Source organism: Sinorhizobium sp. CB7 (assembly GCF_041357635.1).
Lineage (GTDB): Bacteria > Pseudomonadota > Alphaproteobacteria > Rhizobiales > Rhizobiaceae > Rhizobium.
On record NZ_JAULLL010000022.1, the window covers coordinates 1 to 56095 of the forward strand.

Genomic DNA, 56095 nt, shown 5'->3' on the forward strand with positions numbered 1-56095 from the left:
CCGCCGCCCTCGTCAGTGATGGCGCTTATAATCCTACCCCTCAGACCAAGTCAACAGCAACTTTCAAAAAAAATTCAAAATCGCTCAGCTGCTTGAATCTAAAGCGATATTTTGAATCGCTCCTTATGAGAGCACGGATAGCGACAGGTCCTGAGCGCCCGTACAATTCAGGGTAAATTTCATCGTCTACCATCGTCGGAAACAGTGCAGATGTGATCGGTAATTTTCGTCTCTGCCCTTACAAATTCACAATCGAATGTTCTTCCGATGCACATGATTCAGGCACGTTTGGCCTGCAATCATCAATCCATCCCGATTTGACTTTTCGGTAATAAATATGCACTTCTTCCGCCCACGCTTTCAGGATTGCTCGAAAAGGAACCGGACCCGATTGGCATGATGACGGACAAAGTGGTGCTCCGATCGCTTGGCAACGAGCCGCCAATCCTGGCCGATGGCCGCCGGGCGCCCGACCGCCGCGAGATTTCATTGCGCTGGCTTTCGGGCACGTTCCTCACAGGCATTACCTCGAGTATTCTCATGGGCGTTGCGCTGTTTGCGGCCCTTGACGGTCGCCAGCAGCTTGCCATCCCCGCGGAGGCCTATGCGACTGCCGACCTCTCCCATGACAATCATAACGGCAATGTCACCCGAGGCAGCCGGCTCATCGCGCCAGCCATCGCAGCCAGGCCCTCCGACAAGACGGTCATGGACGTCTCCACGGTGGTCAACGACGGCGAGAAGGAGGTCGTCCGCCGACAACCTTTCGTCCATGTAAAGATGACGCTCGCCGCAAATCACGTTGCGACCGAAGACTATCCCGACTTCGATCCGCTTTCGATCTTTTCCGCGGAAAACAGTATCCCGGCTGCCGCCAATCGCACCGGCTCGATCTATGGATCCGATGTGGAATCCGAGGTCAGTCTGAAGACCGTTCCCTTCCCGACCAAGGATGCATCTTTCACCTTTGCCAAAACCATGTCTCTCGACGAGGTGGAGGAGAATGTTCGCTCGAACGGTTCTGTTCTTACCGACGGCAATACCCAGCTTTCGGCGCTCTACTATGTGGATCCGCAACGCTTCGCCAATGATGACAGCGACGTCGATCTGACCGCGGGGCTTGCAGCGCGGGTTCTCGAGCAGAATATGTCCGTCGCCGCGCAGGAATCGATCACACCACAGACGCCTGAATATGCCGACGACGTCATTCCGGTCCGCCAGAACATGGCGATCACACAGGCCCTTGCGAATGCCGGCTATCCGAAGCCGCAGGCAGACGGTATTGCCGCATTCCTCTCGCCGCAACTCGGCACCACTGACCTTGCGGCCGGCGACGTGCTGCGCATTGGCATTATTCAGAAAGGCGAGCAGGCAAAGATCATCCGCGCCAGCCTCTATCACGGCACCCAGCACGCGGTGACCATGGCGATGGACGATCAGGGCCGTTTCGTACCCGGTGCGGAACCGCCGAAGCTCGATGCCATCGCCAGCGCTTTCGACGACACCAATATTACCGTAGCCGCCGGCCGCGATCTGCCCCGGATCTACGACGGGATTTATCGCGCCGGCCTTTCCTACGGCATGACGCAGGACATGATCGCCCTGATCATCAAGCTTCTGGCAAGCAACGTCGATTTCCAGGCACAGCTGAAGCCGCAGGATTCGCTGGAGGCCTTCTTCTCCGCCGCCGACGAAAGCGGAAAGGCCGCACCCGGTTCCGAGCTCCTCTACGTCAACGCCAAATTCGGCGACACCGTCACCCGCTTCTATCGTTTCGAGGATCCGGACGATCACTCGATCGACTATTTCGACGAGGACGGCAAGAGCATACGTCAATTCCTGCTGCGCAATCCCGTTCCGAACGGCCACTTCACCTCAGGCTTCGGTATGCGGCGCCATCCCGTTCTTGGTTTTGCGCGCATGCATACCGGCGTCGACTGGGCTGCGCCGCGCGGAACGCCGATCATCGCAACCGGCAACGGCGTCGTGGAAAAGGCAGGCTGGGATTCCGGCGGCTACGGCAACCAGACGCTTATCCGACATGCCAACGGCTACGTTTCCTCCTACAACCACCAGAGCGCCATCGCAAAAGGCGTCGTTCCGGGAGCTAAAGTGGTTCAGGGTCAGGTTATCGGCTTCGTCGGTTCGACAGGCGTGGCCACCGGCTCGCACCTCCATTACGAGCTGATCGTCAACGGCACGCGGGTCGATCCGCAGCGTATCCGCCTGCCGGGCGGCAAATCCCTAGAAGGCGTAGCGCTTGCGAAGTTCGAAGACGAGCGTAAGCGCATCGATACGCTGCTCGGCACGCCGAGCGAAGTGGCCAGCCGCAACTGATTGCGGCATGCGGCCAATGGGAACCTCGCAGAGACGGAAACCTCGCGGAACGACAAGCGCCGCGCATCCGGAGATGCGCAGCGCCTGAATAGCTCAATTTTCGTCTGGATTAGGCCGCTTCGCTGACCGATCGGCGGGGCCGGAACAACAGGCGGTCGGTACCGCTGGTGACCTTGACCGTCGAGCCGTCCGGAATCTCGCCGGACAGGATGAGCTCGGCAAGCGGATCCTGAACATATTTCTGGATCGCCCGCTTCAGCGGCCTTGCGCCATAGACCGGATCGTAGCCCTTGTTCGCAAGCCAGCTGCGGGCATCCTCGTCCAGCTCCAGCGTGATCTTGCGTTCCGACAGGAGCGCGACCAGACGCTTGAGTTGGATGTCGACAATCGCACCCATTTCCTCGCGGCGCAGCCGGTGGAAAAGGATGATCTCATCGACGCGGTTCAGGAACTCCGGCCGGAAGTGGGCACGCACTTCGCCCATGACGAGCTCGCGAACCGCCTCGCTGTCTTCGTTTTCGCCGAGCTTGGTCAGATATTCCGCGCCGAGGTTCGACGTCATGATGATCATGGTATTGCGGAAATCGACCGTGCGGCCCTGCCCATCTGTCAGGCGTCCATCGTCCAGCACCTGGAGCAGAACATTGAAGACATCCGGATGCGCCTTTTCGATCTCGTCGAACAGGACGACCTGATAGGGGCGCCGACGGACGGATTCGGTCAAGGCACCACCTTCCTCATAACCGACATAGCCGGGAGGTGCACCGATCAGCCGGGCAACGGAGTGCTTCTCCATATATTCCGACATGTCCATGCGGACCATCGCCGTTTCATCGTCGAAGAGGAAGCGTGCGAGCGCCTTGGTAAGCTCGGTCTTGCCGACGCCGGTGGGGCCTAAGAAAATGAACGAGCCAATCGGCCGGTTCGGATCCTGCAGGCCTGCACGCGAACGCCGCACTGCGCGCGAGACCGCTTGGACGGCATCCCCCTGGCCGACAACCCAGGCCGCCAGCTCGTCTTCCATGCGCAGCAGCTTCTCGCGTTCACCTTCCAGCATCTTGTCCACGGGAATCCCGGTCCAGCGGGAGACCACATGGGCGATGTTATCAGGCGTCACGACCTCCTGCACCATCGCATCGCGGCTTCCGTCGCTATCTTCGGCAGCAGCCAGGTCCTTCTCCAACTTCGGAATGACGCCATAGGCAAGCTCTCCGGCCCGTTGGAATTCGCCCTTGCGTTGGGCGATAGCCAATTCGTTTCGGGCTTCATCGAGCTGCTTCTTCAGGTCCGCAGCCAATCCGAGCTTCTGCTTTTCCGATTGCCAGCGCGCCGTCAGGGCATTTGCTTCCTCTTCGAGAGCGGCAAGATCGGCTTCCAGTCGCAGCAAGCGGTCAGCCGAAGCCTGATCGGTCTCCTTCTTCAATGCTTCGCGTTCGATCTTGAGCTGGATGATACGGCGGTCGAGTTCATCGAGTTCTTCCGGCTTGGAATCGACCTGCATGCGCAACCTTGCGGCCGCCTCGTCCATCAGGTCAATGGCCTTGTCCGGCAGGAAACGGTCGGTGATGTAGCGGTTGGAAAGCGTGGCAGCGGCGACCAGGGCTGAATCCGAGATCCGGACCTTGTGATGCTGTTCGTATTTTTCCTTCAATCCGCGCAGGATCGAGATGGTGTCCTCGACCGTCGGCTCGTCGACCATGACCGGCTGGAAGCGGCGGGCAAGTGCAGGATCCTTCTCGACATGCTTGCGGTATTCATCGAGCGTGGTGGCACCGACGCAATGCAGTTCGCCGCGGGCAAGCGCCGGCTTCAGCAGATTGGATGCGTCCATTGCACCATCCGCCTTACCCGCGCCGACCAGCGTGTGCATCTCATCGATAAAGAGGATGATTTCGCCGTTTTCCGCTTGCACTTCGTTGAGGACGGCTTTCAGTCGCTCTTCGAATTCGCCGCGGAACTTCGCGCCGGCAATCAGGGCACCCATGTCCAGCGCCATCAGCCGCTTGTCCTTCAGCGATTCCGGCACGTCGCCATTGACGATCCTGAGCGCCAGGCCCTCCACAATCGCGGTCTTGCCGACGCCCGGCTCACCGATCAGCACGGGATTGTTCTTGGTACGGCGGGAAAGAACCTGGATCGTGCGACGGATTTCATCGTCGCGGCCGATGACCGGATCGAGCTTACCCTCTCGGGCCTCGCCCGTGAGGTCGCGGGCGTATTTCTTAAGCGAATCGAAGCCCTGCTCCGCATTGGCGGAGTCGGCAGTGCGACCCTTGCGAATATCGTTGATGACCTGGTTCAAGGCGATCGGCGTCACGCCTGCGTTCTTGAGCGTGGTCGAAGTCGAAGCGGATGGCTCGATGGCGAGCGCCTGCAGCAATCGCTCGACGGTTACGAAACTGTCGCCCGCTTTTTTGGCGGCCTCCTCGGCGGTCGAAAATACCTTGGCAAGCGGTTGCGCCAGATACACCTGACCATTGCCGCCGGAGACCTTCGGCAGTTTTGCAAGTGCCGCATCATTGGCAAGACGTGCTGCTTTGACGTCGCCGCCGGTCCGCTCGATCAACGAAGCGGCCATGCCTTCATCGTCGTCAAGGAGTACTTTGAGAACATGCTCGGGTGTGAATTGCTGGTGGCCCTGTGCCAGGGCGTAGGTCTGTGCGGATTGCAGGAAGCCGCGGACCCGCTCGGAATATTTTTCGATATTCATACTGTACCTCCATGAATCGCCCTGCCCTTATATGGCGCAGGCCGATGATTGAGATTGAGTTCCCTCAAAAGGCAAACTCTTTTCTCCTCGCCACGATTGAGATTTGCGGCGAAGCAGTCTGGCAGAATATGGTATGGTATTTGAAGAGTTTAAAGGCCCGCAGAAATGAAAAAACCCCGACTGGGCCGGGGTTTATTACAAGAATCAGATCTAGAATATTCCGCTTCGGGTCCTATTCGGAAGCAGCCGCGGCAAGCACCGGCGCATCCTGCGCCTCGCCGCCAGAACCTTCGGCTGCGCCTTCCTCACCCTGAGCATCGCCATTGGCGCTACGACGCGGTTGACGGCGGGGACGATTGCCCGCGTTGCGGCGACGCGGCTGGCGTTCGCGCTGGCCAGAGGCCGGAGCCTCTTCTTCGATGGCGACCTCGGCCGGGATTCCCTCGATCACGGGCTGCGGACCCGTTCCGTCGATCACCTCCGGCTGGGGAGCCGGCTGAGCCACGACCACAGGCCGCTCCTCGACTTCGGCGGTATCCAACTCGTCGATATCGCGGTCGATGTTGTCACGATCACTGAAATCGTGACGATCATCACGCTGGTAGCGCTCCTGCATCTGCGCCTGGGCGGCGGCGATGATGCGATTGTAGTGCTCGGCGTGCTGGAGATAGTTTTCGGCCATGACACGGTCGCCGGAGCTCTGTGCATCGCGGGCCAGCGCGGAGTATTTTTCGGCGATATGTTGAGCCGTACCGCGAATCTTCACATCCGGACCGGAGCTGTCATAAGTCCGCGTCAGCGGATTGGACCCCTTGCGGTTGAAGTTGTTGTTATTGTTGTTGCCGCCGCCGCCGTTGTTGTTGCCGCGCCCTCGACCGCGCTTGTTTTGCTGTCCTGGCCTCATCGATCGCTCACCTGAATTCTCTTGTTGTGATGAATACATGGCACCCACAGCCATGCCCGCAAACCGGGTCAGGCCTCTGTGCCGCAAGCAGGCGGCGCCTCGCGCCGACCTGTCGCTTGTTCTCAAGTCAGATTAACTGATTCACGCATTGGGCTGTGTTCAACCTTTGAAACTTTCGTTTAAAGAGGGAACCTCCGAGGCGATCCAGATACGAACGAATCCCGTTCACTCCAGGACGCCCAACGCGTGAGCGCAACCTATATCGCTTCCTCAGGAAATCCAAGTCTTTTCTTCGCAATAGCAATAACGTCCCATTGACTGCTGCAATTTGTCGCTCATCCGTTGCACGCGAACACCAGTACACGATCGTTCTGACCATAGTCCCGAACCGCCTCCAGCAAGTGAAAGTGCGAGGCCTCGAAGATCGCCGTCACAGCGGCCCGTTGATCGTAACCGATCTCCAATCCGACAATGCCGTCGCGATGCAGGAACCTTGCCGCATCTTTGGCAATGGATCTGTAGGCGTCAAGCCCATCTATCCCGCCATCCAGAGCTGTTGAAGGATCAAAGTTCTTCACTTCCGGAGCAAGGCTGGAAATGACACTGCTCGCAATATAGGGCGGATTTGAGACAATCACATGAAACTGATCTTGGATAGTCTCGAACCAATTGCTTTGCAAGCTGCGGAACCGTCCTTCAAGACCATTCTTTTCCGCATTTTCTTCCGCGATTTTCAACGCTCCTGCGGAAATATCGCTTCCTGTCCCAAGGGCATCTGGGCATTCCTGAAGAAGTGCCAAACAGATTGCGCCTGTCCCTGTTCCTATGTCGAGTATATGGATATTGCCATGCGCAGTTACAAGGCGGTGGGCATAAGGAAGCACCGTATCGACGAGAATTTCTGTATCCGGACGCGGTTCCAGCGTGTCCGGGGAAAGCTTAAGCGAAAGTCCATAGAATGCCCGTTCGCCGAGAATCCGGTGCACTGGCTCATGCGCCAACCGCCGTTGGACGGCCTGCTCGATCACGGCCTGCCGCTGCGGCTCAACCGTCTCGTTGGTCCGCATCAACAGCTCTGTCTTCGACATCCCGAGAAGTCCGGCGACGAGGGTACGCGCGTCCAAGGCCGGATCGTCCAGCTTCGCCTCCGCAAAGCGGCCTCGTACCTCCCTGAGAATATCAGAAACCGTCGCTTCGGCCTCCTTCATTGCTGCTCGCCGAGCTGTGCCAACTGGCTTGCCTGATAGTCCGCAAGCAGTGCATTCACCACCTCGTCCATATCACCTTCCATCATCCGATCGAGCTTGTAGAGCGTCAGGTTGATGCGGTGATCGGTGACCCGCCCTTGCGGGAAGTTATAAGTGCGGATGCGTTCCGAGCGGTCGCCGGATCCGACCTGGCTCTTGCGGTCAGCCGAACGCTCGCTGTCGGCTCGCTGCCGCTCGAGGTCATAAAGCCTGGAGCGCAGCACTTGCATTGCTTTGGCGCGATTCTGGTGCTGCGATTTTTCAGAGCTTGTCACGACGATGCCGGTCGGCAGATGCGTGATGCGCACAGCCGAGTCGGTCGTGTTGACGTGCTGACCGCCAGCGCCGGACGAACGCATTGTATCGATGCGGATATCTTCCGCCCGAATGTCGATGTCGATCTCCTCGGCCTCCGGCAGAACGGCGACGGTGGCTGCGGAAGTATGGATGCGTCCGCTCGCTTCCGTTTCGGGGACGCGCTGCACGCGGTGGACGCCGGATTCGAATTTCAATCGCGAGAAAACCCCCTTGCCGGTAATCGTCGCGATAATTTCCTTATAGCCGCCCGCCTCACCGTCGCTTGCCGACAGGACTTCCACCTTCCAGCCGTTGGCGGCGGCAAAGCGTTCATACATGCGGAAGAGATCACCGGCGAAGAGAGCGGCCTCGGAGCCGCCCGTTCCGGCACGGATTTCCAGGATCGCGCTCCTCTCGTCGGCGGCGTCCTTCGGCAGCAGCAGGATCTGGATCTCCTGTTCCAGTCTTTCCAGCCGTTCCTTCACGTCCGGCAGCTCGATTTCCGCCAAATCCCTCATCTCGCGATCGACAGTCCTATCGGAAAGCATGTGGTCCAGATCCGCAAGCTCGGCCACCGCCCTCTCATAGGCGCGAATCTTCGCGACGACAGGCTGCAGTTCGGAATATTCCGAGGCAAGTTTAACATAAACCTCGGCCGACGGGCCCGCTGACATGCGCGCCTCGATCTCGCCGAACCGGCGCTCCAGCTCACGCATCTTTTCGACAGGAAGCTTCGCCACCCTACACTCCAATTCTTTTTATATGTTTCTAGACCGGAATATTGTGGCTCTCGGCGAAGCCGACAAGGACATCGCGCATCGATAAGGTCGGATGCGTGTCGTCAAGTGCCTCGTCCATGACCTTGGCAAGCGCACTGACATCGAGACCGAGCAGCATGGCCTTGACGGGACCGATTGCCGCCGGAGACATGGACACGGAGCGGAAACCGAGACCAAGGAGAGCCATCGCCGAGATCGGCTTTCCAGCCATCTCGCCGCAAAGCGTCACCGGCGTCTTGTTGCGCTCGCCGGCCCTTATGATCTCGCGCAGGATGCGTAGGAACGGACGGCCAAGCACGTCGAAGCGGTCGGCGACCCGCGCATTGCCGCGATCGACGGCCATGGAGAACTGGAAGAGATCGTTCGAACCGACCGAGACAAAATCGACTGCATCCATCAATTCGTCGAGTTGCCACAGCAGCGCCGGCACTTCCAGCATGGCGCCGAACTGAAGCTTGCGCGGCAGCGTATAGCCGAAACGCGAAAGATGCTGCACTTCCTTCTGCATCAGGTCGCGCACCGCCTGGATCTCGGAAACCTCAGTGACCATCGGCACCATCATCCGAAGCTCGCCGCCGGCGGCGGCTCTCAGCATGGCACGCAGCTGCGTGCGCAGCAGTCCCGGCCGATCGAGAGAAAGCCGGATCGCTCGCCAGCCAAGTGCGGGATTCTCTTCCTCGTGGCCGCGGAAATAGGGCACGACCTTGTCGCCGCCGATATCGAGCGTGCGGAAGGTCACCATTCGCTCGCCCGCCTGCTTCATGACGTTCCGGTAAAAGGCTTCCTGCTCGTCCGCCTTCGGCATGGTGGACGCGATCATGAACTGCAGCTCGGTGCGGAAGAGCCCGATACCCTCGGCGCCCGATTCGGAAAGCTGCGGCAGGTCGACGAGCAGGCCGGCATTCATCAGGAGCGTGATACGCTGCCCGTCCTTCGTCACCGGCTCGACTGAACGCAGTGCCCTGAACTGCGCCTGCCGCCGTGCCCGGAAACGCACCTTCTCCTCGTAGGAGCGCTGGTGGTCGGCCATGGGCCGCAGGTGCACGTGCCCCTCGTCGCCGTCGATGATGACCGGATCACCGTTTTCCGCAAGCGCTACAACGCCCGCCGCCTGACCAACCACCGGTATTCCCATGGCCCGTGCAACGATGACCACATGGCTGGTGACCGCCCCTTCTTCCAGCACGAGGCCGCGGATATTGGCGCGTGGATAATCGAGCAGCTCTGCCGCACCCATGGCACGGGCGAAAATGATCGCGTCGCTCGGGAAGCCCTCGCCGGCGGTCTTTGCGGTATAGCCGGTCAGTTGCCGCAGCAGTCGGTTGGCGAGGTCCTCGAAATCATGCATGCGCTCGCGCAGATAAGGGTCGGTCAGGCGCATCATGCGCGCCTTGGTGTCGCTCTGTACCTTCTCGACCGCCGCTTCCGCCGTCAGGCCATTGCGGATCGCCTCTTCGAGCTTGCGCGCCCAGCCCTGATCGTTCGCGAACATGCGGTAGGTTTCCAGAACCTCGCGGTGCTCGCCTTCCATGGAGACCTCACGGCGCGACAGCATATCGTCAATCGAAATGCGCAAGGATCCCATCGCCTCGGAAAGACGACGGATTTCCTTCTCCGTGTCCTCGTTGAGCAGATTGGTGACGACGATACGCGGCTCGTGCAGCACGACATAACCGAGGCCGATGCCTTCATTGTAGCTGTCGCCGTCGATCGTCACCGAACGCGTAAGGTCAAGTTCCAGGCCGGGCTTGGTGATCTTCTTGAGCTCGCCCGTCGCGATCATCTCGGCAAGGACCATCGCCGTCGTCTCGAGCGCTTCCAGCTCCTCGTCGCGATAGGTGCGACTGGCCTTGTTCTGCACAACAAGAACGCCGAGCGAACGCCCGGTCCTCAAGATCGGCACACCGAGAAAGGAATGATAGATTTCTTCACCCGTCTCCGGCAGATAACGGAAGGCCGGATGCGACTGTGCATCGGAGAGATTGAGCGGTTGGGCGGACGCGGCGATGGTGCCGACGAGGCCCTGCCCCATCTTCAACTGCGCAAGGTGGACAGCCTCCCGTTTGAGGCCTTCGGTCGCGTAGAGCTCAAGAATGCCATCGGCGCGCAGCACATAGACGGAGCAGACTTCCGCCACCATATTGCTCGCAATCTGGCGCACGATCCGGTCGAGGCGCTCCTGCGGCTCGAGCGGCTCCGCCATCAATTCGCGCAGCCGCTTGAGCAGAACGCGCGGACCGCCGGAAAGGTCTCTCATTGCGTCACTCGCTCCCCGATACCGATGTCTCCGCCGGCAGGTGGCCTGTCCGAACTGTCCTCCGTCAGGGCCCGTCGTTTCTCAGCGTTAAATCAACTCTTATCCAGACCGTAGCAGGAATGCAAAGTCCGCACAGCAAGTTCTGCATATGGACCGTCGATCAGGATGGAAATCTTGATTTCCGAGGTGGTAATCGCCTTGATGTTGATGCCTTTTTCGGCAAGTGCACGGAAAGCGGTCGCCGCAACGCCCGCGTGCGAGCGCATGCCGATGCCGATCACCGACACCTTCACCAGTCCTGATTCGTTCTGGACGACATCGTAGCCGATCTTGCCCTTGTTCTCGGCGAGAACCTTGATCGCCTTCTCGACATCGCCCGAAGGCACCGTGAAGGTCATGTCGGTCTTGGATCCGTCCTCGGAGATGTTCTGGACGATCATGTCGACATTGATATGGGATTCGGCGAGCGGCCCGAAGATTGCGGCCGAAACGCCAGGCCGGTCGGCCAGACGTCGAAGCGAGATCTGGGCTTCATCCTTGGCATAGGCGATGCCGGTGACTACTTCCTGTTCCACGATTTCTTCCTCGTCACAAATCAGCGTTCCGGGCGGGTTCAACAGATCGCCCATACCCGGCGCATCGGGATCCTCGAACGACGAACGCACGAAGGTGCGCACCTTGTGCACCATGGCGAGCTCGACCGAGCGCACCTGCAGCACCTTCGCGCCCAACGACGCCATTTCCAGCATTTCCTCGAAGGCTATCTTTTTGAGGCGCCGTGCCTTCGGCTCGATGCGCGGATCGGTCGTATAGACGCCGTCTACATCGGTATAGATGTCGCATCGGTCGGCCTTCACTGCCGCTGCAATCGCGACTGCTGACGTATCCGAGCCACCGCGCCCGAGGGTCGAAACGCGGTTGTCGGGTCCGAGCCCCTGAAAGCCGGCGATGACAGCGACCTGCCCCTCGCCCATGCGGCGAATGATGTCGGCCCCGTCGATTTCCATGATGCGCGCCGCGCCATGGGCATTGTCGGTTTTAATCGGAATCTGCCAGCCCTGCCAGGAGCGCGCATTGATATCCATCGCCTGCAGCGCGATCGCCAGCAGTCCCGAGGTCACCTGCTCGCCGGAAGCGACGATGGCGTCATATTCGCGCGCATCGTAGAAAGGCGAATTGGCGCCGATCACTTTCGGCATTCCCTGCACCCAGCCGACCAGCTCATTGGTCTTGCCTGACATGGCGGAAACGACGACAGCCACCTCGTGACCGGCATCCACTTCCCGTTTCACATGGCGGGCGACATTCTTGATACGGTCCAGATCAGCGACGGAAGTCCCGCCGAATTTCATCACGATGCGCGCCATCAGCCTCTACCGGTACCTATTCGCGGCGCTCCGTCCCGGAACGCGCCCGACAAACGATCTGGACCGCCGCGCGCTCCCGAAAAACCCGCGGCTTCCGGCAAGATCATGCGCTGGCAAGCGCCAGGTTGCGGCGTCTCTTAGCGGCTTTGGACAGCAGGTGCAATGGGAATGAGCAGCGGCTATAGAACGCATAGCGCCGTCCATCATACTTAGCCGAGCAACGGCATTTTGCCGAGACCGAGAATATCGTTGGCGAGCGCAACCGCCATACCGATGGCAAGAACGAGCACGCCGACCATGAAAAGACGACGCGCCTGGTCGTATTTGATGACAAGCAGTGAATCGCGCCCAAGAAGATCCGCCAGGGCCTTCACCTGAATGACGATGCCCGCAAGCAGCAGGGCGGAGGGTAGGATATCGATGCGGCTCCAGTCATTCGGATTGGAAACCCAGTTGCTGATGAGGTTGAATGAAAAGCCGAGGATGATACCGACTGCCGTCACCGACCCGTTGCGGAATGTCGCATCGATCTTATCTTCTTCCGGCTCCGACATCGCTGCGCCTCTCGGCTGATTCCTCGATTGCATTAGGAAGGCAGAAATTGACGAGAGTGGCAAGAGGCAGACCGGCCGCCCTCGTCCCCTTGACTTCCGTTCCCGATCGTCCGACTTCATCGTGATCGGTATAGGAGAACTGCAATGAGCGAAGCGGCCAAGACAACGATCGACCAGAGCGAAGTGGACCGCTTTTCCGCCATGGCAGCGGAGTGGTGGAGCCCCACCGGCAAGTTCAAGCCGCTGCATAAGTTCAATCCGGTGCGGCTTGCCTATATCCGTGATCAAGCGGCAGCCAATTTCAACCGTGAACCGAGAAGCGCCCGGCCGCTTGAGGGGCTGCGCGTACTCGATATCGGCTGCGGCGGAGGCCTGCTTTCCGAGCCGATGGCAAGGATGGGCGCTTCCGTGGTCGGCGCCGATCCTTCGGAAAAAAACATCGGCATCGCCTCCACCCATGCGAAAGCGTCCGGAGTGTCGGTCGACTACCGTGCAGTCACCGCCGAAGAACTGGCAGAAGCCGGCGAGACCTTCGATATCGTACTCAATATGGAAGTCGTCGAGCATGTCGCCGATGTCGATTTCTTCATATCGACCTGCGCGAAGATGGTGCGCCCGGGCGGCCTGATGTTCGTCGCGACGATCAACCGCACCATGAAGGCGGCCGCTCTTGCCATCTTCGCGGCGGAAAATGTCCTGCGCTGGTTGCCGCGAGGGACGCATCAATATGAGAAGCTGGTGCGTCCGGAAGAGCTGGAAAAGCCGCTTGCAGCCGCCGGCCTCGACATCACCCACCGCACGGGCGTCTTCTTCAATCCGCTGCAGAATCAGTGGAACCTGTCAAAGGATATGGACGTCAACTACATGCTGTTGGCACGCCGGCCGGCCTGAGCGAACGCTATGTCTCGAGCGATCTGACGTAGGCCAGCAGTTCACTCTGATTCCCGGCATTCTCGGCGGCGAGCCCCCGCACGCGGTCACGGTCGATCGCCATTGCGCCGCCGTCGGCCGCATAGGCCTCCTTAAAATTGAAAGCGCGAGGCCCCGGTCCGTTGTCATGAAGGTGCTCCAGCCTCTCCACGCCTTCCGACCATTCGGGAACATGATCCTCTCCAACCCACCAAAGAACCAGGGGCGGCCAGCTCTGCCTGACGTTCCAGTGTCGCGCGCCCTTCAACGCCTCCGCATGGACACCATTGTAGGAAAAGGCCATAAGCGATTCGATATCGGTCCAGAGCGACAGCGAAGATGGCGCCGTCTCAAAGCCGCTTTCCTGAATGAAACGCGGAAACACCTGCCTCCCCCAACTCGCCGGTCCCGGTTCGCCGCTATAGCCCGATCGCGCAATGAATCCCTTCGCGCGTGCGGCGGCCTCAAAATTGGCCGGCTCGCGTAGGCGGAATCCCTTGACCGCCAGGCTATCGTAAGGTGCCACATGCAGACCGAAATTGTAGATTGCGAGACGCCAGGCGGAAGAGCCGCCCATTTCAGTTCACATCATCAGGCAGTACCGGCAATGCGGCAATCTCGATGCCCTCTTCGACAAGAGCCTGCGCCTCGTCGGGCGTTGCCTTGCCGATAATGCCGCGGGGATCGGCCTCGCCGTAGTGGATCTTGCGCGCCTCTTCCGGGAATTGTGTGCCGACATCCTCGGAATTGGCCTTGATGGCGGTGATGGCCTCCTTGAGCTTGACCATTGCCTCCCTGCGGGCCGTATCCATCGCCAGCGTCTGCATCTCTTCCTTCTTGCGCCCCGTGGAAACCGAGGGCACCATCAGAAGCTTGGATACGGCGGCCGAGCCGCACACGGGGCAGGACAGAAGACCACTTTCCCTCTGCCGTTCGAAATCAGCGCTTTCCGAAAACCATCCTTCGAATTCGTGGGCATTATCACAGGTAAGCGAATAGCGAATCAAGCAGCGACGCCTCCTGCGTCCACTCCGGTCGTTTTTTCGATCGAGAATTCACGCCCGTTCTTCAGGTTTGGTATTTTATCACGCGCTGCCTTTACCGCCGAGATGTCGATATCGGCCAGCACGACGGCTTCGCCGGTGCCGCCTGCCAAGGCAAGGATCTTGCCCCAGGGGTCGATGATCATCGAATGGCCGAAGGTCTCGCGACCGTCTTCATGCAATCCCGCCTGCGCGGCAGCAATTACGAACATGCCGTTTTCGATAGCCCGGGCGCGCAACAGGATTTCCCAATGCGCCTCGCCGGTCTGTTTCGTGAAGGCGGCGGGCACTGTCATGACTTCTGCACCGGCGATCGCCTGGGCGCGGAAAAGTGCCGGAAACCGGACGTCATAGCAGATCGTGAAGCCCATCTCGGCAAAAGGCAGTGACACGACCCGGGCCTCGGAGCCTGGCCGATAGGCAGCGCTTTCGCGCCAGCTCTCCCCATTGTCGAGATCGACATCGAACATATGAATCTTGTCGTAACGGTTGAGGATCCGCCCGTCCGGGCCGAAGAGGAAACCGCGATTGGCGATCTTGCCGTCATCGAGTGCGATCGCGGTGGAACCGACATGAACATGGATACCGAGCTCGCGGGCCAGATCCCCGCCCGTCCTCACGATGATGTCGCCTGCCTCATCCTTCAGCACCGCGCGCAGACCTGCCCGGTCCTTCTGAACGGCGCCCGTCATCTCCGGCGTCTGCACATAGACGGCGCCCTTCGAAGCGGCATCCCTGACGAGACGCGCCATCACAGCAGCGTTCCTCTCGGGATCGACGCCGGAACACATCTGGACGGCTGCAGCCTTGAAGGTCATCATTCAACCTCTAGCTTTGCCAGCATGGGATCGAGCTTTCCCGCCCGATCCAACGCATGCAGATCGTCACTGCCCCCGACATGGGTGCCATCGATGAAAATCTGCGGGAAAGTGGAACCGCCATTCGCCTTTGCGACCATCTCCTTGCGAAGGTCGGGCGAGAAGGTGGCGTCATGCTCCAAATACTGCACGCCCTTGGAATCGAGCAGGGATTTTGCACGGGCGCAATAACCGCAGAACTGGCGCGTATAGATTTCAACCGATGCCATTGACGTCTCCGGACGAAAAGTCAGCTTTCCTGTCATATAGGCTCGGACAAGGCCCTTGCAAAGGTCAAAACCGTCACGTCCGCAGCACCGGCCTTTCTCAGGACGCGCGTTGCGGCGGCAACGGTTGCGCCCGTGGTGTAGACATCGTCGACGAGCACGAGCCGTTTCCCGAAGATGTCCCCCTCCCTGCCCTTGCGAATGCCGAATGCACCGCGAACATTGTCCTCGCGCGCCTTTGCCCCGAGGCCCACCTGCTGGCTGGTCCGCTTGATGCGCACGACGGTTGCAGCCAGAAGCGGCTTTCCGGAAAGGTGGCTGAGATGGCGCGCAAGCTCGGCGGCCTGATTGTATTTGCGTGAAAAGAGCCGGAAGCGATGCAACGGAACAGGGATGATGGCATCGCAGCGCTCGACTTCGCCATCACTCGCCCGCAGCATCCACCCGGCCATCATCGGCGCAAGGTCCGTGCGGTCGCGATATTTCAGGCCATGCACCAGATCGCGCACGACCCCGTCATGCGCTGCAACGGAACGAAGCCGGTCGAAAGGGGGCGGATATGCAATTGCTTCGGCGCTCAGGATTCCGTGACCAAGGTCGTGGGAAAAAGGGCTGCCTAACACTTCGCAATAAGGGCGTTCAATGAAACGGATGCCGGACCAGCATTTCGGGCAGAGGCCGCGGTGCCTACCGGTTGCAACCCCGCATCCCGGGCACCCCGGCGGATAAAGGAAATCCGCAAGTGCCGCCAAGGACCTCCCAAGGCCGGCAAGCCATGCCGATGGCGTGATTTCGATTTTGATGGTCCCCATATGGTTGACATTAGTCTTTTCCTGGCGCCTTTGCGACGGAAAAGCGGATCTGCCGCAAGCAAGGATACCTGCGAGAAAATGCCATGGATATCGTCTTCGACCAGACACTGATCGCCGCCAATCGACGGCGTGCGTTCGTACAAAACGGTCCAAATGCCGCTTTCCTCCTGGATATTGCAGCAAGCGAGATGGCCGAACGCCTCTCGGTTATCGAGCGCCGCTTCGACGAAGCCGTGGAATTTCACGGAGCCACCGGCGCAGCCGGCCGCAAGGCGATTGCAACCGGCAAGATCGGACGTTTGCGGCGCATCGAGGCCAATACCGATTTTGCGGCGCCCGGAGAGACGATCACCACCTCGTCACTGGAAGACGTGCCGCTGGAGCCGCAATCCGTCAATCTTGTCCTGTCGCCGCTGAACCTGCACCTGACCAACGACACTCCTGGCGTCCTTATCCAAATTCGCCGTGCTCTGAGGCCGGACGGGGTGTTTCTCGCCGCCATCCCCGGCGCAGGCACGTTACAGGAGCTGCGCGATGTCCTGCTTGCGACCGAGATCGAGATGACGGGCGGAGCCAGCCCCCGCGTCATCCCCTTTGCCGATGTGCGCGATATTGGCGGCCTGATGCAGCGAGCGGGCTTCACACTGCCAGTCGTCGACGCGGAGAATTATACGGTGCGTTACGACTCCCTCTTTCCGCTGATGCGCGATCTGCGCGCCATGGGCATGGCCAATCCGCTCGCTGCCCGCAGCCGCAAGCCGCTGACACGTGGCTTCTTCCTGCGCGCCGCGGAGATCTACGCAGAGCGCTACTCCGATTCCGACGGAAGGATAAGGGCAACCTTTTCCATCATCTACGCTTCCGGTTGGGCGCCGCATGAAAGCCAGCAGAAACCGCTGCAGCCAGGCTCCGCCAAGGCCCGCCTCGCCGATGCCCTGAAGGTGGAAGAGCACCCGTTGAAGCGATGATCGCAAAGCCCCTTGAGCCGAATGATTTCAGGTCGAATCGACGTGAAATCTGAATCCGTCTCTAAATCAAAAAATTAGAGCGGGATGTTGCCGAAAACCGCGCACACTTTTCGGCATCCCGCTCTAAGGGAGCGGCTTGTCGACCGTGTTCGAGAGCATATTGAACATGTTGGCAAGATTGTTGGAAAGCCCGCCAAAACCGGCGATGAGAGCAACGGCAATGAGCGCCGCAATCAGGCCGTACTCGATGGCAGTTGCACCGCCTTTATCCCGCAGAAACGATAGAATTAAAGACATCCGATCTTAAACCTCTGATTCATTTCTAAAAATCAGCGAACCGGATGTGGTGACATCGGCTAAGCTGCAATGGTATCAACAACGATTGCCGTCGCCATACCCCTGAATGATGCAAACGGACCCCGGCGTATCCTGGAGGATGCTGCGGCGGATCGTATAGCGCTTGCCATGTTCCGATTTGGGAATCGACCCCGTCGTAATGGCGTCGAGCTCCATGGGAGCGCTGGCAAAGACGCTGGATTTCGACCTGTCCGAAAGCATGGGAGTAAGAATGAGCGAAAGCGCCGCGGCTGCCGTTCCGAACAGCAGGGCAATGTTCAGGGCGCCCGTCCTGCGTGACGTGCCCGCAGCCTGTTCTTTCTCCTGAACAGCCTTCCAGAAATCGTCATCAACCATATTGAGTCTCTTTACGCGTGTTACTCGCCCGAACGAGGACGATGTTTGGCAGAAGGTGCTAAATGATCGATTAATATCCACATCCAAATTGGATCTGTGGAAAGTCAGAGCAGGTCCTGCAGGAAGGGAATGAGTGGCTCATCCGCTGGCGGCATCGGATAGTCGCGCAGCGCCTGCGGCCGCACCCACTTGATTGCCTGCCCTTCCTTCCCTTGAGGGATTCCCTCGTAACGTCGGCAAACATAGAGCGGCATCAGCAGATGGAAAGTCTCGTAGGTGTGGCTGGCGAAGGTAAGCGGCGCGAGACAGGGGACGCGCGTCATAATTCCGAGCTCCTCGTTGAGCTCGCGTACCAGCGTTTCTTCGGGCGTTTCGCCAGTTTCGACCTTCCCTCCGGGAAACTCCCACATTCCCGCGAGTGATTTACCCTCCGGCCTCTGGGCAAGAAGGATGCGGCCGTCGCTGTCGACGAGCGCGCAGGCGGCGACCAGAACGATCTTCATTCCCGCCACGTTCGTCATGTCCTATCCTGACGCCAGTAGGAATAACGATAGGCTTCCTTGAAGCCGAAGCGCCGGTAGAGCGCCAGCGCCGGCTCATTGTCGGCTGTGACCTGAAGCCAGGCGGAGCGGGCGCTGCGCATCCTGGCCCAGCGCAGAGCGGCGGCGAGGATTTCCACGCCAAGCCCCTTGCGTCTCTGTTCTTCGATGACGGCAAGCGAGACGATCCCGGCGAGATCGTTGTCCTGCACGCAAAGAACGGTCGCAACCGGACCGGCGGCGATATCCTCTATGACGAAGAGCCCGCAGGGAGGCTTGATGCCGTTGATGATTTCCGCAAGGGCTGGCTTCAGACCTGGCTCGGCCTTGTCCACCATCAGATTCGCATCGACGAAACGACCGACATCGTGGCTCGGCAGATGATCGAGCGTATCCGGCAATTCGAGCGAGGCGAGGTCGCAGGTCATAACGATAGTTTCGTCGAAGCTCGTCCATTGCTGCTCGCGCAGAAGGTCGATCAGCGCCGGCGGCGCCAGTGGCGTCTCGCGGACAGTGAGCGGACGCCCATAGGCCTCGAACTTCCTGCCTGCCTTTTCAAGCCGGATCTCGATATCGCGATGATCGGAAGGATCGAGCGGCACGACGCTGTTCAGCCGCTTGGAAGGGTGCCCGGCGGTCAGCCGCACCTGCCAGCTTCCGTCATACTGCACGGAAGCTGCTGGCCAAGCGCGAAAACCGACGGCCTCCAGCCGACGTACGAGCGGCAGATTGTTCATTGCGATAGACGCTTGCATCAACAGATTGTCAGCTCCGGTAGTCGCCGTTGATGGCAACATATTCCTTCGTAAGGTCGCAGGTCCAGACCGTCGCCTTGCCCTCTCCAAGGCCGAGATCGACTCTCACCGGAATATCCTGCTGCTTCATAACGTTCGAGGCGGCCTCCTCGGAATAGGCCGGATCGCGCTCGCCGTCGACGGCGACGCGCACGTCGCCGAACCAGATGGCAAGCTTGTCACGATCCGCCATCTCGCCCGATTTGCCGACAGCCATGACAATACGGCCCCAATTTGCGTCCTCGCCGGCAGCCGCCGTCTTGACCAGCGGGGAATTGGCGATCGAAAGCGCGATGCGCTTTGCGGCCATGTCGCTTTCGGCGCCGGTCACAGTGATCTCGAGCATCTTCGTGGCACCCTCGCCGTCCCGCACGACCTGGATCGCCAGATCCTTGAGCACCGCATTGAGCGCCGGGCGGAAGCTTGAAAGACGCGGATCGTCCGCGGTTTCGACGCGAACCTGCCCGTCCTCGGCGGCAGCACCGGTCGCAAACAGCATTAGCGTGTCGGAGGTCGAGGTATCGCTGTCGACCGTCATCGAGTTGAAGGTCGGGCCGACGCCTTGTGAAAGAAGAACCTGGAGTGCGGCCGGCGAGATATCGGCATCCGTCACCACGAAGGACAGCATCGTCGCCATGTCGGGCGCGATCATGCCGGCGCCCTTGGCGATGCCGTTGATGGTAACCGTCACGCCGCCGATATCCGCGGTGCGTGTTGCGACTTTTGGGTAGGTGTCGGTCGTCATGATTGCCTTGGCAGCCTCGAACCAGAAATCGGCGGTCGCATCGGCGTGCATCCTGTCCAGGACGCCAGCGAATTTCGCAGCGTCGAGCGGCTCACCGATGACGCCGGTCGAGGCAAGATAGATTTCCCCCTCGCTGCAGCCGACGGCGGCAGCAGCCGATTTAGCCGTGAGCTCCGTCGCCTGCCTGCCCTTGAGGCCCGTGAATGCGTTGGCATTGCCGGAATTGACGACGACGGCACGCGCCGAACCATGCGGAAGATTGCTGCGGCAGAAATCGACCGGCGCTGACGGGCACTTCGAGCGCGTGAAGACACCCGCGACGCTGGCCGGCTTGTCGAAAACCATCAGCAGGACATCGGTCCGGTTCTTGTACTTGATGCCGGCGGAGGCGGTTGCCATGCGCACGCCGCGCAAGGCGGGCACGGAGGCAAAGGTCTTGGGAGCGAGCGGAGAGACGGAACCGGACATGATGCTTCCTGATGATAGTGAAGAGCCCGGAAATTCCGGGCTCGATGGATCTTACTGCTGCGGCTGCGCTGCGGGTGCGCCTTCGGCCGGCTGCTCGGCCGGCGCTTCTTCGCCCGGCTGCGGCTGCTTGTTGGCTTCGTCGTAACCCTTGCGAAGCGTCTCGTCCATGATGTCAACCTTGGACGTCGCCTTCGCCTTGTTCAGGAGATCAAGGTACTTGTCGCGCATGACCAATTGACGAACCTGGTCCTGCACCTGATCGAAGGGCGGCGGCGGTGCATCGCGCTTATCCTCGACCTTGATCACATGATAGCCGAAGTCCGTCTTCACCGGCGTCTTGGAATAGGTGCCCTTGTCCAGCGAAAAGGCGGCATCCTCGAACTCCTTGACCATGCGGCCGCGGGTGAAATAGCCGAGATCGCCGCCTTCGGACTTGTTCGGATCGGTCGATTTTTCCTTTGCGAGCTCGGCGAAATCCTTTCCGGCATCGAGCTCCTTGATCACTTCCTTCGCCTCATCCTCGGTCTTCACCAAGATATGGCGGGCATGGACTTCCTCCTGCTTCGGAAGAGCGGCCACTTCCTTATCGTAACGCGCCTTCACTTCATCCGGGGTCACGGTATCGACCACATGCGCCTTGAAGTAGGCATTGTGGAGTTCGCGGTCCTGGAGATAGGCCATGCGGTTCTTGAATTCCGGCGTATCGTTCAGCTTCTCGGCGAGCGCATCCTGTGCAAGCAGCTTCACGTCGATCGCCGCCGAGAGGGCAGCGACACGCTTCTGATCGTCAGGAAGCTGCGCCAGCTGCGGATCGAGATTGGCAACCGCGAGGTCGAGTTCGGATTGGCGGATTTCCAGGTCCCCGACCTTGGCTATGACTGCATCCGCCTCATCAGCGGCGAACACCGGGGCCTGAAACGCGACGAATGTGGCAAACGCGACCACAGCAAGTTTGTTGTAGCTCAACATAGAAAAACCTTTCGGAGTTACACCACCGGCTTCAGCATCATGTGAATCCAGCCCAAAACACCAGAATGTGGCCTTTCTGTATCGGCCAATCCCGTTGACATCAATCGACCCCCCTCTTATCTGTCACGCAACCTCTCGTCCAGAACAGTTTCCGGGCGTTTCATGCCAAACCGCCGGATTTTTCGGTAACGGGCATTGCAGGAATGCCGGGGAAAAATATCAGAAAGGACCAGTCATATGGTCAGTCTCGGCGGTATAGCCCGTAAGTTGTTTGGCTCAGCCAACGATCGCCGTGTCCGCGGCTTCGCTCCGCAGGTCAATGCCATCAATGCGCTGGAAGAGAGCATGAAGGCGCTCTCCGACGAGGCGCTCGCCGCAAAGACGGTCGAGTTTCGCCAGCAGCTTGCCGATGGCAAGACGCTCGATGATCTGCTTATACCGGCTTTTGCGGTCGTACGCGAGGCTTCTCGACGCGTTCTCGGCCTGCGGCCCTTTGACGTACAGCTGATCGGCGGCATGATCCTGCACAACAATGCGATCGCCGAAATGAAGACCGGTGAAGGTAAGACGCTGGTCGCGACGCTGCCTGTCTACCTGAATGCGCTTGCGGGCAAGGGCGTCCACGTCGTGACCGTCAACGATTACCTCGCACGGCGCGACGCTGCCAATATGGGCCGGGTCTACGGATTCCTCGGAATGACGACGGGCGTCATCGTGCACGGCCTTAGCGACGAAGAGCGTCGCGACGCCTATAACTGTGACATCACCTATGCCACCAACAATGAGCTCGGCTTCGACTATCTGCGCGACAATATGAAGTATGAGCGCGTTCAGATGGTGCAGCGCGGCCATAGCTTCGCGATTGTCGACGAAGTGGACTCGATTCTGGTCGACGAGGCGCGCACGCCGCTCATCATCTCCGGTCCGCTGGACGACCGCTCCGAGCTCTACAACACGATCGACGCCTTCATTCCGCTTCTGTCGGAAGGCGATTATGAGATCGACGAAAAGCAGCGCTCCGCCAACTTCTCGGAGGACGGCACCGAAAAGCTCGAAAACATGCTGAGTCAGGCCGGTCTCCTGAAGGGTGACGGCCTTTACGACATCGAGAACGTCGCCATCGTCCATCATGTCAACAATGCGCTGAAGGCCCACAAGCTGTTCCAGCGCGACAAGGACTACATCGTCCGCAACGGCGAAGTGGTCATCATCGACGAATTCACCGGCCGCATGATGCCGGGCCGACGCTACTCCGATGGCCAGCATCAGGCATTGGAAGCCAAGGAAAAGGTCCAGATCCAGCCTGAAAACCAGACGCTGGCGCAGATCACCTTCCAGAACTATTTCCGCATGTATGACAAGCTTGCCGGCATGACCGGCACGGCGTCGACGGAAGCGGAAGAGTTCGGCAACATCTATCGTCTCGACGTGGTGGAGGTTCCGACCAACCTGCCGATCAAGCGCATCGACGAGGACGACGAGGTCTATCGCACGGTCGACGAGAAGTACAAGGCGATCATCGCCGAGATCCTGGACGCCCACAAGCGCGGTCAGCCGGTTCTGGTCGGTACGACCTCGATCGAAAAATCCGAATATCTCGCTGACCGCATGCGCAAGCAGGGCTTCTCGAAATTCCAGGTTCTGAACGCACGCTATCACGAGCAGGAAGCTTATATCGTCGCCCAGGCGGGCGTGCCGGGCGCTGTGACGATCGCAACCAACATGGCCGGTCGTGGTACCGACATTCAGCTCGGCGGCAATCTCGACATGCGCATAGAGCGTGATCTCGCCGAGATCGAGCATGGTCCCGAACGCGACGCCAAGGCCGAGGCAATCGCCGAGGAGATCAAGCAGCTGAAGGAACAGGCGCTTGCCGCGGGCGGTCTTTACGTCATCGCGACGGAACGCCACGAAAGCCGCCGTATCGACAATCAGCTGCGCGGCCGTTCCGGCCGTCAGGGCGACCCCGGCCGCTCGAAGTTTTACCTGTCGCTGCAGGACGACCTGATGCGCATCTTCGGCTCCGACCGCATGGACGGCATGCTGCAGAAGCTGGGCCTGAAGGAAGGCGAGGCGATCGTCCATCCCTGGATCAACAAGGCGTTGGAACGCGCGCAGAAGAAGGTCGAGGCCCGCAACTTCGATATCCGCAAGAACCTCCTGAAGTATGACGACGTTCTCAACGATCAGCGCAAGGTCGTCTTCGAGCAGCGCCTCGAACTGATGGATGCGGAAAACATTTCCGAGACCGTCGCCGACATGCGCCATGAGGTCATCGAGGATCTGGTCGCCAAGCACATTCCCGAGCGTGCCTACGCCGAACAGTGGGATGCTGCCGGCCTGAAACAGAACGTTGAGGCGACCTTCAACCTCGATATGCCGGTCGAAGACTGGGTAAAGGAAGAGGGAATCGCCGAAGACGATATCCGTGCCCGCTTGATCGAGGCAGCCGACGCGGCCGCCAACGAGAAGGCCGAGCGTTTCGGCGGCGACATCATGCGGTACATCGAGCGGTCGATCGTGTTGCAGACGCTCGACCATCTCTGGCGCGAGCATATCGTCAATCTCGAACACCTGCGCTCGGTCATCGGCTTCCGCGGCTATGCGCAGCGCGACCCGCTGCAGGAATACAAGTCTGAAGCCTTCGAGCTTTTCCAGTCGCTGCTCAACAATCTCCGTCAGGCGGTGACGGCGCAGCTCATGCGGGTCGAACTCGTTCGCGAGCAGCCGCCGGCCGAACAGGTCATGCAGGCTCACCACATCGACCCGACCACCGGCGAGGACGAATACGCGACACTTCAAACCGCCGCCTTGAATTTGGTTCCTGCGGAAGACCGAAATCCCCAGGATCCTTCGACCTGGGGCAAGGTAGGGCGCAACGAGACCTGCCCCTGCGGTTCCGGCAAGAAATACAAGCACTGCCACGGCGCCTTCGAGCAGGCCTGATCGCACTCCCTGAGCAATTTCAGGAAAAGTGCGAAGCAGTTTCCCGTTGGGAATTGCGTAAAGACAAAAGATAACGATTTCAATGCCGCCCACGGGCGGCATTTTGATGTCTGCGATCGCGTTATGCGCCGATGGTGTCGGTACGACCGTGTCGACTGCGGTCAGGCCTTTGTCGTCCGTCCCAACAGTTTCTTAACGGTGATCTGGCAGGGTGCGTATCCAGGATTGCCCTCGATATCTGAGTTTTGCGTGTTCATCATGGCGGTCATTGAAACAGCGGGAAGGATGTTTCCGCGTGGTCTGCGGACAATTGTCGCGCCGGCGCTCAAAAAGATTGCTGCCGTTCTCACCGAACGCAGCGACAAGGCGGCCTCACAGCGCATGGCGCTTGTTGTTTTCGCCATTCGCATATTCAGCGCTGCCCTCGCGTTCCTCTCCCAGATCGTTCTCGCCCGCATCATGGGCGATTTCGAATACGGCATCTTCGTCTTCGTCTGGGTCCTGATCGTCCTCTTCGGCGATTTGTCCTGCCTCGGCTTCCATACGGCGATCATTCGCTTCCTGCCGCAATATCGAGCCTCCGGCGCTTTCGAGGAGATCCGGGGTCTAACCGGCACGGCGCGCATCTTCGCGCTTCTTTCCGGCAGCAGCGTCCTTGTCGTCGGCATGGTCGGGCTGCATTTCTTCGGTCATCTGATCGACAGCTACTATCTCGTTCCGATCTTCCTCGGCCTGCTCGCCCTGCCGATGATCGCACTCGGCGATATCCTCGAAGGCACCTCGCGCGCCAATCACTGGCCGATCATGGCGCTGAGTCCCGTCTACATCGTCCGGCCGATCCTGATCATTCTCTATATGCTCGCCGCCATCCTCCTGGGTGCGCCGCATACGGCGACGACCGCCATGCAGGCTGCCCTTGCCGCCACACTGACGACCGCCCTCGGACAACATATTGCCGTCACCTTCAGGTTACGCCGTCACTATTCGACCGGCGCCCAGAAGACAGACTTCCTCGGCTGGCTCGGCGTCGCCTTCCCGATTTTCCTGATTGAAGGCGTCAGCTTCCTGCTCACAAATTCCGACGTCGTTGTGGTCGGTATCTTCCTCGATCCCCAGCACGTCGCGATCTATTTCGCCGCCGCCAAGACGATGGCGCTCGTGCATTTCGTCAATTTTTCCGTCAAGGCGGCTTCCGGCCCGCGGTTTTCCGGCATTATTGCCGAGAATGACAGGGCAAAGCTCGCCGCCTCCGCGCTCGATGCCGCACGCTGGACCTTCTGGCCGGCCCTCGCCGTCGGACTTGCGGTGCTTGCGGCTGGCGAACTTCTGCTGTCGCTCTTCGGCGCCGCCTTTACGGCAGGCTACGTGCTGATGGCGATCCTGCTCGCCGGCATCCTCGCCAAGGCCCTGGTCGGCCCGGCCGAAACCCTTCTGATGATGGCTGGCAAGCAGAATGTCTGCGTCCTTCTCTATGCTGGCGCGCTGACAGCCAATGTCGCGCTCAACATCACGCTCATCCCCTATTTCGGCATCGAAGGTGCGGCGATTGCCACCGCGACCGCCATGGCGGTCGAGGCGGTACTTCTGCATGTCGCCGTCCGCCGGATTCTCGGCTTTACGCTTTTTGCTCTGGCCCGCACGCCAGCCCGACCGTCAACATGAAGGCCCGCAGAGACATGGTGCGTCCCCCCATAACAGAGAGCACGGACAGTTCGGCCAATCGCATGGTCCACGAACTCGCCTCGCTGCATTTCGAAGCGCCGCAGGCAGAAGCCCGCATAGAGGTGGGCCGGCCGGGCCGCGAACTTTGCCTCTATCCCGGCAGGCTCGGCTACGATCTGCAGGAGGAGCTGGATTTTCTTTCAAACCGGGCGATGGAGCCGAATGTATTTTTCACCGGACGGTTCCTGGCACCCGCCATGCCGCGCCTGGACGACCGGCAGGTGAAGCTGGCCCTGATGCGCGACGACAACGGCAAGCGTAGCCGCATGCGCTTCCTCATGCCCTTTTCCATCGACAAGCCGGGCTTTTCCGTTGGCCCGTCCATCATGCGTGGCTGGTCGAACGATTTCAGCCCCCTCGGCACGCCGCTGATCGACAGCGAGGACGCGGCCGAAACGCTCGACAATCTCTTCGAGGCATTCGCTTCGCGCCAGATGAACCTGCCCGCCACGCTGGTCCTTCCGGATCTACGGCTGAACGGACTCTTCGCGCAGATGGCAAAGGCCGTTGCCATCAGCCGCAACCAGCCGGTGACCGTGACGAACACCTACCAGCGTCCGATGCTGCAGAGCTCACAGGAGGCGGACGCGTATCTGCAAAACGCGATCTCCTCCTCCCATATGCGGGAGATGCGCCGGCAGTGGCGGCTCCTCGAAGAAAAGGGCGAGGTCAGTTACAACGTTGCCCGCCAGCCAAGGGAAATCCGTCAACGTCTCGAAGAATTCCTGACGATGGAAGCCAAGGGGTGGAAGGGCAAGAACCGCAGCGCCCTGATCTTCGACCGCTATCATTCGCCTTTCGTGCGCGAAGCCATTGCCAATCTCTCCGAGATCGATGCCGTCCGTATTCACACGATCGATGTCGACGGCAAGGCGATCGCCTCTCTGGTCGTCCTGATGATGGGCGGCGAGGCCTATACCTGGAAAACGGCCTATAACGAGGACTATGCCCGCTTCTCGCCAGGCAAGCTCCTGATGGGTCGACTGACGGAATGGCATCTGGAAGATGCCAATATCGTTCGTTCCGATTCCTGTGCGGTACCTGATCACCCGATCATGAGCAGATTCTGGCGGGAACGCGAGGAGATGGGAACGCTGGTGATCGGTCTTGCACAGAACAGCGACCGCGATGTTCGTCAGGTGGCGAACCAACTTCATATGTACCGCAGCACGCGCAACATGGCGAAGCTGCTGCGCAACAGGATATTGTCGCTGACCGGTCGAGGCGGTTAATGCATGTCGCGCAAAGTCTGCAGCGGTTTTTGCGGCAACGACATGCATGGAAACAACAGACTATAGCCTGTCGCGTGAATCTCTTTCATGTGACAGGCTTTAGTCAGAGACCTCCGCAACGGCTTTCTCGCGCAGCAGGCGGCGTATGATCTTTCCGCTCGTCGTCAGCGGCAATGCATCCACGAATTCGACCTCCCGCGGATATTCGTGCATGGAAAGCCGCATCTTGACCCAGTCGCGAATCTCGGCGGCAAGTTCGTCGCTCGCCTGATGGCCCGGCGTCAAAACGACATAGGCCTTTACGATCTCGGTGCGGAGCCGATCCGGCTTGCCGACGATGGCCGCTAGCTGCACCGCCGGGTGGCCGGCAAGACAGTCTTCGATTTCGCTCGGGCCGATACGATAGCCGGATGAGGTGATGACGTCGTCGTCACGCCCTTTGAAGGTAACGAAACCTTCCTCGTCCTGCCGGCCGAGATCGCCGGTCAGCAGCCAATCACCCGCAAATTTCGCCTCGGTCGCCTCCGGATTTTGCCAATAGCCGAGAAACATCACCGGATCGGGACGACGAATGGCGATCTGCCCGGTCGTGCCGGGCGGCAATTCAGCGCCGCTTGCATCGACGATTGCGACCCGATGCCCCGGAACTGCGCGTCCGATTGCGCCTGCCCTGCTTACGCCAAAGGCCGCACTTGAGGAGAGAACGAAGTTGCATTCGGTCTGGCCGTAGAATTCGTTGACCGTGATGCCGAGCACAGCGCGAGCCCATTCGTAGGTTTCACGACCGAGCGCTTCGCCAGCGGAACCGATGGTCCGGAGCCTGAGATCATATTTCTCACGGGGCCGTTCCACCGATTTCAGAAGCCGCAGCGCTGTCGGCGGAATGAATGCATTGCGGACTTTCATCTCCGCCATGATGCGGAACGCCGTATGCGCATCGAATTTCTGCGCCGGCGAGGAAATGACCGGCACGCCGAGGAAAAGACTCGGCAGAAGCGCATTCAAGAGCCCGCCCGCCCAGGCCCAGTCGGAAGGTGTCCAGAGCTTGTCTCCGGTCTGCGGAAAGGACTCGTGGGCAAACTGCATGCCCGGAATATGTCCCGGCAGAACGCGATGGCCATGCAGCGCGCCTTTCGGCGGGCCTGTCGTGCCGGAGGTGAAGATCATCAAAGCCGGATCGTCGGGCCCCGTATCGGCAATGGCGAAGATTGTCGGATGGCCTTCGGTGAGCGTCTTGAAGCCTAGGACATCATCGTACTCGCCGTCGATGCTGATGACATGGATGAGTTCGGGTAGCCGGTCGCGGATCTCGCGGATACGTTCCAGACCGAAGCCGTTGGTGATAATGGCGCTCGCCCCCGAGAGCCTCAGCCTGTATTCAAGAGCCTCAACGCCGAAAAGCAGGGCGAGCGGCAGGGCGATGGCACCCATCTTGTAGATCGCGACATGCGAAATCACGGTCTCGAAGGATTGTGGCAATAGCAACGCCACCCGATCACCGACCGCGATCCCGAGTGCCGCAAGCGCATTCGCCATCGCCGCCGAACGTTGCGCAAGCTCGCTGTAAGTCATGGAAAGATGATTGCCGCCGGCATCGAAATGCTCGAGGCAAATGCGGTGCGGCGCTTTTTCCGCCCATTCGTCGCTGACGGCACGACCGATATTGAAATGTGACGGAATTTCCCAGGAAAAATCGCGATAGAGCGCTTCATAGGTGTCGCGGAAGGGCAGTTTCATTCGTGGGATCCGATCAAAGCCACATCACCTAATACCTTCACCCGCCCATCGGCAAGTTGCAGTGCGTGACTGAAAACTTGTGCCGGAGCGAGTGCAGTTTTCAGCATCGCTTCAAAGCCAATCACGCAATATTGAGCTCATCATCAGCCCCATTCTTCGTTAGGTTACGAAGGACAAAGGGAAACTTCGCCCTATTTCCGCCTGCGAAGACACCATGTCAATCTTCAAATTCTCACGCCTCACATTCATCATGGAGAACTTCGATGGAATACGTAAAGCTTGGCGCGACAGGCCTTGAAGTATCTCGGATCTGCCTCGGCTGCATGACCTTTGGCGCATCCGATCGCGGCAACCATAGCTGGACGCTGAACGAGGAGGCGAGCCGGCCCCTCATCAAACAGGCGATTGAACTCGGCATCAATTTCCTCGACACCGCAAACACCTATTCGAACGGAAATTCCGAAGAGATCGTCGGTCGGGCGATCAAGGACTTTGCGCGGCGCGAGGACGTCGTGCTGGCAACCAAGGTGTTCAACCGCATGCGCCCCGGCCCGAATGGCGCCGGCCTTTCGCGCAAGGCGATCTTCGACGAGATCGACAACAGCCTGCGCCGCCTCGGCACCGATTATGTCGATCTCTACCAGATCCATCGCTTCGACCATTCAACGCCGATAGAGGAGACGCTCGAAGCCCTCCACGACATCGTCAAGGCCGGCAAGGCTCGCTATATCGGCGCCTCGTCCATGTATGCCTGGCAATTCGCCAAGGCGATCTATCTCTCGCGGCTCAATGGCTGGACGCAATTCGTCAGCATGCAGAACCACCTGAACCTGCTTTACCGCGAAGAGGAACGGGAGATGCTGCCCTTCTGCGAGGATCAGAAGATCGCGGTTATTCCGTGGAGCCCGCTCGCCCGTGGCCGGCTGGCCCGCGATTGGGATGAAAGCACCGAGCGCACGCAGACCGACGAATTCGGCAAGACGCTTTACACCCAGGCCATCGAATCCGACCATCAGATCATCGACGCGGTCGGCACCCTTGCAAAGGCGCGCAACGTGCCGCGGGCGCAGGTCGCGACCGCCTGGCTCCTGCAGAAAAGTGCGGTGACCGCCCCGATCATCGGCGCCTCCAAACCACATCATCTGACGGACGCCGTCTCGGCGTTATCGCTCAAGCTGACCGCGGAAGAAGTGGCGACTCTCGAGACGCCCTATGTTGCCCGGCGGGTTGCGGGGTTCAAATAGCAAGAGAAGTGCATCAGGCGGCAGACCATGTCGCCTGATGCTCTCGAAATTCAGATCCTCCGCTGACATGCGGCAGAGATCATCACGCGCCGGTCATACTTCAGTCCTAACAAAGCCGCGGTCCACCCACCGCAAGGATTCCCGCCGATGACCATCGTTCCTTTCGAACCGAACCGCTTCCGCTCCACCGCCGCCTACTATACGCGTTATCGCGTACCTTATCCCGATGAGCTCATCGTGCGGATCACCGAGTGGACAGGGCTCAAGCCGGGCGGGCGGCTGCTCGATCTCGGTTGCGGTCCCGGCCCGTTGGGCATTGCCTTCGCCCGTCTCTCCGGCGCCGACGTTACCGGGATGGATCCCGAGCCGGAAATGATCGCTGCCGCTGCGCAAGACGCAGAGGAAGCCGGCGTCGCCATAAGGCTTCGACAGGGCTCATCCTACGATCTCGGCCCCGACCTCGGAAAATTACATCTGACGGTCATGGGCCGCTCCTTTCACTGGATGGACCGTTCCGCAACGCTTGAGGTCCTCGATACGCTGATCGAGCCAGGTGGCGCCGTGGTGCTCTTCCACGACCGCCATATCGCGTCGTCCCCAAATTGGCGAACGGTCCTCCATCAACTGACGGAAACCTTTTCGCCGGAGCGCCATTCCGAGCAAATGCTGCGCCGCGGACCGAACTGGCTCCCGCACGAGGCCATATTGTTGCGCTCGCCCTTCAGAAAGCTGGAGCGCATCGGCATTTTGCGCGAGCGCATGCTGACGATCGAGGACGTCATCGGCCGCGCCCTATCCTCATCGGTCACGTCCCCTCAGGCGCTCGGCGAGCGAACGGCAGAATTCGAGGAGGCACTCAGAAGCGAACTCCTGCGTATCGCTCGGGATGGTTCCTTGACCGAGATCGTCGAAGTGAACGGACTGAGGGCTTTCCGCAGCGAGGCGTGAAGATCGTCGGGGTCCGTCACGAGGCGATCAGGCCGGCTTCGACCGGCAAGGTAAGACCTGTGACGAAGCGGGCCTTATCTGACGCAAGATAGAGAATTGCGTCACTGATATCCACCTCATCGGCGAGCTTGGCCTTGGACGCGTTGTAGAAGGCCGCCGATTGCCGCTTCCCGCCTACCCTCTCCTGTTGCATGCCTGCGTCGGCGATATCTGTCGGGCAGATCGCATTCACGCGGATGTTCTTCTGGGCCAGTTCGATTGAAAGCGCGGAAACGATGCCGACGACCCCATGCCTCGAGGCGACATAGGGGTCCAGCATCGGAAGCCCGAGAGTGCTTGCTCCGGATGTGACCGCGACCACCGAACCGCCGCCACGGGCGATCAGATGTGGCAAACCGGCGCGGATTGTTTTCCAGGTACCCGAGAGATTGACGTCGAATATCAGGTCCCATTCCTGCTGTGTGAGCTTTTCCGATCGGTCGATGGCAAGCATGCCGGCATTAGCAACTACGATATCCAGTCCGCCCAATGCCGTGACCGAGGCGTTGACCGCGTCGGATAGCGCCCGAAAATCGCGTATGTCGACCCGGGCGGTCGCAATACGCGCTCCCATTGCTCGCACAAGCCTCTCCGTCTCTGCCAGGTCGGCAGCCGAGGCCATGCCATAGTCGACCTCTTCCATCTGCGTGCAAATGTCGATCGCGATGATGGCGGCTCCCGCTTCCGCCAGTCGGATCGCATGGCCACGTCCCGGTCCGCTTGCGGCGGCGGTGACGAGGGCTATCTTTCCATCGAGCTGCTCCATGTCGACTTCTCCCGCGATTGGCCGGAGGCGAGATTTTTCCGATCGCTCCGACGGTCCTTATTTCAGGCTTGCCTTCATCCTGCTCGGACGCGCGGCCTTGCGGGCAAGGTCCGGTGCGCAGGTTGTCGAGCGATGTCAAAACGGGTGCAAAGCGTTACGCCTGAAACGGTGGAGAGCATTCCAACCTTGCCCTGGATGTTCCGAAACGGTCGCTCCCACGCCTTCTTTTCATGACGAATATCATGTAATATTACTATCATGATGTTCGTCATTTAAATCGGAACGAGGAATGCTGCCATGACCGTCCATGATTCCGTCGTCATCGTCTCCGCTACCCGCACGCCGCTCGGGCGATTTCAGGGCGCGCTTTCCGCGATAGCCGCGCCGGAGCTCGGATCGCAGGTCATCCGCTCCGCGCTTCAGCGCGCAAATCTTGCGCCGGAGCGCGTGGACGAGGTACTTTTCGGCTGCGTGCTGCCGGCAGGACAGGGACAGGCGCCAGCACGTCAGGCAGCGCGCGGCGCTGGCCTTCCTGACGCGGTTGGAGCGACGACAGTCAACAAGGTGTGCGGTTCCGGCATGAAGGCGACGATGCTCGCCCACGACCTGATTCTTGCGGGATCGGCCGAGATTGCCGTCTCTGGCGGCATGGAGTCCATGTCCAATGCGCCCTACCTGCTCGCCAAGGCGCGCGGCGGCTATCGCGTAGGCCATGACCGGATTTACGATCACATGATGCTCGACGGCCTCGAAGACGCCTATGAAAAAGGTCGCTCGATGGGCGACTTCGGCGAGGCGGCGGCGCAAGCCTATCAATTCAACCGTGACGATCAGGATGCCTATGCGGTTGAAACCCTGACGAGAGCGCGGCGTGCGATTGATAGGAGGCATTTTGCGGCCGAGATCACCCCAGTGCCGGTGGTCGGCAAGGGCGGTGAAACGCTGATCGAGGATGACGAACATCCGCTCAAGGTCTCGCCGGAGAAGATCCCGACGCTGAAGCCCGCCTTCCGCCCCGACGGGACCATTACGGCTGCAAGCGCTTCCGCCAATGCTGATGGCGCCGCAGCGCTCGTGCTGACGCGGCGCTCGGTTGCCGAACGCGAGGGCCTGCCCATCCTTGCCGAGATCAGGGCCCATGCTACGCATTCACAGGCGCCGGAATGGTATACGACAGCGCCGATCCCGGCGATCCGCAAGGTTCTGGAGAAGACGGGATGGACGGTCGGCGACGTCGACCTCTTCGAGATCAACGAGGCTTTTGCCGTGGTGGCTATGGCCGCCGCCCGCGATCTCGGCATCGATCGCGATCGGCTGAACATCAATGGCGGCGCCTGCGCTCTCGGACATCCGATCGGCGCAACCGGAGCCCGCCTGATCGTCACGCTTTTGCATGCACTTCAGCATCAGGGGCTGAAAAAAGGCGTTGCGGCCCTCTGCATCGGCGGTGGTGAAGCAACGGCAATCAGCATCGAACGAGTCGAGTAGGGCTCACGAACCATTGGCGGATGCGAGCGTCTGCCGCATCGAGGCTAGAAAGGCATCCGCCATCTCCTCGCTTCCGGCAACCCGTGCCATGATAACCGCACCCATCATCGCCGCCAGCGTTGAAAATGCATTGCGGCGCCGGTCCTGTGGCGTTTCGCCAGTAACGATCCCTTCGAGAAGATTGACCAGGGAGGCTAGCCCTTCGGAGAAGGTCGCACGGACAGGGCCGTCGTCGCGGCTCACTTCCTGCACGAGCGATGCGAAGACGCAGCCCGTGCCGGGATCATGGAGACTGCGTGGCGACAGATAATGATCGAGGAGGGCCTCCAGCGGGCGCTCCGGCGCATCGGCAATGATCTTCTTCCAGCGCGTCTCCACCTTGTCGATGAGACCGCGGCTGACTTCGAGCGCCAGATCCTCCTTCGATGTGAAATGACCATAGAAGCCGCCATGGGTAAGCCCTGCCGCCTGCATGATGTCGGCGACACCAATGCCGTTGAAACCGTTCTCGCGGAACAGAACCCCCGCCGCCTCCAGGATCTTTTCCCGGTTCTCGGCAAATTTTTCGCGGCTTACTCTCATTGCGGTCTCCGGTTGACGCTTGACAATTTATATGACAGCCATCATCAATACGCAACAATAATGATACTCATCATCTAAATCCCGATCGGCAAAACGGAGAAACGCCATGCGCAACGGACATTCAGGATCGTCTCCGCCCTGCGACAACCTCACGGCTGTCGATCCGGTGCTGAAATCGCATAAGCCGCTATATGCCCGACTTGTATATGTTTGGTAGCAAGTTCGATCTCCTCGATTCCCCGGCCCGGCCGGTCCTCTGATATTATCCCCTGGAAAAAGCCTATGGTCTCGACAGTTCTCGCATCGACTCTTGCCCGGCGGAACATCCACTACGGATGGGTCGTTGTCGGCGCCACGTTCCTCACCATGCTGGTCACAGCCGGTGCGATGGGCGCGCCGGGCGTGCTCATCAAGCCATTACAGGACGAATTCGGCTGGAGCACCTCCTCGATTTCGTCGGCGCTCGCGATCCGTCTCATCCTTTTCGGTCTGATGGGCCCCTTTGCGGCAGCCTTTATGAACCGTTTCGGCCTGCGGCCGGTCATCGTCTTTGCTCTGATCATCATTGGCGTGGGCTTTGTCGGTTCATTGTTCATGACTGAGCTTTGGCAGTTGCTGCTCCTCTGGGGGATCGTTGTCGGCTTCGGCACCGGCCTGACCGCCATGGTGCTTGCCGCAACGGTATCGACTCGCTGGTTCACCAAGCGCCGCGGCCTTGTGGTCGGTATGCTGTCGGCAAGTTCCGCCACCGGCCAGCTCGTTTTCCTGCCGCTGATGGCCGAACTGACGGAGCGCTTCGGCTGGCGTGCGAACGTCCTCTTCGTCTGCGGCATGATCCTTGTCGCAGCCTTTGTCGTGCTTGCCGTCATGCGGGACCGGCCGTCCGACCTCAATCTCCCATCCTACGGCGAGGTCGACGTCACGCCGCCGCCGGCAACGGGCGCAGGTCTCGTTTCGCTGCTGATGACGCCGATCAACACATTGAGGGACGTGGCAGGAACCTCGACATTCTGGATCCTCTTTGCGACCTTCTTCATCTGCGGCCTCAGCACAAACGGCTTGATCCAGACCCACTTCGTCACCCTTTGCGGCGATTTCGGCATCGTGCCCGTTGCAGCGGCAAGCGTTCTGGCTATGATGGGCATCTTCGACTTTTTCGGCACGATCGGCTCCGGCTGGCTTTCCGATCGCTTCGACAATCGCTGGCTGCTCTTCTGGTACTACGGCCTTCGCGGTCTTTCGCTCCTCTACCTGCCCTTCAGCGACTTCAGCTTCTACGGTCTGTCGATCTTTGCCATCTTCTACGGCCTCGACTGGATCGCCACGGTGCCGCCGACCGTCAAGATCGCCGCCGATCGTTTTGGCCGTGAAAAGGCGGGCCTCGTCTTCGGCTGGGTCTTCGCCGGCCACCAGCTCGGCGCCGCCACCGCCGCCTATGGCGCCGGCCTGTCGCGGACGGAGCTCTCGAGTTATCTGCCCGCCTTCTTCATCGCGGGCGCCTTCTGCCTGCTGGCGTCGCTGCTTGCCGTAACATTGAAAAAGTCCGGCGTGACGGCACCGACTCCGGCAGCGGCCCATTGAACCGCCGCCTCAGCGATAGGACGCGAGAAAACAGCCCGATAACTTCGCCCGCCGCCTTGCGTGTGCGGGCGATCGCGTGTTAGACACCCCGCTCGTCGGTTATCCGTTGCCCCATTGGCGGAATTGGTAGACGCGCTCGACTCAAAATCGAGTTTCGAAAGAAGTGCTGGTTCGACTCCGGCATGGGGCACCATCTTCCAAATCATTATTTTCAAATCATTATTTTATTTTTGGCCATGTCGGCCAAATTGCGGAAGGCAAGAGCGGATTTTTTCGCGATAATCCCGGCGGATTGATCAGCATCCGGCGAAAGACGGGCCGGAACAACAGGCACAGGAAGGGCGGATGTGCATCAACAGGTAGCGTTAATAGCAACGGTTGCAGTGAGTTTCGTCTTTGCCGCCATTTTCGGCTACGTTGCCGATCGCCTCCGTATGCCGCCTTTGGTCGGCTATTTGATTGCAGGTGTCTTGCTCGGACCGTTTACACCCGGCCTCATCGCGGACTCCGACCTTGCCAGCCAACTTGCCGAAATGGGCGTCATCCTGCTGATGTTCGGCGTCGGCCTGCATTTTTCCGCGGCCGATCTGCTGGCCGTGCGTGGCATCGCCATTCCCGGTGCCATCATCCAGATCATTCTTGCCACATTGCTTGGGATCGGCCTCTCCTCCCTTTGGGGATGGAGCCTCGGGGCAGGCATCGTTTTCGGCCTTAGCCTTTCGGTCGCCAGCACCGTCGTTTTGCTCAAGGCGCTCGAGGAACATAATCTCGTAAACGCCGCAAGCGGTCGCATTGCCATCGGCTGGCTCATCGTCGAAGACCTGGCGATGGTTCTGGCACTCGTTCTCCTGCCGGCATTCGCCGGGCTTCTCGGTGGCAATGCTGACGCTGTAGGGAGCATGGCCACCCAGCCGATATCGATAACGATCATATTCACCTTGCTTAAGGTGACCGCTTTCGCGGCAATGGCAGTCTTTCTTGGCCCCAAGGTCGTCCCCTGGCTCCTCATCCTGGTCGCACGCACGGGCTCGCGCGAGCTTTTCACCCTCTCCGTACTTGCAATCGCAGTCGGCATCGCCTTCGGTTCGGCCCAGATCTTCGGCGTGTCCTTTGCGCTGGGCGCTTTCTTTGCCGGCGTCATCATGGGCGAGTCTAATTTGAGCCATCGCGCTGCGGCCGACTCTCTGCCGCTGCAGAATGCATTCTCCGTGCTCTTTTTCGTTTCCGTGGGGATGCTTTTTGATCCTTCCATCATTATCCGAGAGCCCTTGGCTGTGGTCGGTGCTCTTGCACTGATCATCTTCGGCAAATCCATCATAGCCTTCTGCCTGGTGGTACTGCTTCGCTATCCGATCGGCACCGGCCTGATGGTTGGAGGCGGCCTGGCGCAAATTGGCGAGTTCTCATTCATCCTCGCCAGCCTCGGCGTCTCGCTTGGTCTGCTGCCGGAGGAAGGCCAGGATCTCATTCTTGCCTCGGCAATCCTGTCGATCGTACTCAACCCCTTTGTTCTCTTGGCGATCGATGGCATCCGGAAGAAGGTAAACACCACCTGGCCCGCTATCGGCAAAGCCTATGGCAAGAGAAGGCACGACGCTCTGGTCAAGGAACTCGAAAAGATCCGCCTGCTCGGTGAGGAAAAGGAACGACATCGGCAGCTGCAAATGCAGGAATTGGTCGAGACTTTCCCGCTTTTTGCAAAGGTGGACGAAGATTCGCAGGAAGAGCTGCTGCTGCTGTTCCGGCCAAGAGAAGCAGAACCCGGCGACCGGGTGATCAGGAGCGGCGATCGGGGCGACAGCATGTATTTCATCGCGTCCGGCGCGGTCGAGGTCCTTCTCGACCGCGGAGAAGTCCGCCTCGAACCAGGCGCCTTTTTTGGCGAAATGGCGCTGCTGAACGGCGGACGCCGCACCGCGGATGTCGTGGCCGTCGACTTCTGCCGGTTCCTCGTGCTCGAGCGTCGGGACTTCAATATTTTCATGTCACGGCACCCGACATTGCGTCTTACCGTGGCCAATATGGCGAAAGAACGAAGCGAAATGAACATCATGCGCCGGCAGCCGGATCAAGCCGTCGATGCCGGCTAACGTGATCTTCGTTCACAAATGTCCGACGGTTATTTCGTCGGCCAGTAGGCGTCTGCGCGAAAGTCATGCGGAATGGGGCTGAGCCTTGTGAGGGCTTCGGCCGCGAATTCAATCTGCATACGGAGATATTTCAACGCCGAAGGTATCGGCGCGCCGGTCACGAATTCCCTGACGCGCCATTCCTCATAGCCACTATCCTTGATACGCCGTGCCGCTTCCGTCTTCACGTCATGCATGCTCGGACTGAGAGCATCGCCATTTGCATCATTCTTGCTGGCGGCCTCACTCAGGCCGCCCTCGATCACATAGAACTTCATTCACACACCTACGAGACCCTCCCGAAATCAAGTTGCGCGACATCAATTAAATTGCAATCCCGTAGTTCTTCGGATGACAATTAGTCGCGCCGCTACCGCTGCCATCACGGAAAGTTTTCGCCCCAGGATGTGAGGAAGCAGCAGACAGGGCATTTACAGCGCAGACCCATCCCCCTATTGATTTTGCGCCGCAGCACGGAAGGACATACATGCTACGACGCCTCTATGATTGGACCATGTCGCTCGCCGGGCGCAAATTCGCTGAAATTTGGCTCGCAGTGATCGCCTTCGTCGAAAGCTCGGTCTTTCTGGTTCCAGCCGACGTTCTCTATCTGCCGATGTCGCTTGCCAGGCCGGAGCGTGCCTGGCGGTACGCGCTGGTGGCAACGACCGCCTCGGTGCTCGGCGGCATTGCCGGTTGGGCGCTCGGCTACTATGCCTTTGAGACGATCGCCCGGCCGATCCTCGAATTCTACGGCAAGATGGACGATTTCGACCGGCTGCGCAGCTACATGAACTACGAGACCATGATGCTGCTGCTGGTGACCTCGGGCCTCGCGCATCTGCCGCCGATCAAGGTCGTCACAATTCTTTCCGGTGTCGCCAAGATCAATCTGGGTATGTTCGTCGTTTCGGCGATCGCCGCGCGCGGAGCACGCTTCTTCCTCCTTGCCTGGCTGTTGCGCAGCTACGGCGAGCCTATCCGGCATTTCATCGAGAAGCGCTTGAGCCAGATCGTCACGGCAGTCGCGGCCGTCGCCATCATCGCCTATATTGTCTATCGCATGCTCGCGCATTGAGCATGCCCTGCGGAGACCACCCATGAGCCAATCATCGCTGCTTGCCCGCCCCGGCTTCGGCTTCTCCCTCCTGCTCGCCGTCGGCATGACAGTCACGGTCGGATCGGCCCTCGGCTTCCAATATATCGGCGGCTATATTCCCTGTGCTCTTTGCCTCCTGCAGCGCCAGCCCTACTATTACGGCATCCCCATCGCCATTCTCGCAGCACTTTCGGCCGCCTTCGGCCTGCCGTCATGGATGACGCGCGGGCTGCTGGCGATTGCCGGCATCCTGATGCTGGTCGGCGCCGGCATGGGTGTCTATCACTCCGGCGTCGAATGGCAATTCTGGCCAGGTCCCACAACCTGCTCGACCACGGCCAGCAGCATGACGCAGAACGCCGGCGATCTGCTTAGCGAGTTGAACAGCATCAAGGGTCCATCCTGCACCGATGCGGCACTTCGCGTGCTTGGCCTTTCCTTCGCGGGTTGGAATGTGATTGCCAGCCTCATCCTTGCGGCCATTGCCTTCGTCGGCCTGCGCAAGGCAGCCTGATTCCTATCAGGGCTGCAGTTCGGTATCCCAGTAGAGATAGTCGAGCCAGCTGTCGTGCAGATAGTTCGGCGGGAAGAGCCGGCCATTGTTGTGCAGATCCTGCACGGTCGGCTGATAGGGCTTCTGAGCAGGGAACATGCCTGCCTGCTTCGGCAGCTTGCTGCCTTTCCTCAAATTGCAGGGCGAGCATGCGGCCACGACGTTTTCCCACGTCGTCTCGCCGCCATGGGCGCGCGGAATGACGTGGTCGAAGGTCAGATCGTCGTGCGCGCCGCAATACTGACATTCGAACCTGTCGCGCAGGAATACGTTGAACCGGGTGAAGGCCGGATTGCGGGACGGCTGAACGTAAGTCTTGAGACACACGACGCTCGGCAACCGCATTGAGAAGCTCGGCGACGATACGGAATGTTCATACTCGGCGATGATGTTCACACGGTCGAGGAAGACCGCCTTGATCGCGTCCTGCCAGGACCAGAGCGACAAGGGATAATAGCTCAGGGGCCGATAGTCAGCGTTCAGGACGAGCGCCGGTAGGGCCTGGGGTGAGACAGCAATCGTCAAGGAACCCTCCTGATCGATTCGGCATCCACATCTTGTATATTAGGCCGGTTGTTACAGGATTGTGAAGTCCAATAAATTCAGCGCGTAGCGACGAACGGGAGAGTAGAGCGCATCAGCCGATCGGCAGCAGGTCGCGACGTAGCCTGACGGCGTAATAAGCCCAGAAGAGCCGGGCCGCGACAGAACGCCAAGGCGCCCAAATCCCGGCAATCTCGGTCAATGCCCTGGCCTGCGGACGCTCGCTGAGCGCGAAAGCCGACGCCACCGCATTCTGCAGGGCAACGTCGCCAGAGGGAAACACATCTGCGTGACCGCCGCAGAACATGAGATAGACTTCGGCGGTCCAGGGACCGATTCCTTTGATCGCCGTAAGTTCGGAAAGCGCCAGGTCCGCTGGTTTCAGGCAGAGGGAGAGGAGATCGAGCCGGCCGGAGATGACGGCGTCCGCAATGCGCGCCAGCGTATCAGCCTTAGCGCGCGACAATCCGAAATCCCGCCAAGCTTCTTCCGGGAAGGCTGCATAGGCTTGCGCTGTCAAGATGCCGTTGCCGGGATGCAAGCGGCGCCAGATCGCCTCGGCGCTCGCCCGCGAAACCATCTGCGAAACGATAATATGGGCAAGTCCCTCGAAGCCCGGCTCGCGCAACCTGAGCGGCACGGGGCCGGCCTGCGAGACGATCTGCCGCAGGCGCGGATCAAGACGAACAAGGGCTTCGAGCCCTTCGACGATATCCTCGTCGCTGCGAATGATCCGCATCCTGGTTCCAATGCTCCTCATGGTTCGATAACCAAATCCGTGGCAGAAAAAAGCATGACTGCATCCTTTCGTCAAAAACCCGTCTTCCGCTTTGCCCCGAGCCCGAACGGGCCGCTGCATCTCGGACACGCGCTTTCGGCCTTCCTCAATTACGACATGGCGAGGCAGGCCTCCGGCCGTTTCCTGCTGCGCATCGAAGACATCGATCGAACCCGCTGTACACCCGAATTCGAAGCTGACATCTATGAGGATCTCGGCTGGCTCGGCCTTTCCTGGGAGGAGCCGGTGCGCCGGCAATCGGATCACTTCGGCAAGTATCGGAGGGCTCTGGACGCTCTTGTGCGACGCGGGCTCGTCTATCCCTCCTTTCTCAGCCGGGGCGAGGTCAAGGCCCGGGTCAAAGCATATGAGGCTCAAGGAGGGATCTGGCCCGTCGATCCGGACGGCTCACCGCTCTACCCGCCAGATGACCGGGATCGCGACGTCGAAGAATGGCAGGCGATGCTTGCCGCCGGCCTCAAGCACGCCTGGCGTCTCGATATGCGAAAGGCGATGGACGAAGTGACGGAGCGGCTACACTGGACGGAAACGGGCGACAACGGGCGCGGCCAGATCGCGGCCGATCCTTCCATCTGGGGCGATGTCGTCCTCTCCCGCTCCGATGCGCCGTCCAGCTATCACCTTTCCGTCGTTGTCGACGATGCGCTCCAGGGCGTCACCCACATCGTGCGTGGGCTCGACCTCTTCCATGCGACGTCGGTCCATCGCCTGCTGCAGGTTTTGCTCGGCCTGCCGCAGCCTGTCTACCATCATCATCGGCTGATCTATGGGCCGGACGGTCGCAAGCTCTCGAAGAGCCTTGGTGATACCGGCCTTGCGGAGTTGCGGAAAAAGGGGCTGTCAGCGGCGGATATTCGCCGCCTCGTCGGTCTCTGAGGGCCCGGCCGGCGGAAGGTTTTCAGCCGCAAAGTTGCGCAGCAGCAGCGCTCGTACCCTGAACTTCAGCAATGCGGCATTGATCTCCGCGCCGATTATGAAGATTGCGCCGATCATGTAAAGGAAGACCAGAACGATCATAACCGAAGCGAGGCCGGCATAGGTGGCCGTATAATTTGCGAAAGTCGCGAGATAATAGGCAAAGATCAAGGCACCCGCGAGCCACAGCAGCAGCGTGACAAACACGCCGGGAATGACATCGTAGATGCGGCGTCGGCCGGCCGGAAGCCAGAGGTGGACGATCAGCAGCCCGACGGTCAGGACAAAGATCGTGCCATAGACGCGCCAACTGAAAATAATGTCGAGCGTATCTGCGAGCCAAGGCACCCATTGGCGCGCATAGTCAAGCGCCAGCGGGACTGCAACGAGCATGATGCTGATGGCCGCAAAGATCAGTACTGCGATCAGGACAAAACCAAGGCTCGCCAAGCGAGTTATGTACCAGGGGCGCGTTTCGGTCACGCGATAGGCGCGGTTGAGCGAGATGCGCAATGCTTCGACACCATTGGAGGCGAAATAGGCAGCCGCCAGAACAGAGACCGTCAGGAGCCCGCCCCGCGGTATCGTGAGAACCTGAAGGACCTGATCGGCCAATGGCTTGGCGATTGCTTCCGGCCAGGTATCGAAAATGAGATGGATGGCCGTGGAGGAAAACTGGTCCGCCCCGAGAAAGCTTGCAAGCGCCGTGCCGAAGATCAGAAATGGAAAGACGGCGAGCAGGATCGAGAGCGCAACATGACTTGCCATCGCCCAACCGTCGTCCTCGGTGAAGTGCCAGAAGGCATCATAGCCCACCTTGTAGATGATGCGCAGGATCGTCGGCATTCCACCTTTACCGTTTAGGGGTTGGCGATTGTCACATTCTACCGAATATGGGAAATGAGTCCGGTTTGTACAGGAATCATTGCATGGCGGATCAGCGCATCATCGTCGTGACCGGTTGCTCATCCGGCATCGGCGCCCATTGCGCTCGTGCTCTGAAAACCGCTGGCTGGCGGGTCTTCGCCACGGTCCGCAAAACGGAAGATTTCGCTTCGCTCGAAGCCGACGGTATCGAAACCCTGCCGATGGACTATACGCGGCCGGAGACGATTTCCGCTCTCGTCGAGACGGTGTCTCAACGGACCGGGGATCGCATCGATGCCCTCTTCAACAATGGCGGCTATGGCCAGCCGGGTGCTGTCGAGGACCTTCCGACAGATGCCCTGCGCGCCCAGTTCGAGACCAACCTGTTCGGCTGGCACGAATTGACACGGCGCGTGATCCCGCTGATGCGCCGGCAGGGTCATGGCCGGATCGTGCAATGCTCCTCCATCCTCGGCCTCGTTCCCTACCGCTTCCGCGGCGCCTATACGGCCTCGAAATGCGCGCTCGAAGGCCTCAGCGTCACACTGCGCATGGAACTTCAGGGCTCAGGCATTCATGTCAGCCTGATCGAACCTGGTCCGATCGCCTCGCGCTTCAACGCCAATGCGCTTGTCATGATCGAGAAGAACATCGATCTGAAGAATTCGCCCCATGCCGCCGACTATGAGCGGCAACTGGCGCGGCTCAGGGGCACAGGTCCGGTCAATCGCTACAAGCTTGGTCCGGAAGCCGTCTACAAGGTGCTCGATCACGCCTTGAACTCGGCCAGGCCAAAACCACATTACCCCGTAACAATTCCGGCAAAACAGGGCATAATGTTGAGGAGACTGCTTCCGGCAGACCTCCTCTATCGCTTCATGCGCTGGCTGGACTGACCTAGAATCGAGGCCCGTATTCCATGTCTACTTTTACCTATATTCTCGCGATCATCGTCATCGGCCTCGTTGCGCTTGTGCTGATCCGCGGCCTATTCAACATGATGAAGGGCGGGGACGCGAACCTTTCCAACAAGCTCATGCAATTGCGCGTACTGCTGCAGGCGATCGCCGTGATCCTTATCATGCTGACCCTCTGGCTGACGGGCGGCGGGCGGCCGTCATAAGCTCGTCAGGGGGCACTGGGATGGTCAAGCTGAATAAGATCTATACCAGGACAGGCGATGACGGCACCACAGGCCTGGTTTCCGGCCCGCGCCGGCTGAAGCATAACCTGCGCGTCGAAACCTATGGCACCGTCGACGAAACCAATTCCGCGATCGGGGTCGCGCGGCTCTACACGGCGGAGATGCCGGAGCTCGACCAGATGCTGATCGGCATACAGAACGATCTCTTCGATCTGGGCGCCGATCTTTCGACGCCGGAGACGGACGAGCCATCCGCCTATGAACCGCTGCGCATCGTCGAAACGCAGGTGGAACGCATCGAGCGGAATATCGACGTGCTGAATGCGGAGCTCAGCCCCCTCAATTCCTTCATCCTGCCGGGCGGCCGTCCCGCCGCCGCACACCTGCATCTGGCAAGGACTATTGCACGCAGGGCCGAACGCTGGATGGTGGCATTATCACGCAGCGAAGGCGAGACTGTGAGTGCCCCGGCGCTCAAATACATCAACCGCCTCTCCGATTTCCTCTTTGTCGCTGCCCGTCATGCCAATGACCGTGGTCGGGCCGATGTGCTTTGGGTACCGGGAAAAAACAGATAAGCTCACCCCGGCTACTGCATGTTTCCTTAAATCGGAACCGATTTAAGGATAAAAACATGCAGCAATTCAAAGTGCTACAGCGACCTTTGTGCGTCTGATAAGACGCACGGCGCTGTAGGACCGCCGGGGACAGGTTTTCATGTTCATACCGCTACACGATACGAATTCGCTGAGGCACATAAGGCTGCAATATGTCACGATCGGGCTGATCGCGCTCAACGTCGCGGTCTGGCTGTTCACGGAACTGAGCCCCGTCGATGTCTCCGAGGCAGCGATCGTGGGCTTCGGCTACATTCCCGCGGTCGCCTTCGACTACGCCGAACTCGCACCCGAAATCGCCGTGGTGCCGGAAACGGCCACCTATGTCACCTATGCTTTCCTGCATACGAGCTTTCTCCACCTCGCCACCAACATGCTGTTCCTTTGGGTCTTCGGCGATAACGTCGAGGACGCGATGGGGCATCTGCGCTTTCTGCTCTTCTATCTCCTCTGCGCGGCTGCAGGCGCCCTCTTCCATGGCCTTCTCGGTCCCGCCTCGCAAGCGCCGCTGGTTGGCGCCTCGGGGGCGATCTCCGGCGTCGTGACGGCCTATGTCCTCCTGCATCCGCGCGTCAGGGTATGGGTGCTGGTACTCTTCCGTATCCCGCTGCCGCTTCCGGCCTTCATTCCACTGCTGATCTGGATAGGGCAGCAGTTCTTCATGCTGGTCTTCGATCGACAGGGGGATGTCTCCTGGGGCGCGCATGTCGGCGGAATCGTGGCCGGCGGGCTGCTGGTTCTGGTCCTGCGCCGACCGGGCGTACCGCTCTTCGACCGACAGATCGTCACTCCACACGCCGTGGAACACGATGCCGCTTTCGCACGCCCCACGGAACAGCACGGTCCCTGGGATCGCGGTCCAGGCAACTATTGACGTATACGTCAACGTAAGATAATTGCGTGGTCAATTTGCCTGTCTGCGTCATGGAGCCGTTGTAATTGGGGGAAAAACACGTATCCATGTCGCCATTCGACAATCGGCGCTGCACGGAACAGCGCATTTTCTTGCGGATAATGGCTGAAGGAAGGAACCTATGAAGATTCTCGTGCCAGTGAAGCGGGTGGTTGATTTCAACGTGAAGATCCGCGTTAAGCCGGACGGCTCGGGCGTTGAGCTTGCGAATGTGAAGATGTCGATGAACCCGTTCGACGAGATCTCGGTGGAAGAGGCATTGCGGATCAAGGAAGCGGGCAAGGCAGAGGAAATCATCGTCGTTTCGATCGGCCCGGCCAAGGCCGAGGAGACGTTGCGGACGGCACTTGCCATGGGCGCCGACCGCGCGATCCTCGTGGAGACCGACGATGCTATCGAGCCGCTCGCCGTCGCCAAGATCCTCAAGGGCGTCGTCGACGCCGAAAGCCCAAGTCTGGTCATCGTCGGCAAGCAGGCAATCGACGACGATTCGAACCAGACGGGCCAGATGCTGGCAGCCCTGATGGGTTCGGCCCAGGCGACCTTCGCCTCGAAAATCGAACTTTCCGAGGGAAGCGCGACCGTCACCCGCGAGGTCGATGGCGGCCTGCAGACGATCGAGATCAAACTGCCCGCCGTCGTCACCACCGATCTGCGTCTGAACGAACCGCGCTATGCGTCGCTGCCGAACATCATGAAGGCGAAGAAAAAGCCGCTCGACAAGAAGACGCCTGCAGACTTCGGTGTCTCCACCGCCCCCCGGCTCAAGGTTTTGAAGACCGAAGAGCCCTCCGGACGCAAGGCGGGTGTCAAGGTCAAGTCGGTCGCCGAGCTCGTCGAGAAGCTCAAGACCGAAGCCGGCGTACTCTAAGGAACGGGAAAGGGAGATTTCAACAATGGCCATTCTTCTTCTGGCTGATCACGACAACGCAATCCTTTCCGACCAGACTGCCAAGGCGCTGACCGCTGCCACCAAGATTGGCGACGATGTGCATGTGCTGGTCGCAGGCAAGGACGCCAAGACCGCCGCCTCTGCCGCCGCCACCCTTACCGGCGTATCGAAGGTGCTGCTCGCCGAAGGCGACACGCTCGCCAACAATCTGGCCGAACCGCTGGCGGATCTGATCGTCTCACTCGCCGGCAGCTACGACACGATCATGGCTGCCGCAACCTCGGTCGGCAAGAATGTCATGCCGCGCGTGGCGGCTCTTCTGGACGTCGCGCAGATCTCGGAAATCATCGAGGTCGTCTCACCCGACACCTTCAAGCGACCGATCTACGCCGGCAATGCGATTCAGACCGTTCAAACGACCGACGCCAAGAGGGTCATTACCGTACGCACCGCCTCTTTCGCAGCCGCGCCCGAGGGCGGTTCGGCCGCCATCGAGACGATCGCCGCCGGATCCGACTTGGGCCTTTCCAAGTTCGTCAGGGATGCGCTGTCGACGTCGGATCGCCCGGAGCTGACATCTGCCAGGATCATCATTTCCGGTGGTCGCGCACTTGGCTCCGCCGAGAAATTCAAGGAAGTCATTCTGCCGGTCGCAGACAAACTCGGCGCCGCCGTTGGGGCATCACGCGCTGCCGTCGATGCCGGCTATGCACCGAACGATTGGCAGGTCGGCCAGACCGGCAAGGTCGTCGCCCCGCAGCTCTATATTGCCTGCGGCATCTCCGGCGCGATCCAGCACCTTGCCGGCATGAAGGATTCCAAGGTTATCGTTGCAATCAACAAGGATGAGGAAGCACCGATCTTCCAGATTGCCGATTACGGACTCGTCGCAGATCTTTTTGACGTCCTGCCGGAACTCGAAAAGGCGTTGTAAGCAGACTGGTTCTTTTCGCAATTGCGAATGACTGGAAAATTATCTGTTATCGGTCTATCACTTTTGCCGGGCATCTATTTGCCCGGCAAATTTATTTGAAAGCGGTATGCGGAATGCGCTCCGCTGGGGGAGTTGGCGATGAGTGGGATGCTGAAGAACATCGGTATAATCGGCGCAGGCCAGATGGGTTGCGGCATCGCCCATGTTTCGGCGGCCGCCGGCTACAAGGTCCACATCTACGATCTTACCCAGGATCGTATTGAATCCGGTCTCGCCACCATCAATGGCAATCTTGCCCGTCAGGTAACGAGCGGAAAGATGACCGACGAGCAACGCAAGGCCGCCCTTTCCCTCATCAGCGGGTCGCCCGACATTAATGACCTGGCACCGATGGATCTCGTCATCGAGGCTGCCACGGAGGATGAGACGGTCAAGAGGAAGATCTATGCGCAGGTCTGTCCAGTCCTGAAGCCGGACGCCTTGCTTGCCACAAACACCTCCTCACTCTCGATTACGCGTCTTGCCTCCGCGACGGACCGGCCCGAACACTTCATGGGCATTCACTTCATGAATCCGGTGCCGGTGATGAAGCTGGTGGAATTGGTGCGCGGAATTGCCACCGACGAGCAGACCTTTGCCACCGCCAAGGAATATGTGGCCTCGCTGGAAAAGACAGTGACTGTCGCCGAGGACTTCCCGGCCTTCATCGTCAACCGCATCCTGCTGCCGATGATCAACGAGGCGATCTACACGCTCTACGAAGGTGTCGGAACGGTCGATGCCATCGATACGGCAATGAAGCTCGGCGCAAACCATCCGATGGGACCGTTGCAGCTCGCCGACTTCATCGGCCTCGATACCTGCCTCTCCATCATGCAAGTGCTGCACGATGGTCTGGCAGATTCGAAGTACCGGCCCTGCCCGCTGCTCGTCAAATATGTCGAAGCCGGCTGGCTCGGCCGCAAGGCCGGCCGCGGCTTCTACGACTATCGCGGCGAGACCCCTGTTCCGACGCGCTGATCGTTAAAGCAATTCCAGGAAAAGTGCGAAGCGGCTTTTCGTCCGGAATGCGTGAAACGAACCGGCACATCTAGGACCCGATCGCCGCTTTGATCAGCCCCTTGGCATCGTCGCTGTCCCAGGCGGCGGGACCGTTCATGGCAGAGACGAGGCATCCCTTGTCGTCTATAAGCAGCGTCACCGGCAGGCCGAAGGCGAGACCTTCCTTCTTCAGGCTGTTGAAGACGCCGATGGTGTTGTCGCGGTAGTAGCCGAGCTTGTCGACGCCGGTTTCCTGCAGGAAGGCTTTCGGCTTCTCGTCGTCGCCGGTGTCGATATTGACCGCGACTACTTCGAACCGGTCACCGCCCATGTCCCTCTGAAGCGCATTGAGCGCCGGCATCTCCTCGCGGCAGGGGACGCACCATGTCGCCCAGAGATTGAGAAGCACCGTCTTGCCGGCGAAGTTGTCAAGCGTCATCGCCTTGCCTTCCGGACCGTTGAAGACGACCGAAGTCAGCTTGCGCGGCTGGTTCGCCGCGACCATGGCGGCGACCTCTCCCTTGGTGAAGGGCGTGATGGCGGCGATCTTGTCCTTGGCGGCCTCGCATTGCTTGGCGGCTGCAGTTTCGCCGCTGCCATTGCCATACCCCGCCTCCTTCACGTATACCGCTGCCGCACCGGCGATAATGCCGGCGACCGCAGCGATCGCGACCAATTTCAGGGATGGCAGTCCAAGAGGTCTTCTTGTTGTCATTTCGCTCTCCAGGATAGGCATCTTCATGGCTGAAGGCACCACGGACACCAAATCCTCAAATCAGATGTGGGGCGGACGCTTCGCTTCCGGCCCGGATGCTATCATGGAGGAGATAAATGCCTCGATCGGTTTCGACAAGAAGCTCTTTGCCCAGGATATCCGCGGCTCGATAGCGCATGCGACCATGCTCGCCAAGCAGGGGATCATTTCGGAGGAGGATAAGGACAAGATCGTTCACGGACTAAACACGATCCTGTCAGAGATCGAGAGCGGCAACTTCGAATTTTCCCGCCGGCTCGAGGACATCCATATGAATGTCGAGGCGCGGCTTGCGACCCTGATCGGCCCGGCTGCCGGCCGGCTGCACACGGCCCGGTCGCGCAACGACCAGGTGGCGCTCGACTTCCGTCTCTGGGTCAAGGAGGAATTGCAGAAAACCGAGCAGGCGCTGACCGGCCTCATTGCCGCATTCCTCGACCGTGCCGAGGAACATGCCGAAACCGTCATGCCCGGCTTCACGCATCTGCAGACCGCCCAACCGGTCACCTTCGGCCATCACTGCATGGCCTATGTCGAAATGTTCGGCCGCGACCGCTCGCGTGTGCGCCATGCGATCGAGCACATGGATGAATGCCCGATCGGCGCTGCCGCCCTTGCCGGCACCGGCTTCCCGATCGACCGGCAGATGACGGCGAAGGCGCTCGGCTTCCGCGAACCCACGCGCAACTCGATCGATACCGTTTCCGACCGCGATTTCGCCATCGAATTCCTTTCCATCGCTGCGATCGCCGCCATGCATCTGTCGCGCCTGGCCGAGGAGATCGTCATCTGGTCGACGCCGCAATTCGGCTTTGTCCGCCTGTCCGATGCCTTTTCGACAGGCTCCTCGATCATGCCGCAGAAGAAGAACCCGGATGCCGCGGAACTGGTGCGCGCCAAGACCGGCCGCATCAACGGCTCGCTGCTGGCGTTGCTCACCATCATGAAGGGTCTGCCGCTCGCCTATTCCAAGGATATGCAGGAAGACAAGGAGCAGGTCTTCGACGCCGCCGAAAGCCTGGAGCTCGCGATTGCCGCCATGACCGGCATGGTGCGCGACATCACAGTCAACGCCGCACGGATGAAGGCGGCAGCCGGCTCCGGCTATTCTACCGCGACCGATCTTGCCGACTGGCTCGTCCGCGAGGCTGGCCTGCCCTTCCGCGATGCCCATCACGTTACCGGCCGTGCGGTGGCGCTTGCCGAGAGCAAGGGATGCGATCTTTCCGAACTGCCGCTTACGGAATTGCAGGCGATCCATCCGGCCATCACCGAAAGGGTCTATGAGGTGCTGACGGTCGAGGCTTCGGTCGCAAGCAGGAAGAGCTTCGGCGGCACCGCACCCTCCGAAGTGCGCAAGCAGATCGCTTTCTGGCGTGCGCGCAACTGAACCATCCAACAATCAGGGTGCACAAGGCCAGCAAACTTCGCTATGAAGAAGCCCGTCTGACTACCTGCCCGCTCAAGAGGATATCGATGCAGATCAATGTGCCGCAAATCATCCGCCTGACCGTCGTACTTTCGGTCGTCGGTCTTGCCATCGTCGGATGCGGCCGCAAGGGCGACCTCGATCCTCCAAGCGCAGGTGCAACAAAGTTCGGCGACGCGTCCAAGCCGACGCAGCAGCCGGGCACCAAGGACAAGCATTTCTTTCTCGATCCTCTTCTGTAACAGGTTTCGGTCGTGAACCACTTCGAATATCGCAACGGCATTCTCTACGCCGAGGACGTCCCGGTTCCTGAGATCGCCAAGGCTGTCGGCACGCCCTTCTATTGCTACTCGACCGCCACATTGGAACGCCATTACCGTGTCTTCTCCGAAGCCTTCGGCGATGTCGATGCGATGGTCTGTTATGCGATGAAGGCCAATTCCAACCAGGCCGTGCTGAAGACCCTTGGCCGTCTCGGCGCCGGCGTCGATGTTGTTTCGGAAGGCGAACTGCGCCGTGCACTGGCGGCCGGCATTCCTGCAAACCGGATCATGTTTTCCGGCGTCGGCAAAACCGCGCGGGAAATGGATTTCGCGCTGGAAGCCGGCATCTATTGCTTCAATGTGGAATCCGAGCCCGAACTCGAGGTACTCAACCAGCGTGCCGTCAGGGCCTGCAGAAAGGCGCCCGTCTCTTTCCGCATCAATCCGGATGTCGATGCTCGCACCCACGCGAAGATTTCGACCGGGAAGAAGGAAAACAAGTTCGGAATCAGCTGGGAGCGTGCCCGCGCTGTCTATGCCCGCGCCGCCAGTCTGCCGGGCATCGAGGTGACCGGCATCGACATGCATATCGGCAGTCAGATCACCGAACTGCAGCCCTTCGATGATGCCTTCAAGCTGCTCCGCGATCTGGTTGGTACGCTGCGCGCCGACGGTCACGCGATCCATCATGTCGATATCGGCGGAGGTCTCGGCATTCCCTACCGCACCGACAATAATCCGCCGCCGCTTCCGGATGCCTATGCCACCATCGTCAAGAACCAGCTTCGCGGTCTCAACTGCAAAATCATCACCGAACCGGGGCGCCTGATCGTCGGCAACGCGGGCATTCTTGTGACGGAAGTCATTTATCTGAAGGATGGTGGAGAGAAGACCTTCGTCGTCGTCGACGCCGCGATGAACGATCTGATCCGCCCGACCCTCTACGAGGCCTATCACGAGATCCGGCCCGTCGTAATCTCGGCTGCGAATGCGCCACGCATCAAGGCAGACGTCGTAGGCCCGGTCTGCGAGACCGGGGACTATCTGGCCCTCGACCGGGAGATGGCGACACCAAGGCCCGGTGATCTGATGGCAGTGAGCTCGGGGGGCGCCTACGGCGCCGTTCAGTCGGGAACCTACAACACACGCCTTCTGATTCCGGAAGTACTGGTCAGGGGCGCCGATTTCCATGTGGTTCGCCCCCGCCAGACCTATGAGGACCTGATCGGGCTCGATTCGCTTCCAGCCTGGCTGAGTTGACATTCCCATCACAATTTAGCGATGCGTGAGGAAAAAGGGCGCTCAAAACGCCCTTGCCCTCGTCTTCGCCACAAAGAGTGCTATCCTCTAAGGGGGAAAATGCTGTCTTGCGGTCACCGGCCGCACCATCTGATCCTAGTGCATGTCGCGCAAAAGTGTGAAGCGGTCTGGCGGCAACGACATGCATGTAAACACCAGATCGGGGAGACCGGATCGAAATGAAGAATTCCAGCAAGGACAAGCAGGGTGCCTTCGCCTCGCGACCGTCGCTGGCAAGGCTGGTTACGATAAAGCGCTTTCTGGCGCGTCTGGTGCTGGTCGCCGAACAGATTCTGCCGCTTCTCGTTCCGGTACTTTCCGTCATTGCGCTCTATCTTTGCGCCGCATGGTTCGGCATCTTTCGCGTCGCACCGGACTGGGCCCGCCTGACGATCCTTCTGGTTCTGGCCATTGCTCTTATGGCCTCATTACTGCCCTTCCGGCGGCTGCGCTGGCCGGATGCGCCGACCGCCGACCGCATGCTGGAGGAGCGGAATGGTCTGCTGCACCAGCCGGTCACCGTTCAGGAGGAAGAGCCCGCTTTCGAAACGCCATTCTCCCGAGCGCTCTGGCACGAACACCAGAACCGCATGGCCGAGAGAATAGCGGCGCTGGACGCCGGCCTGCCACGCCCCGATATCGCCCGTTACGACCGTTTCGCCCTCAGAGCGATCCCTGCGCTTCTGGTGGTGACTGCCTTCAGCTATTCCCTGTCCAACGGCGGCGGTTCCCTTGGCGATGCTTTTCAGCACTCCATTGTGACCACGAATAATCCCGCCATGCGGATCGACGCATGGGTTACCCCGCCTTCCTATACGGGTCGCGCCCCGATCTACCTCACCAGCACTGGTGCGGAACAGGGGGCCGTGGACGTCCCGCAATTTTCCGATCTGACCGTCCGCGTGAGCGGGGCGGAGGCCGATCAGCAGGTCATTTTCCGAAAGGCGGCCAGCGACGAGGACATCGAAATCGCCGCTCAGGAAAACAAGAAGACGCCAGCGCGGCCTGCAAACAGTGCGACCCCGACACCTGTCGCCTCATCGAGCGGCCCGTCAGGCACCCCGCTCGTGACCAACACGCATGTGCTGAAGCTCGAAGAGAGCGGCGCATTAATGGTCGACGGCAAGAAATGGTCCTTCAACATCATTCCTGACAAACCTCCGGAGATTGCCTTCGACGGCATGCCGCGCCGCGCCGTGAACGGAGCGCTCGAAATCGGCTTCCGCCTCAAGGACGATTATGGCGTCCAGGAAGCGCGTGCCGAGATCGTTCCCATCGACGCGGATCCGGCCGCAACGCCGCTCTACCCTCCACCGGACTTCAGGCTCGATCTTCCGCGACGCAGTGCTCATGAGATGAAGGGCACGACGAGTAGGAACTTGACGGAACATCCTCTGGCCGGAAAGTGGGTTCGCATCACGCTCGTCGCCAAGGATGCCGCCGGGCAGACGGGGCGCAGCCCACCGGATGAAATGGTCTTGCCGTCGCGCAACTTCAATGAACCGCTCGCCGCCGCCGTCGCAGAAGAACGACAGGTGTTCTCGCTCGATACCCGCAAAATGCCGGAATCGATCGCGCTGAACGAGGCGTTGACCATCCGTCCGGAGGAAACGATCCCCAGCCTTACGAACTATCTGCTGCTGCAATCCGCACTTGGCCGCATGAAGCTCGCCAAGGGAAACGAGGCGCTGAAGGATACGGCGGAATACCTCTGGGAAATCGCGCTCGGCATGGAGGACGGCGATCTCTCGCTTGCCGAACGGCGTCTGCGCGATGCCCAGCAAAACCTCGCCGACGCCTTGCAGCGCAACGCTCCGGACGAGGAGATCAAGAAGCTCATGGATGAGCTGCGCAAGGCGATGCAGGACTATCTGAGCGAACTGGCTCAGCGGCTGCAGAACAGTCCGATGGCGCCGAACCAGCAGAACGCCCAGAATTTTCTGCGCCAGCAGGATCTCGAGCGCATGCTCGACCAGATCGAAAATCTCGCCCGCTCCGGCAACCGAGATGCCGCCCAGCAGATGCTCTCCGAGCTGCAGCGTATGATGAACAACCTGCAGGCGGGGCGTCCGCCGCAGGGCCAGTCGGGCCAGGACAATAGCCAAATGCGCCAGCAGCTCGACAAGCTTGGCGAGATCCTGCGCGACCAGCAGAAGCTGATGGAAGAAACCTTCCAGCTCGACCAGGCACTGAAAGATCGCATGCAGCGCGGCGATCCCAATCCCGGCCAGGAGGGCGAGCAGCAGCAGGGTCAACAGCAGCCCGGACAACAGGGCCAGCAGGGCCAGCAAGGCACGGACCAGATGACGGCCGAACAGCTGCGCGAAGCGCTCAAGCAGCTGCGTGGACAGCAGGATGCCCTCGGCAGAAAGCTTGGCGAACTGCAAAAAGGCCTGAGCGACATGGGCATGAAGCCCGGCAAGGGTTTCGGCCAGGCACAGCGAGAAATGGAAGGTGCTGCCGGCGAGCTCGGCCAGGGACGGGGTGAGCCCGCCATTCAAGGCCAGGGACGCGCTTTGCAAGCTCTCCGAGACGGTGCCCGGGACATGATGAACCAGATGATGCAGGCCCAACAAGGACAACAGGGACAGGGGTCGCAAGGTCAGTACGGCCAAGGTCAGACCACCGGGCGCGATCCGCTCGGCCGCCGTGTCCAGCAGCAGGAGGGTGATGGGGGCAACGACGTCAAGATCCCCGACGAGATCGATGTCCAACGCGCCCGCGAAATCCTCGACGCGATCCGGGAGAAGCTCGGCAACAACCCGCCGCAGGAAATAGAGCGACGTTATCTCGAACGGTTGCTGGACATCAAATAAGTCAGGTCAAGCGGCGAGCGCTCGCGCTACCGCCTTGCGGATATCCGGCAGGGCAAAGGGCTTGGAGACGACGTCGACGACCTTCTCCATGAGATCGTCGGCGCGTTCGCGTTGCTCGGCATATCCAGTCATCAAAAGGATCTTCAGGGACGGAAAGGCGCTTCGTGCCTGATGCGTCAGTTCGATCCCGTCCATCACGGGCATGCGTATATCGGACAGCAGGAGATCGAACGTGCCGTTCTTCAGCTTCTCTAAACCTTCGGCGCCATCGGCCGCCTCTTCGGTTTCATGCCCATCGAGACGCAGGGCCCGGGCAACGAAACTGCGCAGAGAGTCTTCGTCTTCCGTGATCAGAATTTTAGCCATCTTCGCATCGCTCCGTCTGTCTTGCTGACTTGCCCCGCAGGCAAATCACCAGACTTTTCTTTGCGATCGGTAAACGGCGGGCGTGTTCCGGCCGGATGGTTAACAACCCGTCTGCGAGCGCGGACCCGAAAAAGGTCAGGCGTCGCCGGTGACTACACCGACGAAGGGGAGTTCGCGGAAGGCATAGGCAACATCCATGCCGTAGCCGACGACGAAATAGTCCGGACATTCGAAGCCGACATAGTCGGCCTCCAGTTTCTCTTTGCGCTTCACGCTCTTGTCCAGGAGAACGGCGATCGTGACGTTGCGGGCGCCGCGCTGATAGAGCAGCTCCTTTGCAAACAGCAAAGTTCGGCCCGATTCCAGGATATCGTCGATCAGCAGCACGTCGCGATCCTTCACGTCGCTGTCTATGTCCTTGACGATACGCACACCCTTGGATTCTGTACCGGCGCCGTAGCTGGAAAGCGTGATGAATTCGACTTCCGGCGCAAGGCCGGTGTCGTGCAGCGCGCGGATGAGATCGGCGGCGAAAATGAAGGAACCCTTAAGGATAGCGATGACAAGAAGATCCTTCGTCGGCCCGGCGGCGATGTCCCGGGCCATGCTGCGATTGCGCTCTGCGATCTGCTCGGCCGTGAAAAGCGGGCTTATGTTTTTTCCGCGCACAACAGGCATATTGGGGCTTACTCCATGGGTCTGCCGCGGCAGGCGCCGCAATTCAGAGCTGAGGATGCTCTATTCCTTAAATCGGCGCCTGATAAGTCCGAAAATAGATGCCGGTTTCCGGACTTATGCGCTCAGCCCAAGCCGTTAGCACAAATGATGCCCTAGGGCATGAAAGAAAGCCGGGCATCCGGTATTTTTCCCCCAGGATGCTGCACGCGCGCCGAAAATCCCCGGCTCTGGCCGGCTTTGATGACATCGGCGGGAGGAGCGATCACGACGCTCGCGACGAGCC

The 56095-nt window shown here is 60.0% G+C and carries 54 protein-coding genes and 1 tRNA gene (1 of these 55 cut by a window edge); 26 read left to right on the plus strand and 29 right to left on the minus strand.

Going from position 1 to position 56095, the window contains the following annotated elements:
* Window positions 1-396: 396 nt before the first annotated feature.
* Window positions 397-2337 (plus strand): M23 family metallopeptidase, encoded by a 1941-nt coding sequence (locus AAE029_RS30305; RefSeq protein WP_371076635.1) that lies wholly within the window; start codon window positions 397-399, stop codon window positions 2335-2337.
* A 109-nt stretch (window positions 2338-2446) separates the two neighbouring features.
* Here the strand turns inward: AAE029_RS30305 and clpB are convergent, their stop codons facing one another.
* The 7 genes from clpB to AAE029_RS30340 all read right to left on the minus strand — a co-directional run bounded on the left by clpB (window position 2447) and on the right by AAE029_RS30340 (window position 12452).
* The gene (gene clpB, locus AAE029_RS30310; RefSeq protein WP_371076636.1) at window positions 2447-5047 is read right to left on the minus strand and encodes an ATP-dependent chaperone ClpB; all 2601 of its coding nucleotides are present in this window, start codon (window positions 5045-5047) and stop codon (window positions 2447-2449) included.
* A gap of 232 nt (window positions 5048-5279) precedes the next feature.
* Complete coding sequence (locus tag AAE029_RS30315; protein ID WP_371076637.1) at window positions 5280-5951, minus strand: DUF4167 domain-containing protein; 672 nt, start codon at window positions 5949-5951, stop codon at window positions 5280-5282.
* Window positions 5952-6286: 335 nt separating this feature from the next.
* A complete protein-coding gene (gene prmC / locus AAE029_RS30320) occupies window positions 6287-7159 on the minus strand; it encodes a peptide chain release factor N(5)-glutamine methyltransferase (RefSeq protein ID WP_371076638.1) in 873 nt (290 codons plus the stop codon).
* Window positions 7156-8235 (minus strand): peptide chain release factor 1, encoded by a 1080-nt coding sequence (prfA, locus tag AAE029_RS30325; protein ID WP_371076639.1) that lies wholly within the window; start codon window positions 8233-8235, stop codon window positions 7156-7158. The genes prmC and prfA overlap by 4 nt, the downstream gene beginning before the upstream one ends.
* Before the next feature lie 28 nt (window positions 8236-8263).
* Window positions 8264-10531, minus strand: a complete 2268-nt coding sequence (gene ptsP, locus AAE029_RS30330) for a phosphoenolpyruvate--protein phosphotransferase (protein WP_371076640.1) — start codon at window positions 10529-10531, stop codon at window positions 8264-8266.
* A 92-nt stretch (window positions 10532-10623) separates the two neighbouring features.
* Window positions 10624-11898 (minus strand): aspartate kinase, encoded by a 1275-nt coding sequence (locus tag AAE029_RS30335; protein WP_371076641.1) that lies wholly within the window; start codon window positions 11896-11898, stop codon window positions 10624-10626.
* Between the two features lie 209 nt (window positions 11899-12107).
* On the minus strand, window positions 12108-12452 hold the full coding sequence (locus tag AAE029_RS30340) for a hypothetical protein (protein WP_371076642.1): 345 nt from the start codon (window positions 12450-12452) through the stop codon (window positions 12108-12110).
* 144 nt (window positions 12453-12596) lie between these two features.
* On the opposite strand from AAE029_RS30340, the gene ubiG reads away from it, so the two are divergent.
* A complete protein-coding gene (ubiG, locus tag AAE029_RS30345; RefSeq protein ID WP_371076643.1) occupies window positions 12597-13343 on the plus strand; it encodes a bifunctional 2-polyprenyl-6-hydroxyphenol methylase/3-demethylubiquinol 3-O-methyltransferase UbiG in 747 nt (248 codons plus the stop codon).
* 7 nt (window positions 13344-13350) lie between these two features.
* On the opposite strand, the gene AAE029_RS30350 is transcribed toward ubiG, so the two are convergent.
* The 5 genes from AAE029_RS30350 to AAE029_RS30370 are packed head-to-tail and all read right to left on the minus strand — an operon-like array spanning window position 13351 to window position 16300.
* Window positions 13351-13938, minus strand: a complete 588-nt coding sequence (locus AAE029_RS30350) for a DUF3291 domain-containing protein (protein WP_371076644.1) — start codon at window positions 13936-13938, stop codon at window positions 13351-13353.
* A gap of 1 nt (window position 13939) precedes the next feature.
* Window positions 13940-14368, minus strand: a complete 429-nt coding sequence (locus tag AAE029_RS30355; RefSeq protein WP_371076645.1) for a DUF1178 family protein — start codon at window positions 14366-14368, stop codon at window positions 13940-13942.
* Window positions 14365-15222, minus strand: a complete 858-nt coding sequence (locus AAE029_RS30360) for a carbon-nitrogen hydrolase family protein (protein WP_371076733.1) — start codon at window positions 15220-15222, stop codon at window positions 14365-14367. Before AAE029_RS30360 ends, AAE029_RS30355 begins: the two co-directional genes overlap by 4 nt.
* On the minus strand, window positions 15222-15491 hold the full coding sequence (gene grxC / locus AAE029_RS30365; RefSeq protein WP_371076646.1) for a glutaredoxin 3: 270 nt from the start codon (window positions 15489-15491) through the stop codon (window positions 15222-15224). The genes AAE029_RS30360 and grxC overlap by 1 nt, the downstream gene beginning before the upstream one ends.
* Window positions 15492-15523: 32 nt before the next feature.
* The gene (locus AAE029_RS30370) at window positions 15524-16300 is read right to left on the minus strand and encodes a ComF family protein (protein WP_371076647.1); all 777 of its coding nucleotides are present in this window, start codon (window positions 16298-16300) and stop codon (window positions 15524-15526) included.
* An 83-nt stretch (window positions 16301-16383) separates the two neighbouring features.
* On the opposite strand from AAE029_RS30370, the gene AAE029_RS30375 reads away from it, so the two are divergent.
* Window positions 16384-17268 carry a class I SAM-dependent methyltransferase gene (locus tag AAE029_RS30375; protein ID WP_371076648.1) on the plus strand — a complete coding sequence of 295 codons (885 nt, stop codon included), beginning with the start codon at window positions 16384-16386 and terminating at the stop codon, window positions 17266-17268.
* A 123-nt stretch (window positions 17269-17391) separates the two neighbouring features.
* On the opposite strand, the gene AAE029_RS30380 is transcribed toward AAE029_RS30375, so the two are convergent.
* From AAE029_RS30380 to AAE029_RS30405, 6 genes are all read right to left on the minus strand, one after another.
* Window positions 17392-17565 (minus strand): Flp family type IVb pilin, encoded by a 174-nt coding sequence (locus tag AAE029_RS30380; RefSeq protein WP_371076649.1) that lies wholly within the window; start codon window positions 17563-17565, stop codon window positions 17392-17394.
* A 75-nt stretch (window positions 17566-17640) separates the two neighbouring features.
* Entirely contained in the window at window positions 17641-17961 is a 321-nt protein-coding gene (locus AAE029_RS30385) for a hypothetical protein (protein WP_371076650.1), read from the minus strand.
* Window positions 17962-18065: 104 nt separating this feature from the next.
* A complete protein-coding gene (mutT, locus tag AAE029_RS30390) occupies window positions 18066-18482 on the minus strand; it encodes an 8-oxo-dGTP diphosphatase MutT (protein WP_371076651.1) in 417 nt (138 codons plus the stop codon).
* Window positions 18479-19255 carry a GNAT family N-acetyltransferase gene (locus tag AAE029_RS30395; protein WP_371076734.1) on the minus strand — a complete coding sequence of 259 codons (777 nt, stop codon included), beginning with the start codon at window positions 19253-19255 and terminating at the stop codon, window positions 18479-18481. Before AAE029_RS30395 ends, mutT begins: the two co-directional genes overlap by 4 nt.
* Window positions 19256-19265: 10 nt before the next feature.
* Window positions 19266-20507 (minus strand): bifunctional glutamate N-acetyltransferase/amino-acid acetyltransferase ArgJ, encoded by a 1242-nt coding sequence (argJ, locus tag AAE029_RS30400; protein ID WP_371076652.1) that lies wholly within the window; start codon window positions 20505-20507, stop codon window positions 19266-19268.
* A gap of 51 nt (window positions 20508-20558) precedes the next feature.
* Window positions 20559-21476 (minus strand): peptidylprolyl isomerase, encoded by a 918-nt coding sequence (locus AAE029_RS30405; protein WP_371076653.1) that lies wholly within the window; start codon window positions 21474-21476, stop codon window positions 20559-20561.
* A 237-nt stretch (window positions 21477-21713) separates the two neighbouring features.
* Between AAE029_RS30405 and secA the strand changes: the two genes are divergently transcribed.
* The 3 genes from secA (at window position 21714) to AAE029_RS30420 (ending at window position 27376) form a co-directional block, all read left to right on the plus strand.
* Window positions 21714-24422, plus strand: coding sequence for a preprotein translocase subunit SecA (gene secA / locus AAE029_RS30410; RefSeq protein ID WP_371076654.1), 2709 nt, complete (start codon window positions 21714-21716; stop codon window positions 24420-24422).
* Between the two features lie 258 nt (window positions 24423-24680).
* On the plus strand, window positions 24681-26084 hold the full coding sequence (locus AAE029_RS30415) for a lipopolysaccharide biosynthesis protein (protein ID WP_371076655.1): 1404 nt from the start codon (window positions 24681-24683) through the stop codon (window positions 26082-26084).
* A gap of 14 nt (window positions 26085-26098) precedes the next feature.
* A complete protein-coding gene (locus AAE029_RS30420; protein WP_371076656.1) occupies window positions 26099-27376 on the plus strand; it encodes a GNAT family N-acetyltransferase in 1278 nt (425 codons plus the stop codon).
* A 99-nt stretch (window positions 27377-27475) separates the two neighbouring features.
* Here AAE029_RS30420 and AAE029_RS30425 read toward each other — a convergent pair whose 3' ends face one another.
* Entirely contained in the window at window positions 27476-29113 is a 1638-nt protein-coding gene (locus tag AAE029_RS30425) for an AMP-binding protein (protein ID WP_371076657.1), read from the minus strand.
* A gap of 263 nt (window positions 29114-29376) precedes the next feature.
* On the opposite strand from AAE029_RS30425, the gene AAE029_RS30430 reads away from it, so the two are divergent.
* Both AAE029_RS30430 and AAE029_RS30435 read left to right on the plus strand, forming a co-directional pair.
* Window positions 29377-30357: an aldo/keto reductase gene (locus tag AAE029_RS30430; protein ID WP_371076658.1), complete on the plus strand. Its 981-nt coding sequence runs from the start codon at window positions 29377-29379 to the stop codon at window positions 30355-30357.
* A 147-nt stretch (window positions 30358-30504) separates the two neighbouring features.
* On the plus strand, window positions 30505-31305 hold the full coding sequence (locus tag AAE029_RS30435; protein ID WP_371076659.1) for a class I SAM-dependent methyltransferase: 801 nt from the start codon (window positions 30505-30507) through the stop codon (window positions 31303-31305).
* A 16-nt stretch (window positions 31306-31321) separates the two neighbouring features.
* On the opposite strand, the gene AAE029_RS30440 is transcribed toward AAE029_RS30435, so the two are convergent.
* Window positions 31322-32110: an SDR family oxidoreductase gene (locus tag AAE029_RS30440; protein WP_371076660.1), complete on the minus strand. Its 789-nt coding sequence runs from the start codon at window positions 32108-32110 to the stop codon at window positions 31322-31324.
* Window positions 32111-32407: 297 nt separating this feature from the next.
* Between AAE029_RS30440 and AAE029_RS30445 the strand changes: the two genes are divergently transcribed.
* Window positions 32408-33598: an acetyl-CoA C-acyltransferase gene (locus tag AAE029_RS30445; protein WP_371076661.1), complete on the plus strand. Its 1191-nt coding sequence runs from the start codon at window positions 32408-32410 to the stop codon at window positions 33596-33598.
* A 3-nt stretch (window positions 33599-33601) separates the two neighbouring features.
* Here the strand turns inward: AAE029_RS30445 and AAE029_RS30450 are convergent, their stop codons facing one another.
* Window positions 33602-34180, minus strand: coding sequence for a TetR/AcrR family transcriptional regulator (locus AAE029_RS30450; protein WP_371076662.1), 579 nt, complete (start codon window positions 34178-34180; stop codon window positions 33602-33604).
* Between the two features lie 282 nt (window positions 34181-34462).
* On the opposite strand from AAE029_RS30450, the gene AAE029_RS30455 reads away from it, so the two are divergent.
* The 3 genes from AAE029_RS30455 to AAE029_RS30465 all read left to right on the plus strand — a co-directional run bounded on the left by AAE029_RS30455 (window position 34463) and on the right by AAE029_RS30465 (window position 37851).
* The gene (locus tag AAE029_RS30455) at window positions 34463-35761 is read left to right on the plus strand and encodes an MFS transporter (RefSeq protein WP_371076663.1); all 1299 of its coding nucleotides are present in this window, start codon (window positions 34463-34465) and stop codon (window positions 35759-35761) included.
* A 108-nt stretch (window positions 35762-35869) separates the two neighbouring features.
* A tRNA-Leu gene (locus AAE029_RS30460) sits at window positions 35870-35954 on the plus strand.
* A gap of 154 nt (window positions 35955-36108) precedes the next feature.
* Window positions 36109-37851, plus strand: a complete 1743-nt coding sequence (locus tag AAE029_RS30465; RefSeq protein ID WP_371076664.1) for a cation:proton antiporter — start codon at window positions 36109-36111, stop codon at window positions 37849-37851.
* Window positions 37852-37880: 29 nt separating this feature from the next.
* Here the strand turns inward: AAE029_RS30465 and AAE029_RS30470 are convergent, their stop codons facing one another.
* On the minus strand, window positions 37881-38168 hold the full coding sequence (locus AAE029_RS30470) for a hypothetical protein (protein ID WP_371076665.1): 288 nt from the start codon (window positions 38166-38168) through the stop codon (window positions 37881-37883).
* 209 nt (window positions 38169-38377) lie between these two features.
* On the opposite strand from AAE029_RS30470, the gene AAE029_RS30475 reads away from it, so the two are divergent.
* Complete coding sequence (locus tag AAE029_RS30475) at window positions 38378-38968, plus strand: YqaA family protein (RefSeq protein ID WP_371076666.1); 591 nt, start codon at window positions 38378-38380, stop codon at window positions 38966-38968.
* 22 nt (window positions 38969-38990) lie between these two features.
* Window positions 38991-39503 (plus strand): disulfide bond formation protein B, encoded by a 513-nt coding sequence (locus AAE029_RS30480; protein ID WP_371076667.1) that lies wholly within the window; start codon window positions 38991-38993, stop codon window positions 39501-39503.
* A 6-nt stretch (window positions 39504-39509) separates the two neighbouring features.
* Here the strand turns inward: AAE029_RS30480 and AAE029_RS30485 are convergent, their stop codons facing one another.
* A complete protein-coding gene (locus AAE029_RS30485) occupies window positions 39510-40067 on the minus strand; it encodes an HNH endonuclease (protein ID WP_004671754.1) in 558 nt (185 codons plus the stop codon).
* Window positions 40068-40179: 112 nt separating this feature from the next.
* Window positions 40180-40824, minus strand: coding sequence for a DNA-3-methyladenine glycosylase (locus tag AAE029_RS30490; protein ID WP_371076668.1), 645 nt, complete (start codon window positions 40822-40824; stop codon window positions 40180-40182).
* A 54-nt stretch (window positions 40825-40878) separates the two neighbouring features.
* Here AAE029_RS30490 and gluQRS point away from each other — a divergent pair, with 54 nt between their 5' ends.
* Complete coding sequence (gluQRS, locus tag AAE029_RS30495) at window positions 40879-41760, plus strand: tRNA glutamyl-Q(34) synthetase GluQRS (RefSeq protein WP_371076669.1); 882 nt, start codon at window positions 40879-40881, stop codon at window positions 41758-41760.
* Here gluQRS and AAE029_RS30500 read toward each other — a convergent pair.
* Window positions 41725-42645, minus strand: a complete 921-nt coding sequence (locus tag AAE029_RS30500; protein ID WP_371076670.1) for a YihY/virulence factor BrkB family protein — start codon at window positions 42643-42645, stop codon at window positions 41725-41727. The genes gluQRS and AAE029_RS30500 overlap by 36 nt on opposite strands.
* Before the next feature lie 83 nt (window positions 42646-42728).
* Here AAE029_RS30500 and AAE029_RS30505 point away from each other — a divergent pair, with 83 nt between their 5' ends.
* From AAE029_RS30505 to AAE029_RS30535, 7 genes are all read left to right on the plus strand, one after another.
* Window positions 42729-43562 (plus strand): SDR family oxidoreductase, encoded by an 834-nt coding sequence (locus tag AAE029_RS30505; protein WP_371076671.1) that lies wholly within the window; start codon window positions 42729-42731, stop codon window positions 43560-43562.
* A gap of 23 nt (window positions 43563-43585) precedes the next feature.
* Entirely contained in the window at window positions 43586-43789 is a 204-nt protein-coding gene (locus tag AAE029_RS30510) for a twin transmembrane helix small protein (RefSeq protein ID WP_371076672.1), read from the plus strand.
* A gap of 20 nt (window positions 43790-43809) precedes the next feature.
* On the plus strand, window positions 43810-44388 hold the full coding sequence (locus AAE029_RS30515) for a cob(I)yrinic acid a,c-diamide adenosyltransferase (RefSeq protein WP_371076673.1): 579 nt from the start codon (window positions 43810-43812) through the stop codon (window positions 44386-44388).
* A 139-nt stretch (window positions 44389-44527) separates the two neighbouring features.
* The gene (locus tag AAE029_RS30520) at window positions 44528-45301 is read left to right on the plus strand and encodes a rhomboid family intramembrane serine protease (RefSeq protein ID WP_371076674.1); all 774 of its coding nucleotides are present in this window, start codon (window positions 44528-44530) and stop codon (window positions 45299-45301) included.
* Window positions 45302-45461: 160 nt separating this feature from the next.
* On the plus strand, window positions 45462-46211 hold the full coding sequence (locus AAE029_RS30525) for an electron transfer flavoprotein subunit beta/FixA family protein (protein ID WP_371076675.1): 750 nt from the start codon (window positions 45462-45464) through the stop codon (window positions 46209-46211).
* Window positions 46212-46236: 25 nt separating this feature from the next.
* The gene (locus AAE029_RS30530) at window positions 46237-47166 is read left to right on the plus strand and encodes an electron transfer flavoprotein subunit alpha/FixB family protein (protein WP_371076676.1); all 930 of its coding nucleotides are present in this window, start codon (window positions 46237-46239) and stop codon (window positions 47164-47166) included.
* A gap of 138 nt (window positions 47167-47304) precedes the next feature.
* Window positions 47305-48186 carry a 3-hydroxybutyryl-CoA dehydrogenase gene (locus AAE029_RS30535; protein ID WP_371076677.1) on the plus strand — a complete coding sequence of 294 codons (882 nt, stop codon included), beginning with the start codon at window positions 47305-47307 and terminating at the stop codon, window positions 48184-48186.
* A gap of 70 nt (window positions 48187-48256) precedes the next feature.
* Here the strand turns inward: AAE029_RS30535 and AAE029_RS30540 are convergent, their stop codons facing one another.
* A complete protein-coding gene (locus AAE029_RS30540) occupies window positions 48257-48922 on the minus strand; it encodes a TlpA family protein disulfide reductase (RefSeq protein WP_371076678.1) in 666 nt (221 codons plus the stop codon).
* A gap of 25 nt (window positions 48923-48947) precedes the next feature.
* Between AAE029_RS30540 and argH the strand changes: the two genes are divergently transcribed.
* The 4 genes from argH (at window position 48948) to AAE029_RS30560 (ending at window position 54768) form a co-directional block, all read left to right on the plus strand.
* A complete protein-coding gene (gene argH / locus AAE029_RS30545) occupies window positions 48948-50351 on the plus strand; it encodes an argininosuccinate lyase (protein ID WP_371076679.1) in 1404 nt (467 codons plus the stop codon).
* An 86-nt stretch (window positions 50352-50437) separates the two neighbouring features.
* Window positions 50438-50632 carry a lipoprotein gene (locus AAE029_RS30550; RefSeq protein ID WP_371076680.1) on the plus strand — a complete coding sequence of 65 codons (195 nt, stop codon included), beginning with the start codon at window positions 50438-50440 and terminating at the stop codon, window positions 50630-50632.
* Between the two features lie 12 nt (window positions 50633-50644).
* Window positions 50645-51913: a diaminopimelate decarboxylase gene (gene lysA, locus AAE029_RS30555; protein ID WP_371076681.1), complete on the plus strand. Its 1269-nt coding sequence runs from the start codon at window positions 50645-50647 to the stop codon at window positions 51911-51913.
* 218 nt (window positions 51914-52131) lie between these two features.
* Window positions 52132-54768: a TIGR02302 family protein gene (locus tag AAE029_RS30560; RefSeq protein ID WP_371076682.1), complete on the plus strand. Its 2637-nt coding sequence runs from the start codon at window positions 52132-52134 to the stop codon at window positions 54766-54768.
* Between the two features lie 6 nt (window positions 54769-54774).
* On the opposite strand, the gene AAE029_RS30565 is transcribed toward AAE029_RS30560, so the two are convergent.
* From AAE029_RS30565 to AAE029_RS30575, 3 genes are all read right to left on the minus strand, one after another.
* Window positions 54775-55134, minus strand: coding sequence for a response regulator (locus AAE029_RS30565; RefSeq protein WP_371076683.1), 360 nt, complete (start codon window positions 55132-55134; stop codon window positions 54775-54777).
* Window positions 55135-55269: 135 nt separating this feature from the next.
* Window positions 55270-55812: a hypoxanthine phosphoribosyltransferase gene (gene hpt, locus AAE029_RS30570; RefSeq protein ID WP_371076684.1), complete on the minus strand. Its 543-nt coding sequence runs from the start codon at window positions 55810-55812 to the stop codon at window positions 55270-55272.
* A gap of 152 nt (window positions 55813-55964) precedes the next feature.
* A protein-coding gene (locus tag AAE029_RS30575; protein WP_371076685.1) for a hypothetical protein crosses the window boundary here: on the minus strand, window positions 55965-56095 show its end. 325 nt of this gene lie beyond the right edge of the window; only the last 131 of its 456 coding nucleotides appear in the window; the start codon falls outside the window, past its right edge; its stop codon occupies window positions 55965-55967.

What these genes read in the sequence shown, in the direction of transcription:
- AAE029_RS30510 (WP_371076672.1), top strand. Translation starts at nt 43,586, where the DNA reads ATGTCTACTTTTACCTATATTCTCGCGATCATCGTCATCGGCCTCGTT.
- AAE029_RS30455 (WP_371076663.1), top strand. Translation starts at nt 34,463, where the DNA reads ATGGTCTCGACAGTTCTCGCATCGACTCTTGCCCGGCGGAACATCCAC.
- ptsP (WP_371076640.1), bottom strand. Translation starts at nt 10,531, where the DNA reads ATGAGAGACCTTTCCGGCGGTCCGCGCGTTCTGCTCAAGCGGCTGCGC.
- AAE029_RS30335 (WP_371076641.1), bottom strand. Translation starts at nt 11,898, where the DNA reads ATGGCGCGCATCGTGATGAAATTCGGCGGGACTTCCGTCGCTGATCTG.
- gluQRS (WP_371076669.1), top strand. Translation starts at nt 40,879, where the DNA reads ATGACTGCATCCTTTCGTCAAAAACCCGTCTTCCGCTTTGCCCCGAGC.
- grxC (WP_371076646.1), bottom strand. Translation starts at nt 15,491, where the DNA reads ATGGCATCGGTTGAAATCTATACGCGCCAGTTCTGCGGTTATTGCGCC.
- AAE029_RS30340 (WP_371076642.1), bottom strand. Translation starts at nt 12,452, where the DNA reads ATGTCGGAGCCGGAAGAAGATAAGATCGATGCGACATTCCGCAACGGG.
- AAE029_RS30500 (WP_371076670.1), bottom strand. Translation starts at nt 42,645, where the DNA reads ATGCCGACGATCCTGCGCATCATCTACAAGGTGGGCTATGATGCCTTC.
- secA (WP_371076654.1), top strand. Translation starts at nt 21,714, where the DNA reads ATGGTCAGTCTCGGCGGTATAGCCCGTAAGTTGTTTGGCTCAGCCAAC.
- AAE029_RS30430 (WP_371076658.1), top strand. Translation starts at nt 29,377, where the DNA reads ATGGAATACGTAAAGCTTGGCGCGACAGGCCTTGAAGTATCTCGGATC.
- ubiG (WP_371076643.1), top strand. Translation starts at nt 12,597, where the DNA reads ATGAGCGAAGCGGCCAAGACAACGATCGACCAGAGCGAAGTGGACCGC.
- AAE029_RS30315 (WP_371076637.1), bottom strand. Translation starts at nt 5,951, where the DNA reads ATGAGGCCAGGACAGCAAAACAAGCGCGGTCGAGGGCGCGGCAACAAC.
- AAE029_RS30440 (WP_371076660.1), bottom strand. Translation starts at nt 32,110, where the DNA reads ATGGAGCAGCTCGATGGAAAGATAGCCCTCGTCACCGCCGCCGCAAGC.
- AAE029_RS30435 (WP_371076659.1), top strand. Translation starts at nt 30,505, where the DNA reads ATGACCATCGTTCCTTTCGAACCGAACCGCTTCCGCTCCACCGCCGCC.
- AAE029_RS30520 (WP_371076674.1), top strand. Translation starts at nt 44,528, where the DNA reads ATGTTCATACCGCTACACGATACGAATTCGCTGAGGCACATAAGGCTG.
- AAE029_RS30565 (WP_371076683.1), bottom strand. Translation starts at nt 55,134, where the DNA reads ATGGCTAAAATTCTGATCACGGAAGACGAAGACTCTCTGCGCAGTTTC.
- AAE029_RS30525 (WP_371076675.1), top strand. Translation starts at nt 45,462, where the DNA reads ATGAAGATTCTCGTGCCAGTGAAGCGGGTGGTTGATTTCAACGTGAAG.
- hpt (WP_371076684.1), bottom strand. Translation starts at nt 55,812, where the DNA reads ATGCCTGTTGTGCGCGGAAAAAACATAAGCCCGCTTTTCACGGCCGAG.
- AAE029_RS30360 (WP_371076733.1), bottom strand. Translation starts at nt 15,222, where the DNA reads ATGACCTTCAAGGCTGCAGCCGTCCAGATGTGTTCCGGCGTCGATCCC.
- AAE029_RS30480 (WP_371076667.1), top strand. Translation starts at nt 38,991, where the DNA reads ATGAGCCAATCATCGCTGCTTGCCCGCCCCGGCTTCGGCTTCTCCCTC.
- AAE029_RS30370 (WP_371076647.1), bottom strand. Translation starts at nt 16,300, where the DNA reads ATGGGGACCATCAAAATCGAAATCACGCCATCGGCATGGCTTGCCGGC.
- AAE029_RS30540 (WP_371076678.1), bottom strand. Translation starts at nt 48,922, where the DNA reads ATGACAACAAGAAGACCTCTTGGACTGCCATCCCTGAAATTGGTCGCG.
- AAE029_RS30375 (WP_371076648.1), top strand. Translation starts at nt 16,384, where the DNA reads ATGGATATCGTCTTCGACCAGACACTGATCGCCGCCAATCGACGGCGT.
- AAE029_RS30405 (WP_371076653.1), bottom strand. Translation starts at nt 21,476, where the DNA reads ATGTTGAGCTACAACAAACTTGCTGTGGTCGCGTTTGCCACATTCGTC.
- prmC (WP_371076638.1), bottom strand. Translation starts at nt 7,159, where the DNA reads ATGAAGGAGGCCGAAGCGACGGTTTCTGATATTCTCAGGGAGGTACGA.
- clpB (WP_371076636.1), bottom strand. Translation starts at nt 5,047, where the DNA reads ATGAATATCGAAAAATATTCCGAGCGGGTCCGCGGCTTCCTGCAATCC.
- AAE029_RS30535 (WP_371076677.1), top strand. Translation starts at nt 47,305, where the DNA reads ATGAGTGGGATGCTGAAGAACATCGGTATAATCGGCGCAGGCCAGATG.
- AAE029_RS30425 (WP_371076657.1), bottom strand. Translation starts at nt 29,113, where the DNA reads ATGAAACTGCCCTTCCGCGACACCTATGAAGCGCTCTATCGCGATTTT.
- argJ (WP_371076652.1), bottom strand. Translation starts at nt 20,507, where the DNA reads ATGTCCGGTTCCGTCTCTCCGCTCGCTCCCAAGACCTTTGCCTCCGTG.
- AAE029_RS30560 (WP_371076682.1), top strand. Translation starts at nt 52,132, where the DNA reads ATGAAGAATTCCAGCAAGGACAAGCAGGGTGCCTTCGCCTCGCGACCG.
- AAE029_RS30380 (WP_371076649.1), bottom strand. Translation starts at nt 17,565, where the DNA reads ATGTCTTTAATTCTATCGTTTCTGCGGGATAAAGGCGGTGCAACTGCC.
- AAE029_RS30385 (WP_371076650.1), bottom strand. Translation starts at nt 17,961, where the DNA reads ATGGTTGATGACGATTTCTGGAAGGCTGTTCAGGAGAAAGAACAGGCT.
- AAE029_RS30305 (WP_371076635.1), top strand. Translation starts at nt 397, where the DNA reads ATGATGACGGACAAAGTGGTGCTCCGATCGCTTGGCAACGAGCCGCCA.
- AAE029_RS30350 (WP_371076644.1), bottom strand. Translation starts at nt 13,938, where the DNA reads ATGGGCGGCTCTTCCGCCTGGCGTCTCGCAATCTACAATTTCGGTCTG.
- AAE029_RS30445 (WP_371076661.1), top strand. Translation starts at nt 32,408, where the DNA reads ATGACCGTCCATGATTCCGTCGTCATCGTCTCCGCTACCCGCACGCCG.
- AAE029_RS30475 (WP_371076666.1), top strand. Translation starts at nt 38,378, where the DNA reads ATGCTACGACGCCTCTATGATTGGACCATGTCGCTCGCCGGGCGCAAA.
- AAE029_RS30505 (WP_371076671.1), top strand. Translation starts at nt 42,729, where the DNA reads ATGGCGGATCAGCGCATCATCGTCGTGACCGGTTGCTCATCCGGCATC.
- AAE029_RS30395 (WP_371076734.1), bottom strand. Translation starts at nt 19,255, where the DNA reads ATGCAAGCGTCTATCGCAATGAACAATCTGCCGCTCGTACGTCGGCTG.
- AAE029_RS30420 (WP_371076656.1), top strand. Translation starts at nt 26,099, where the DNA reads ATGGTGCGTCCCCCCATAACAGAGAGCACGGACAGTTCGGCCAATCGC.
- mutT (WP_371076651.1), bottom strand. Translation starts at nt 18,482, where the DNA reads ATGACGAACGTGGCGGGAATGAAGATCGTTCTGGTCGCCGCCTGCGCG.
- AAE029_RS30515 (WP_371076673.1), top strand. Translation starts at nt 43,810, where the DNA reads ATGGTCAAGCTGAATAAGATCTATACCAGGACAGGCGATGACGGCACC.
- AAE029_RS30530 (WP_371076676.1), top strand. Translation starts at nt 46,237, where the DNA reads ATGGCCATTCTTCTTCTGGCTGATCACGACAACGCAATCCTTTCCGAC.
- AAE029_RS30470 (WP_371076665.1), bottom strand. Translation starts at nt 38,168, where the DNA reads ATGAAGTTCTATGTGATCGAGGGCGGCCTGAGTGAGGCCGCCAGCAAG.
- AAE029_RS30550 (WP_371076680.1), top strand. Translation starts at nt 50,438, where the DNA reads ATGCAGATCAATGTGCCGCAAATCATCCGCCTGACCGTCGTACTTTCG.
- AAE029_RS30450 (WP_371076662.1), bottom strand. Translation starts at nt 34,180, where the DNA reads ATGAGAGTAAGCCGCGAAAAATTTGCCGAGAACCGGGAAAAGATCCTG.
- AAE029_RS30415 (WP_371076655.1), top strand. Translation starts at nt 24,681, where the DNA reads ATGGCGGTCATTGAAACAGCGGGAAGGATGTTTCCGCGTGGTCTGCGG.
- argH (WP_371076679.1), top strand. Translation starts at nt 48,948, where the DNA reads ATGGCTGAAGGCACCACGGACACCAAATCCTCAAATCAGATGTGGGGC.
- AAE029_RS30490 (WP_371076668.1), bottom strand. Translation starts at nt 40,824, where the DNA reads ATGCGGATCATTCGCAGCGACGAGGATATCGTCGAAGGGCTCGAAGCC.